Annotated in this window: 48 protein-coding genes, 1 other RNA gene and 1 pseudogene; 23 read left to right on the top strand and 27 right to left on the bottom strand. The window is 72.7% G+C overall.

Translation table 11 applies throughout. The annotated features are described in order from the left end of the window. Positions 1–35 precede the first annotated feature (35 nt). Positions 36–902 carry a PhzF family phenazine biosynthesis protein gene (locus tag ACIPYQ_RS03180; RefSeq protein WP_401245604.1) on the bottom strand — a complete coding sequence of 289 codons (867 nt, stop codon included), beginning with the start codon at positions 900–902 and terminating at the stop codon, positions 36–38. Positions 903–1,024: 122 nt separating this feature from the next. On the opposite strand from ACIPYQ_RS03180, the gene ACIPYQ_RS03175 reads away from it, so the two are divergent. Next, positions 1,025–1,318, top strand: a complete 294-nt coding sequence (locus tag ACIPYQ_RS03175) for a hypothetical protein (RefSeq protein ID WP_401245602.1) — start codon at positions 1,025–1,027, stop codon at positions 1,316–1,318. Between the two features lie 15 nt (positions 1,319–1,333). Here the strand turns inward: ACIPYQ_RS03175 and ACIPYQ_RS03170 are convergent, their stop codons facing one another. Next, entirely contained in the window at positions 1,334–2,104 is a 771-nt protein-coding gene (locus ACIPYQ_RS03170) for an SDR family oxidoreductase (RefSeq protein ID WP_401245600.1), read from the bottom strand. A 108-nt stretch (positions 2,105–2,212) separates the two neighbouring features. On the opposite strand from ACIPYQ_RS03170, the gene ACIPYQ_RS03165 reads away from it, so the two are divergent. Both ACIPYQ_RS03165 and ACIPYQ_RS03160 read left to right on the top strand, forming a co-directional pair. Then, positions 2,213–3,511, top strand: a complete 1,299-nt coding sequence (locus ACIPYQ_RS03165; protein WP_401245598.1) for a Bcr/CflA family multidrug efflux MFS transporter — start codon at positions 2,213–2,215, stop codon at positions 3,509–3,511. Between the two features lie 174 nt (positions 3,512–3,685). Further along, positions 3,686–4,693 (top strand): small ribosomal subunit Rsm22 family protein, encoded by a 1,008-nt coding sequence (locus tag ACIPYQ_RS03160; protein WP_401245596.1) that lies wholly within the window; start codon positions 3,686–3,688, stop codon positions 4,691–4,693. Here the strand turns inward: ACIPYQ_RS03160 and ddaH are convergent. Next, a pseudogene (ddaH, locus tag ACIPYQ_RS03155) lies at positions 4,690–5,508 on the bottom strand (dimethylargininase); the annotation flags it as partial. The gene ACIPYQ_RS03160 and the pseudogene ddaH overlap by 4 nt on opposite strands. Positions 5,509–5,641: 133 nt before the next feature. On the opposite strand from ddaH, the gene ACIPYQ_RS03150 reads away from it, so the two are divergent. Together ACIPYQ_RS03150 and ACIPYQ_RS03145 are read left to right on the top strand one after the other, a co-directional pair. Then, the gene (locus ACIPYQ_RS03150; protein WP_401245594.1) at positions 5,642–6,253 is read left to right on the top strand and encodes a TetR/AcrR family transcriptional regulator; all 612 of its coding nucleotides are present in this window, start codon (positions 5,642–5,644) and stop codon (positions 6,251–6,253) included. 170 nt (positions 6,254–6,423) lie between these two features. Then, the gene (locus tag ACIPYQ_RS03145) at positions 6,424–7,173 is read left to right on the top strand and encodes a bifunctional DNA primase/polymerase (RefSeq protein WP_401245592.1); all 750 of its coding nucleotides are present in this window, start codon (positions 6,424–6,426) and stop codon (positions 7,171–7,173) included. A 232-nt stretch (positions 7,174–7,405) separates the two neighbouring features. On the opposite strand, the gene yaaA is transcribed toward ACIPYQ_RS03145, so the two are convergent. Further along, entirely contained in the window at positions 7,406–8,209 is an 804-nt protein-coding gene (gene yaaA / locus ACIPYQ_RS03140; RefSeq protein WP_401245590.1) for a peroxide stress protein YaaA, read from the bottom strand. A 102-nt stretch (positions 8,210–8,311) separates the two neighbouring features. Here yaaA and ACIPYQ_RS03135 point away from each other — a divergent pair, with 102 nt between their 5' ends. After that, positions 8,312–9,754 carry an RNB domain-containing ribonuclease gene (locus tag ACIPYQ_RS03135; RefSeq protein ID WP_401245588.1) on the top strand — a complete coding sequence of 481 codons (1,443 nt, stop codon included), beginning with the start codon at positions 8,312–8,314 and terminating at the stop codon, positions 9,752–9,754. On the opposite strand, the gene ACIPYQ_RS03130 is transcribed toward ACIPYQ_RS03135, so the two are convergent. Then, positions 9,751–10,587 (bottom strand): hypothetical protein, encoded by an 837-nt coding sequence (locus ACIPYQ_RS03130; RefSeq protein ID WP_401245586.1) that lies wholly within the window; start codon positions 10,585–10,587, stop codon positions 9,751–9,753. The two genes, ACIPYQ_RS03135 and ACIPYQ_RS03130, sit on opposite strands and share 4 nt — an antisense overlap. Then, complete coding sequence (locus ACIPYQ_RS03125) at positions 10,584–11,318, bottom strand: MerR family transcriptional regulator (protein WP_401245584.1); 735 nt, start codon at positions 11,316–11,318, stop codon at positions 10,584–10,586. The genes ACIPYQ_RS03130 and ACIPYQ_RS03125 overlap by 4 nt, the downstream gene beginning before the upstream one ends. 77 nt (positions 11,319–11,395) lie before the next feature. Here ACIPYQ_RS03125 and rnpB point away from each other — a divergent pair. After that, positions 11,396–11,797: RNase P RNA component class A (gene rnpB, locus ACIPYQ_RS03120), an RNA gene on the top strand. Positions 11,798–12,233: 436 nt separating this feature from the next. On the opposite strand, the gene ACIPYQ_RS03115 is transcribed toward rnpB, so the two are convergent. The 4 genes from ACIPYQ_RS03115 to ACIPYQ_RS03100 are packed head-to-tail and all read right to left on the bottom strand — an operon-like array spanning position 12,234 to position 16,234. Beyond that, positions 12,234–13,562 carry a bifunctional RNase H/acid phosphatase gene (locus ACIPYQ_RS03115; protein WP_401245582.1) on the bottom strand — a complete coding sequence of 443 codons (1,329 nt, stop codon included), beginning with the start codon at positions 13,560–13,562 and terminating at the stop codon, positions 12,234–12,236. Next, entirely contained in the window at positions 13,562–14,305 is a 744-nt protein-coding gene (locus ACIPYQ_RS03110; RefSeq protein ID WP_361768828.1) for a C4-type zinc ribbon domain-containing protein, read from the bottom strand. The genes ACIPYQ_RS03115 and ACIPYQ_RS03110 overlap by 1 nt, the downstream gene beginning before the upstream one ends. Then, positions 14,302–15,159, bottom strand: a complete 858-nt coding sequence (locus ACIPYQ_RS03105) for a Nif3-like dinuclear metal center hexameric protein (RefSeq protein ID WP_362240191.1) — start codon at positions 15,157–15,159, stop codon at positions 14,302–14,304. The genes ACIPYQ_RS03110 and ACIPYQ_RS03105 overlap by 4 nt, the downstream gene beginning before the upstream one ends. A gap of 40 nt (positions 15,160–15,199) precedes the next feature. Then, the gene (locus ACIPYQ_RS03100) at positions 15,200–16,234 is read right to left on the bottom strand and encodes an ABC transporter substrate-binding protein (protein WP_401245579.1); all 1,035 of its coding nucleotides are present in this window, start codon (positions 16,232–16,234) and stop codon (positions 15,200–15,202) included. 456 nt (positions 16,235–16,690) lie between these two features. On the opposite strand from ACIPYQ_RS03100, the gene iscB reads away from it, so the two are divergent. Together iscB and ACIPYQ_RS03090 are read left to right on the top strand one after the other, a co-directional pair. Further along, positions 16,691–18,103: an RNA-guided endonuclease IscB gene (gene iscB, locus ACIPYQ_RS03095; protein WP_401245577.1), complete on the top strand. Its 1,413-nt coding sequence runs from the start codon at positions 16,691–16,693 to the stop codon at positions 18,101–18,103. A 48-nt stretch (positions 18,104–18,151) separates the two neighbouring features. After that, the gene (locus tag ACIPYQ_RS03090) at positions 18,152–19,213 is read left to right on the top strand and encodes a hypothetical protein (RefSeq protein ID WP_401245575.1); all 1,062 of its coding nucleotides are present in this window, start codon (positions 18,152–18,154) and stop codon (positions 19,211–19,213) included. A 20-nt stretch (positions 19,214–19,233) separates the two neighbouring features. Here ACIPYQ_RS03090 and ACIPYQ_RS03085 read toward each other — a convergent pair whose 3' ends face one another. From ACIPYQ_RS03085 to ACIPYQ_RS03075, 3 genes are read right to left on the bottom strand one after another with little or no spacing between them, the layout of a single operon-like run. Continuing rightward, entirely contained in the window at positions 19,234–20,175 is a 942-nt protein-coding gene (locus ACIPYQ_RS03085) for a 3-oxoacyl-ACP reductase (protein ID WP_401245571.1), read from the bottom strand. Positions 20,176–20,211: 36 nt separating this feature from the next. Further along, entirely contained in the window at positions 20,212–21,288 is a 1,077-nt protein-coding gene (locus ACIPYQ_RS03080; protein WP_401245569.1) for a Zn-dependent alcohol dehydrogenase, read from the bottom strand. Between the two features lie 27 nt (positions 21,289–21,315). Continuing rightward, positions 21,316–22,170: a MaoC/PaaZ C-terminal domain-containing protein gene (locus tag ACIPYQ_RS03075; RefSeq protein ID WP_401245567.1), complete on the bottom strand. Its 855-nt coding sequence runs from the start codon at positions 22,168–22,170 to the stop codon at positions 21,316–21,318. Between the two features lie 219 nt (positions 22,171–22,389). Here ACIPYQ_RS03075 and ACIPYQ_RS03070 point away from each other — a divergent pair, with 219 nt between their 5' ends. From ACIPYQ_RS03070 to ACIPYQ_RS03055, 4 genes are all read left to right on the top strand, one after another. After that, the gene (locus ACIPYQ_RS03070) at positions 22,390–22,743 is read left to right on the top strand and encodes a DNA-binding response regulator (protein WP_401246101.1); all 354 of its coding nucleotides are present in this window, start codon (positions 22,390–22,392) and stop codon (positions 22,741–22,743) included. Between the two features lie 158 nt (positions 22,744–22,901). Beyond that, complete coding sequence (locus ACIPYQ_RS03065) at positions 22,902–23,447, top strand: sigma-70 family RNA polymerase sigma factor (protein WP_361768796.1); 546 nt, start codon at positions 22,902–22,904, stop codon at positions 23,445–23,447. After that, the gene (locus tag ACIPYQ_RS03060) at positions 23,434–23,742 is read left to right on the top strand and encodes a hypothetical protein (RefSeq protein WP_401245565.1); all 309 of its coding nucleotides are present in this window, start codon (positions 23,434–23,436) and stop codon (positions 23,740–23,742) included. The genes ACIPYQ_RS03065 and ACIPYQ_RS03060 overlap by 14 nt, the downstream gene beginning before the upstream one ends. Positions 23,743–23,850: 108 nt before the next feature. Continuing rightward, a complete protein-coding gene (locus ACIPYQ_RS03055) occupies positions 23,851–24,276 on the top strand; it encodes a hypothetical protein (RefSeq protein WP_401245563.1) in 426 nt (141 codons plus the stop codon). 175 nt (positions 24,277–24,451) lie between these two features. On the opposite strand, the gene ACIPYQ_RS03050 is transcribed toward ACIPYQ_RS03055, so the two are convergent. From ACIPYQ_RS03050 to ACIPYQ_RS03020, 7 genes are all read right to left on the bottom strand, one after another. Further along, positions 24,452–25,648 (bottom strand): lipid-transfer protein, encoded by a 1,197-nt coding sequence (locus ACIPYQ_RS03050; RefSeq protein WP_401245561.1) that lies wholly within the window; start codon positions 25,646–25,648, stop codon positions 24,452–24,454. A gap of 20 nt (positions 25,649–25,668) precedes the next feature. Beyond that, entirely contained in the window at positions 25,669–27,801 is a 2,133-nt protein-coding gene (locus ACIPYQ_RS03045) for an acyl-CoA dehydrogenase (protein ID WP_401245559.1), read from the bottom strand. 100 nt (positions 27,802–27,901) lie between these two features. After that, positions 27,902–29,473 carry a serine/threonine-protein kinase gene (locus ACIPYQ_RS03040; protein WP_401245557.1) on the bottom strand — a complete coding sequence of 524 codons (1,572 nt, stop codon included), beginning with the start codon at positions 29,471–29,473 and terminating at the stop codon, positions 27,902–27,904. Beyond that, complete coding sequence (locus ACIPYQ_RS03035; protein WP_401245555.1) at positions 29,470–31,011, bottom strand: serine/threonine-protein kinase; 1,542 nt, start codon at positions 31,009–31,011, stop codon at positions 29,470–29,472. Before ACIPYQ_RS03035 ends, ACIPYQ_RS03040 begins: the two co-directional genes overlap by 4 nt. Before the next feature lie 187 nt (positions 31,012–31,198). After that, positions 31,199–32,821 carry a serine/threonine-protein kinase gene (locus ACIPYQ_RS03030; RefSeq protein ID WP_401245553.1) on the bottom strand — a complete coding sequence of 541 codons (1,623 nt, stop codon included), beginning with the start codon at positions 32,819–32,821 and terminating at the stop codon, positions 31,199–31,201. Positions 32,822–32,852: 31 nt separating this feature from the next. Then, entirely contained in the window at positions 32,853–33,119 is a 267-nt protein-coding gene (locus ACIPYQ_RS03025) for a DUF397 domain-containing protein (RefSeq protein WP_401245551.1), read from the bottom strand. Then, positions 33,079–33,927 (bottom strand): helix-turn-helix transcriptional regulator, encoded by an 849-nt coding sequence (locus ACIPYQ_RS03020; RefSeq protein WP_401245549.1) that lies wholly within the window; start codon positions 33,925–33,927, stop codon positions 33,079–33,081. The genes ACIPYQ_RS03025 and ACIPYQ_RS03020 overlap by 41 nt, the downstream gene beginning before the upstream one ends. A 167-nt stretch (positions 33,928–34,094) precedes the next feature. On the opposite strand from ACIPYQ_RS03020, the gene ACIPYQ_RS03015 reads away from it, so the two are divergent. The 4 genes from ACIPYQ_RS03015 (at position 34,095) to ACIPYQ_RS03000 (ending at position 36,156) form a co-directional block, all read left to right on the top strand. After that, a complete protein-coding gene (locus ACIPYQ_RS03015; protein ID WP_401245547.1) occupies positions 34,095–34,364 on the top strand; it encodes a hypothetical protein in 270 nt (89 codons plus the stop codon). Between the two features lie 47 nt (positions 34,365–34,411). Next, entirely contained in the window at positions 34,412–34,888 is a 477-nt protein-coding gene (locus tag ACIPYQ_RS03010) for a hypothetical protein (protein ID WP_401245546.1), read from the top strand. 16 nt (positions 34,889–34,904) lie between these two features. Beyond that, positions 34,905–35,414 carry a hypothetical protein gene (locus tag ACIPYQ_RS03005; protein WP_401245545.1) on the top strand — a complete coding sequence of 170 codons (510 nt, stop codon included), beginning with the start codon at positions 34,905–34,907 and terminating at the stop codon, positions 35,412–35,414. Positions 35,415–35,511: 97 nt separating this feature from the next. Further along, positions 35,512–36,156 carry a class I SAM-dependent methyltransferase gene (locus tag ACIPYQ_RS03000; protein ID WP_401245544.1) on the top strand — a complete coding sequence of 215 codons (645 nt, stop codon included), beginning with the start codon at positions 35,512–35,514 and terminating at the stop codon, positions 36,154–36,156. A 94-nt stretch (positions 36,157–36,250) separates the two neighbouring features. Here the strand turns inward: ACIPYQ_RS03000 and ACIPYQ_RS02995 are convergent, their stop codons facing one another. Together ACIPYQ_RS02995 and ACIPYQ_RS02990 are read right to left on the bottom strand one after the other, a co-directional pair. Then, on the bottom strand, positions 36,251–36,832 hold the full coding sequence (locus ACIPYQ_RS02995; RefSeq protein ID WP_401245542.1) for an RICIN domain-containing protein: 582 nt from the start codon (positions 36,830–36,832) through the stop codon (positions 36,251–36,253). Between the two features lie 179 nt (positions 36,833–37,011). Continuing rightward, on the bottom strand, positions 37,012–38,079 hold the full coding sequence (locus ACIPYQ_RS02990) for an AraC family transcriptional regulator (RefSeq protein WP_401245540.1): 1,068 nt from the start codon (positions 38,077–38,079) through the stop codon (positions 37,012–37,014). 138 nt (positions 38,080–38,217) lie between these two features. Here ACIPYQ_RS02990 and ACIPYQ_RS02985 point away from each other — a divergent pair, with 138 nt between their 5' ends. The 3 genes from ACIPYQ_RS02985 (at position 38,218) to ACIPYQ_RS02975 (ending at position 41,320) form a co-directional block, all read left to right on the top strand. Further along, entirely contained in the window at positions 38,218–39,216 is a 999-nt protein-coding gene (locus ACIPYQ_RS02985) for an N-acetylmuramoyl-L-alanine amidase (RefSeq protein ID WP_401245538.1), read from the top strand. A 150-nt stretch (positions 39,217–39,366) separates the two neighbouring features. Beyond that, the gene (locus ACIPYQ_RS02980) at positions 39,367–40,191 is read left to right on the top strand and encodes a hypothetical protein (RefSeq protein ID WP_361768822.1); all 825 of its coding nucleotides are present in this window, start codon (positions 39,367–39,369) and stop codon (positions 40,189–40,191) included. A 118-nt stretch (positions 40,192–40,309) separates the two neighbouring features. Next, a complete protein-coding gene (locus ACIPYQ_RS02975) occupies positions 40,310–41,320 on the top strand; it encodes an LLM class F420-dependent oxidoreductase (RefSeq protein WP_401245536.1) in 1,011 nt (336 codons plus the stop codon). 105 nt (positions 41,321–41,425) lie between these two features. On the opposite strand, the gene ACIPYQ_RS02970 is transcribed toward ACIPYQ_RS02975, so the two are convergent. Continuing rightward, positions 41,426–41,824, bottom strand: a complete 399-nt coding sequence (locus tag ACIPYQ_RS02970) for a hypothetical protein (RefSeq protein WP_401245534.1) — start codon at positions 41,822–41,824, stop codon at positions 41,426–41,428. A gap of 49 nt (positions 41,825–41,873) precedes the next feature. Then, positions 41,874–42,452 carry a hypothetical protein gene (locus tag ACIPYQ_RS02965; RefSeq protein ID WP_361769829.1) on the bottom strand — a complete coding sequence of 193 codons (579 nt, stop codon included), beginning with the start codon at positions 42,450–42,452 and terminating at the stop codon, positions 41,874–41,876. A gap of 178 nt (positions 42,453–42,630) precedes the next feature. Here ACIPYQ_RS02965 and ACIPYQ_RS02960 point away from each other — a divergent pair, with 178 nt between their 5' ends. Beyond that, the gene (locus ACIPYQ_RS02960; protein ID WP_361769819.1) at positions 42,631–42,933 is read left to right on the top strand and encodes a hypothetical protein; all 303 of its coding nucleotides are present in this window, start codon (positions 42,631–42,633) and stop codon (positions 42,931–42,933) included. 13 nt (positions 42,934–42,946) lie between these two features. Here ACIPYQ_RS02960 and ACIPYQ_RS02955 read toward each other — a convergent pair whose 3' ends face one another. From ACIPYQ_RS02955 to ACIPYQ_RS02945, 3 genes are all read right to left on the bottom strand, one after another. Next, complete coding sequence (locus tag ACIPYQ_RS02955) at positions 42,947–44,029, bottom strand: prenyltransferase (protein ID WP_401245532.1); 1,083 nt, start codon at positions 44,027–44,029, stop codon at positions 42,947–42,949. Beyond that, entirely contained in the window at positions 44,026–44,760 is a 735-nt protein-coding gene (locus ACIPYQ_RS02950) for a class I SAM-dependent methyltransferase (RefSeq protein WP_030722916.1), read from the bottom strand. The genes ACIPYQ_RS02955 and ACIPYQ_RS02950 overlap by 4 nt, the downstream gene beginning before the upstream one ends. Positions 44,761–44,835: 75 nt before the next feature. Next, on the bottom strand, positions 44,836–46,149 hold the full coding sequence (locus tag ACIPYQ_RS02945) for a glycosyltransferase family 4 protein (RefSeq protein ID WP_401245530.1): 1,314 nt from the start codon (positions 46,147–46,149) through the stop codon (positions 44,836–44,838). Positions 46,150–46,367: 218 nt separating this feature from the next. Here ACIPYQ_RS02945 and ACIPYQ_RS02940 point away from each other — a divergent pair, with 218 nt between their 5' ends. Together ACIPYQ_RS02940 and ACIPYQ_RS02935 are read left to right on the top strand one after the other, a co-directional pair. After that, positions 46,368–46,991: a TetR family transcriptional regulator gene (locus ACIPYQ_RS02940; RefSeq protein ID WP_030722921.1), complete on the top strand. Its 624-nt coding sequence runs from the start codon at positions 46,368–46,370 to the stop codon at positions 46,989–46,991. An 80-nt stretch (positions 46,992–47,071) separates the two neighbouring features. Then, positions 47,072–47,446: a VOC family protein gene (locus ACIPYQ_RS02935; protein ID WP_401245528.1), complete on the top strand. Its 375-nt coding sequence runs from the start codon at positions 47,072–47,074 to the stop codon at positions 47,444–47,446. Positions 47,447–47,618 lie beyond the last annotated feature (172 nt).

Here is a 47,618-nt window from a genome sequence, read left to right as displayed (position 1 = left end):
CGTACCCGGGCGGGTCTGGGGGACGGGTGGCGCGGTCACGGGAGGCGGGTGCCTTCGCCGCCGACCCTGACCCGGGGGTCACCCGCGCGGAGTTCGACCGTGAGCACCCCCGGCCGACCCATGTCCTCGCCCTGGTGGAGGGTGAGCACGGCGTCCGCCGGGACCAGCCCGAGCTCCCGCGCGTACGCGCCGAACGCGGCCGCCGCGGCCCCCGTGGCCGGGTCCTCGACGACGCCGCCGACCGGGAAGGGGTCCCGTACGTGGAACTCCGCGGGGCCCGCCCGGTGCACCAGCTGGACCGTGGTGAGGTCCAGGCGCCGCATCAGGGCCTCCAGCCGGGCGAAGTCGTAGGCGAGGTCCGCGAGCCGGGCCCGGGTGGCGGCGCCGAGCACGAGGTGGCGGGCTCCGGCGTAGGCGATCCGGGGCGGGAACGCCGGGTCCAGGTCCCCCACGGGCCAGTCCAGCGCGGCCAGCGCCTCGGCGAGGTCGGCCGCGCCGATCTCCTCGACGTGCGGCTCGACGCTGGTCAGCGTGGCCCGCAGCCGCCCGCCGGCCTCGGCGGTGACGGACACGGGCACGGCGCCCGCCCGCGTCGCGAGGAGCAGTTCCCCCGGCCCGATCCGCTCCGCCAGCGCCACGGCCGTGGCCACGGTGGCGTGCCCGCAGAAGGGGACCTCCGCCTTCGCGCTGAAGTACCGCACGGTGAAGGACCGGCCCGCCGGGCCGCCGAGTCCCTCGGGCGGGGCGGTCAGGAAGGCCGTCTCGCTGTAACCCAGCCGGGCGGCGATCGCGAGCATCGCGCCGTCGTCCAGCCCGGCCGCGTCGAGCACGACCCCGGCGGGGTTGCCCCCCTCGGGGTCGTGGGAGAAGGCGGTGTAACGCAGTGCCTCGGTGTCGGTCATGCGGCCATGATCGTCCGGAGTGCCGTGCGGGGTCCAGGGCTTTCGCACCGGGCGGGATGGACGAGCCGCGGCGGGGTACGCGCAAGGGCGACCTGCACCGCACCGCGAGGACGGGGACGACCATGACGGAGCACCCTGACGAGGCCGCCGTGGAGGCCGCCCACGAGCCGCACGACCCGGCCCCGGGCGAGCGCGCCGCCGTCGACCGGGTCCGCGCCGAGGCGGTCGGCATGGGGCACCACCAGGCGGAGGCCGCACTGGAGGCGGCGCGCGCGGAGGGCACCGACCCGGCCGTCGTCGCGGAGTGGGAGCGCATCGAGGAGCACCTGGCCGCGCACCGGGGCCCGTACACCCCGGACGCCGACCCGTTCCTCCAGGGCCTGCTCACGGCTCGCACCCGGCACGGGGCCGGCTGACCCCCTTCTCCCCCTCTACCCCCGCCCGATGTACGGCATCGACGTCGCCATCACCGTCGCGAACTGCACGTTCGCCTCCAGCGGGAGCTCCGCCATGTGCAGGACGGTGCGGGCCACGTCCGCGGCGTCCATCACCGGTTCGACGGCGAGCTGTCCGTTGGCCTGGAGGATGCCGGTCTGCATCCGCTCGGTCATCTCGGTCGCCGCGTTGCCGATGTCGATCTGGCCGCAGGCGATCCGGTACGGACGCCCGTCCAGCGACAGGGACTTCGTCAGGCCCGTCATCGCGTGCTTGGTGGCGGTGTAGGCGATGGAGTTCGGGCGCGGCACGTGCGCCGAGATGGAGCCGTTGTTGATGATGCGGCCGCCCTGCGGGTCCTGCTGCTTCATTTGCCGGAAGGCGGCCTGCGCGCAGAGGAAGGCGCCGGTCAGGTTGACGTCCACGACGGAGCGCCAAGCCTCGTAGGTGATGTCCTCCAGCGGGACCCCGCCGGGCCCGAAGGTGCCCGCGTTGTTGAAGAGGAGGTCGAGGCGCCCGTACCGGGTGCGCACTGACTCGAACAGAGCAGTCACGTCGTCCGGGTGGCTCACGTCCGCCCGGACGACGTGCACGTCGGCGTCGGCGCCGGCCGCGGCGGCCGCGGCGGCCGTCTCCTCCAGCGGCTCGGTCCGGCGGCCCGCGACGGCCACGGACCAGCCCGCCGCGGCCAGGGTCAGCGCCACGGAGCGGCCGATTCCGGAGCCGGCGCCGGTCACCACGGCGATCTTCTTCGTACGTTCGTCCATGGGGCCGCAGGGTACGTCACACGGCGGCCCGGTCCCCGGACGTTCCGATTGCTGAGAGCATGGATCGGTCAGGGGTGCGTAAAGCAGATGAGAAGACTGGAGTTCCGCATGTCGGAGAGAGGCCCCGCGACGGCCGCCTCGCACGACTCGTCGCCCGAATCGCCCTCCGCCCCCGCCACGACGAAGCCCCTGACGGCGGCACGCCGCACGGGCCTGCTCGTCACCTTCATACTCGGCGGGCTCACCGCCCTCCCCCCGCTGTCCATGGACATGTACCTGCCGGCCCTGCCGCAGGTCACCGATGCCCTGAACAGCCCCGCCGCGACCATCCAGCTCACCCTGACGGCCTGCCTCGCCGGCATGGCCCTGGGCCAGCTCGTCATCGGCCCGATGAGCGACAAGTGGGGCCGCCGCCGGCCCCTGCTCGCCGGCATGGTCGTCTACGTCCTGGCCACCGCGATCTGCGCCCTCGCGCCGACCGCCGAGCTGCTGATCTCCTTCCGGCTGCTCCAGGGCCTGGCCGGCGCCGCCGCGATCGTCATCGCGCGCGCCGTCGTACGCGACCTGTACGACGGCGACGAGATGGCCCGCTTCTTCTCCACCCTGATGCTCATATCCGGGGCCGCCCCGATCATCGCCCCGCTCATCGGCGGCCAGGTGCTGCGCTTCGCCGACTGGCGGGGGGTCTTCGTCGTCCTCACCGGCGTCGGCACGGTCCTCACCCTGATGGTCTGGCGCAGCCTCGGCGAGACCCTGCCGCCCGAGCGGCGGCACACCGGCGGCGTCGGCTCCGCCCTGCGGACCATGCGCGGGCTGCTCGGCGACCGCGTCTTCACCGGCTACACCCTGACCGGCGGCTTCTCCTTCGCCGCCCTCTTCTCGTACATCTCGGCCTCCCCCTTCGTGGTGCAGGAGATCTACGGGGCTTCCCCCCAGGCCTTCGCCCTGCTCTTCGGCCTCAACTCGGTCGGCCTGATCCTCGTCGGCCAGATCAACGGCAAGCTGCTGGTCGGCCGGGTCAGCCTGGACAAGGTCCTGGCCGTGGGACTCGGGACCGTGCTGGCCGCCACGGTGGCCCTGCTGCTGATGTCGACGGGCGTGTTCGGGGAGGTCGGGCTGACGCCGATCGCCGCCGCGCTGTTCGTCCTGATGTCGGCGATGGGCGTGGTCCTGCCGAACACCAACGCCCAGGCCCTGATGCGCACCCCGCACGCGGCCGGCTCGGCCTCCGCACTGCTCGGCACCTCCTCCTTCCTGATCGGCGCGATCGCCTCGCCGCTGGTGGGCATCGCGGGCGAGGACACGGCCGTCCCGATGGCCCTGGTCCAACTGATCTGCGCCATCCTGGCCCTGACCACCTTCCTGAGCCTCTGCCGCCCGTGGCGCAAGCAGGACGCGCGGGCCTGATCCGGCCGCGCCGGCACAATCCAGCCCCGCCGGCGTTTGAGGCGCGGGGCCGGGGGCGGAGCCCCGATCTTTCAGCCTCGCCGGCGTTTGAGGCGCGGGGTCCGGGGCGGAGCCCCGGGTCCGGGCGGAGCCCGGCTGGCGGGGCCACCGCGGCCTGCGACATAAACTTCGCAGGTGAACGCCTCCGCCCCCACCACCGCCGACACCCTCCGCAGCACGCTCGGCGGGCTGCTCGACGGCCTCCCGCCGAAGCAGGCCGCGGCCGCCGTCGAGCGGCTCATCGCCAGCTACCGGGGGCAGACCCCGACCGACGCGCCCGTACTGCGCGACCGCTCCGACGTGGCGGCGTACGCGGCGTACCGGATGCCGGCCACCTTCGAGGCCGTACGGTCCGCCCTGGACGGGCTGGCCGAGGCGGCGCCGGGCTGGGCGCCGGGCTCGCACGTGGACGTGGGCGGCGGCACGGGCGCCGCGACCTGGGCGGTGGACGCGACCTGGGACGGCCCGCGGGAGACCACGGTGCTGGACTGGGCGGAGCCGGCGCTGAAGCTCGGCCAGGAGCTGGCGCGGGCCTCCGCCTCGCCCGTGCTGCGCGCCGCGCACTGGCGGCGGGCCGTCATCGGCTCCGGGCTGTCCCTGCCCGACGCCGACCTGGTGACGGTCTCGTACGTGCTGGGCGAGCTGACCCCGCAGGCCCGTACGGCGGTCGTCGCCGAGGCGGCGCGGGCCGGGCAGGCGGTGGTGCTGATCGAGCCGGGCACGCCGGAGGGCTACCTGCGCATCCGCGAGGCCCGCGATCAGCTGATCGCCGCCGGACTGCGGGTGGCCGCCCCGTGCCCGCACGACGGGACCTGCCCGATCGAGGTCGGCCAGGACTGGTGCCACTTCTCGGCGCGGGTCAGCCGGTCCTCCCTGCACCGCAAGGTCAAGGGCGGCTCGCTCCCGTACGAGGACGAGAAGTTCAGCTACGTCGCCGCGACCCGCTTCCCGGTGGAGCCGGCCGCCTTCCGGATCACGCGCAAGCCGCAGATCCGGAAGGGGCTGGTCCAGCTGGAACTGTGCGGCCCCGAAGGAGAGGGCCTGACCCGGGTCAACGTGACCAAACGCCACGGCGACCTCTACAAGGCGGCGCGGGACGCCGACTGGGGCCAGGCCTGGCCGCCGCCCTCCGAAGAGGACTAGGGCCGCAGCTCCTGGGTGCAGCACTTCACGCTGCCGCCGCCCTTGAGCAGTTCACCCAGGTCCATCGGGACCGGCTCGAACCCCCGGTCCCGTAGCGGCGCCAGCAGGCCGGTGGCGGCCTGCGGGAGCAGGACGTGCCGGCCGTCGGACACCGCGTTCAGGCCGAGGGCGGCCGCGTCCCGGCCGTCCGCGATCAGGGCGTCCGGGAAGAGGCGCCTGAGCACGCCCTGGCTGCCGGGCGAGAAGGCGTCCGGGTAGTACATGATCTCGTCGCCGTCGAGGACGCTGAGCGCCGTGTCCAGGTGGTAGTAGCGCGGGTCCACCAGGTCGAGGCCGATGACCGGGCGGCCGAAGAACTCCTGGGCCTCGTCGTGCGAGAGCGGGCTGGAGCGGAAGCCCCGGCCGGCCAGGATGTAGCCGGCCGTGACGGCGAAGTCGCCCTCGCCCTCGTTGACGTGGGACGGCTCGTGGACGTCCTGGTAGCCGTGGCTGCGGAACCAGTCGAGGTGGATCTCGGCCTCTGCGGCCCGTTCCGGGTAGGCGAACCGGGCACCGAGCACCCGGCCGTCGACGACCAGGGCCCCGTTCGCCGCGAAGACCATGTCGGGCAGGTCGGGCTCGGGGACGAGGGTCTCGACGGTGTGGCCGAGGGAGCGGTAGCGGTCCCTCAGGTCTTCCCACTGGGCGTGTGCGAGGGGCAGGTCCACCGGTTTCGTGGGATCCATCCACGGGTTGATGGAGTACGTGACCTTGAAGTGTGCGGGTGGGCACATCAGGTAGCGCCGGGGTGTGGCGTCTCTGCGCAAAGAAGGCTCCTCACGACTTTCACGACTCTGGACGAGTACGGAAGAGAATCGTCTCTCCTACCGCTGGACGACACAGTGAACTGACCGGGTGGTTTACGCAACCATAGAAAGACGAGACGTCTCGCTTTGATAGCTTCGGGCCATGACCAAGACCCCTGACGCCACCCGCCGCAGCGACCGCTCCCGGCGCGCCATCCTCGACGCCGCGCTCACCCTCGTCGGGGAGGTCGGCTACAACAAGCTGACCATCGAGGCCATCGCCGCCCGCGCGGGCGTCGGCAAGCAGACCATCTACCGCTGGTGGCCGTCGAAGGCCGCCGTCCTCCTCGACGCCTCCCTCGCCCTCGCCGGCGACGCGGAGACCGAGGGCGGCTGGACCGGCTTCCCCGACACCGGGGACCTCGCGGGCGACCTGAAGTCCGTACTGCGCGCCACGGTGGACGAGTTCAACGACGAGAAGTACGCGGCCCCCGCGCGCGCCCTGACGGCGGCCGGGGCCACCGACCCCGAACTCGGCGCCCGCTTCACCGAGCAGCTCCTGGAGCCGCAGCTCGCCCTGTACGAGGCCCGGTTGAAGACGGCCCGGGAGGCCGGCCAGCTCGCACCGGACACCGATCTGCGGCTGACGGTGGAGATGCTGCTCGGGCCGCTGACGTACCGCTGGCTCATGCGCACCGCGCCCCTGACGCACGCTTACACCGACGCACTGGTGGACCGGGTGCTGGGCGGGGTGGCCAACGTCACCGCCCGCTAGCCGGCCGGCGACCGGCGGACACCCGAGACCATTTGCCCCGATGGTGGGGCTATGTGGGGGTTGCCGGTCACCCCTCCCCGGCCCCCCGGTCGTCAAGAGCGGTCACCCGAGGCGCAGGATGGTGGGACGATGTGAAGGTCCGCCGGGGATACGGTGAGGTGAGGGGATAGATGGGGTCTGAGTCCGGCCGCGTCAAACGCGGCGAGCAGAGCAGGATTTCCCAGTGGCTGCGCCGGCGGCAGAAACCCACCGCCGAGGACCCCGCACGAGAGCGCGAGGCGCTCCTCCTGGCCGTCGCCGCCGCCGGTCTGCCGCTCGCCCCCGCCGCCCATCCCGCCGGTTACCGATGTTCGTGCGACCGGATCGGCTGTCCGACGCCCGCACGGCACCCCATCTCCTTCGCCTGGCAGACCCAGTCGACCACCGACCGCGCGCAGGTCGAACGCTGGGCGCGCAACCAGCCCCAGGCCAACTTCATCACCGCGACCGGCATGGTCCACGACGTCCTCGACGTCCCGCTGGAAGCCGGCGCCGCCGCGCTGGCCCGCCTGCTGGAGGCCGGCATCGAGGTCGGCCCCGTCGCCGAGTCCGGCGGCACCGGCGAGCAGGCCCGGATGCTCTTCTTCACCGCCACCCGCGGCACCCCCGAGGACGAGGACGAGTGGTGGCCGTGCGAACTGGACTGCCACCCCGAGACGATGGACGAACACCCCGGCCTGCGCTGGCACTGCCGCGGCAGCTACGTCCTGGTCCCGCCGGCGGCCCTTCCCGGTGACCTGGCGGTGACCTGGCTGCGCGGCATGGAGCACCCGCTCCCGGACCCGCTCACCCTCCTCGAAACGCTGACGGACGCCTGTGCCGCCTACGCGGGTACCGCGAATCTGACCCCGGCCGCCGTAGCCTGGCCCCTGGGCCACTAGCCCCGGCGGCCGAGGCCGCACGTCCTCTCGGGCTCCGCCCCAGCCCGGGTGCGGCACCGCCGCGCAAGCGACCGGGCTCCGCCCGGCCTTGGGGCTCCGCCCCAAACCCCGCTCCTCAAACGCCGGAGGGGCTGGGTCTTTCAGCCTCGCCGGCGTTTGAGGCGCGGGGTCCGGGGTGGAACCCCGGCTACCGCGGAGCGGTGTGCTTGGGCAGTGAAGCGGCGGCGGCGCGTCAGTGGTGGATCTGGGTGACGACCACGTCGAGGGACCAGGGCTTGCCCGGCTTCGCGGGGGCCTCGGCCTCGACCACGTAGCCCAGGTCCCGCAGGGTCGTGACCAGCTCCGCCGGCGACTCGGGGGCGGAACCCGCGAGCAGGAGGTCACGCACGAGGCGACCCTTCGTCGCCTTGTTGAAGTGGCTCACCACCGACCGCTTCTCCACCCCGTCCACCACCTGCGAGTGCAGCACCCGAACGGTCGCCGTCCGCCCCGCCACCTCCCCCTTCGGCTTCCACGCGGCCGTGTACGCCGAAGACCGCAGGTCCAGGACCAGTCCCTCCCCCGCCGCCTCGGGCATGACGGAAGCCATCGGCCCCCGCCAGTACGCGCCGAGCGCGCCCAGCCCCGGCAGCTTCACGCCCATCGAGCAGCGGTACGAGGGGATCCGGTCGGTGATCCGCACCGCACCCCACAGCCCCGAGAAGACGAGCAGCGCGTCCTCCGCCCGCCCCCGCGCCGCCGCGGGCAGGTCGGCCAGACCCAGCGCGTCGTACAGCACGCCCGTGTAGATCTCCCCCGCCGGGCGGGCCACCGCGGACCGCAGCTCCACGTTCTTCGCGACCTCGCCCCGCAGGCCCTCGCTCAGCCCCAGCACCTCGCGCGCCTTGAGCTCGTCGCCCGCGCACAGCTCGACCAGTTCCTCCAGCACCGCCGCACGGGCCGGGGCCAGACCGGGCAGCGACAGCGACTCCGGCTTCAGCGGTGCGCCGGAGCCGCCGGCGGCCTTTCCTTCGGACGGCGGCAGCAGCACGAGCACGGTGGTTCTCCTTCAATACGACACGGCGCAGGGGATGCGGCCCCCCGGCCAGGGTAGACGGCTCGCCGTGCCGTCCGGGCCGCCCGACCATAGGCTCGATCCATGCCACGCCGTCAGATGCACATGACCGGCGCAGACGGGGCTGCTCTGCGGGCCGCGCTGCGTGAACTGCGGACGGAGCTGGGAGTGCCCTCGGAGTTCCCGGCGGCGGTCCTCGCCGATGCCGAGCACGCGGCCGCGCACCCCCGCCTCCCGGACCTGGACAGCACCGACATCCCCCTCTTCACCATCGACCCGCCGTCCTCCGTGGACCTCGACCAGGCCATGCACCTGGCGAAACGCGCCTCCGGCGGCTACCGCGTCCACTACGCCATCGCCGACGTCGCCGCCTTCGTCACCCCCGGCGGACCGCTCGACACGGAGGCCCACCGCCGCGTCACCACCCTCTACTTCCCCGACGGGAGGGTCCCGCTGCACCCGGCCGTGCTCTCGGAGGACGCGGCCAGCCTGCTGCCCGACCGGACCCGTCCCGCGCTGCTGTGGCGCTTCGACCTGGACCCCGACGGCCGCGTGGAGACCGTCGACGTGCGGCGCGCCCTCGTCCGCAGCCGGGCCAAGCTCGACTACGACCGCGTCCAGAAGGCCATCGACACCGGCACGGCCGAGGAGCCGCTCGCCCTGCTGAAGGACGTCGGCCGGCTCCGCGAGGCCCTGGAACAGGAGCGCGGCGGCATCTCGCTCAACGTGCCCGAGCAGGAGGTCGTCGAGCACGACGGCACGTACTCCCTGGCCTACCGCGCCCCGCTCCCCGCGGACGGCTGGAACGCCCAGATCTCCCTGATGACCGGCATGGCCGCCGCCGATCTGATGCTGGCCACCGGCACGGGCATCCTGCGTACGCTGCCCAGCGCCCCCGACGGCGCCGTCGGCAGGCTCCGCCGGGCCGCGAAGGCCCTGCGGATCGACTGGCCGCACCACGTCCCGTACGCCGAACTCGTACGCTCCCTCGATCCGCACCGCCCCGCCCACGCCGCCTTCCTCCAGGAGTGCACGGCCCTGCTGCGGGGCGCCGGCTACACCGTCTTCACCGGCGGCGAGACCCCCGACCCGGCGATCCACGCCGCGGTGGCGGCCCCGTACGCCCACTGCACCGCGCCGCTGCGCCGGCTCGCCGACCGGTACGCCGGCGAGCTGTGCGTGGCGGCGGTCGCCGGGGCCGAGCCCCCGCGGTGGGCCGTCGCGGCCCTGGACACCCTCCCCCGGGAGATGGCGGACGGCACCCGGCTGGCGAACACGGCCGAGCGGGAGTCCGTGGACCTCGTCGAGGCGGCCGTGCTCAAGGACCGCGTCGGGCAGACCTTCGAGGCCACGGTCATCGACGTCGACGAACGGGAGCCGCTCGCCGGCATCGTCCACCTGGAGGACCCCGCGGTCGTCGGACGCGTCGAGTCCACCGCGCGGGCGCTCCCGCTGGGCGACCGCATCCGGGTCCGGCTCACGCAGGCCGACCCGGGCACGTCGAAGATCCTCTTCGCGCCCGTCTAGGAGGGGGCGGGCTGCCGGCGCAGGGCGGTGACCAGCGCGCGCGGGTCGTCGGCGTGGAAGCGGACGGTCCGCGCCTCGGCCGTGGCCCCGAGCGGGCGGGTGAAGGGGAGCGGCCGGTTCAGCTCCAGGGTCACCGTGGTCTGGCTGCCGACGATCAGGTCGAGCACCCCGTCCTCGGACAGCGTGACCAGCCGGCCCTCGGGGTAACGGCGCTCCACCCGTACCGAGGCCACCGCGTCCGGCGGTACGGCGAGGTCGAAGAGGGCGCCGTAGCGGATCAGCAGGGACCCGTCCGGACGGACCACGTGCGGCCGGGTGACACAGGCGGCGTGCAGGGCCAGCACGATCAGGACCCCGTACACGTCGAGCACGAGCACCACCCGGTGGACCGCCGGCCAGGGAATGAGGAAGGCCAGGGCCACCGTCTCCACCACCGACACGAAGAGCATCCCGTACATCATGGCCGTCTGCGGTCCGGTGTACGCGGCGGCGAGATCGCCGGGGCGCACCCCGTGCCGCCTGCGCACGGTCCACCTCCCGAGGGCGGCGAGGGCGTGCAGCTCGTGCCGCAGCAGCCGCCGCACCTGGACCGGCACCACGGCCCGCACGGCCTCCCGCCAGGCCTCCCCGCGCCCGGCCCCGCGGGCGCGCCCGGCGGCGTACAGCCCCCACAGCACCCGGGCCTCCAGCAGCAGCACGGCGACGAGCACCACCTCGGTGGCGGCGAGCGCCCAGCCGGGCACGCGCACCCCGGCCGCCAGACACACCACGAGCGCCAGCTCCGCCGGGACCACTGCGGTGACGGCGATCCGCGCCGCCCGTATGCGGGTCATCCCCGCCCCCTCTCGATGAATGCCTCCATGACGCGGCGGACGACCTCCGCCTGCGCGGGCGCGTACTCGGCGAGCAGCGCCTCCTTGAACCCGGCCACGACCGGCCCCTCGGCGGGGATCGCCGCGAACACCTCGTCGGGGACGGACGCCACCAGCTCCGCCGCCAGCGACGGGATCCGCGGATCGTCCACGGGGGCGTCGGCGAGCTCGTCGAGGCGCTCGTACAGGGCGAGCACGGCGGGGTCCGCGGCGAGCGGCCCGAGGGCGGCGTAGATCTCCTGGCCGCCCGCGCCCGCCGCGTCGAGGAGGATCAGGTGCTCGCGGTCCTTGGCCGCGGTCGGGGAGCCGGTCGCGGGCGCCTTCGCCAGCAGCTCGGCGAGCGCGGGCGACAGGGGCTCGCCCTCCCCCGGCCCGGCGGCGAGCAGCACCGCGAGCCGCCGTCGGCGCTCCACGATCTCGGCCTCCTGCCGGGCCAGATCGGCGTCGAGCTCTTCGAGTACGTCGGCCAGTTCGCGCCCGGCGTCGTCCGCGAGGACGTCGCGCACCTCGTCGAGGCTGAGCCCGAGCTCGGTGAGCCGCCGGACACGGGACAGCAGGACGGCGTCCCGCAGGCTGTAGGCCCGGTATCCGTTGGAACGCCGCTCCGGTTCCGGGAGCAGCCCGACATGGTGGTAGTGCCGGATCGCCCGGGTGGTGACCCCGACGACCGCGGCGATCTCTCCGATCCGCATGAGCCCAGTAGAAACCCTGCCGTTGCGTCAAGGTCAAGCGCGGCCGTCGCCCCGGGTAACATGTCCACCACGGCAGACGAGTCGGCCGGGCGGCCGCGTCGGGATCCTCGGATCCCGCCGAGGAACGTCCGGGCTCCACAGGGCAGGGTGGTGGGTAACGCCCACCCGGGGTGACCCGCGGGACAGTGCCACAGAAAACAGACCGCCGGGGACTTCGGTCCTCGGTAAGGGTGAAACGGTGGTGTAAGAGACCACCAGCGCCTGAGGTGACTCAGGCGGCTAGGTAAACCCCACCTGGAGCAAGGTCAAGAGGATCCGTCTCCGGACGGGTCTGCGCGAACGATCGAGGGCTGCCCGCCCGAGTTCGCGGGTAGACCGCACGAGGCCGGTGGCAACACCGGTCCTAGATGGATGGCCGTCTCCCCGGCGACCGCGAGGTCACCGGGCGACAGAACCCGGCGTACAGGCCGACTCGTCTGCCCCTCCCACTCCGGGGCGGTTCTGTCCTCCCGCAAGGTGCCACGGCCCGCCGACCCCCAGCGCGGCTCTGGCGGGGTGGCTCGGTGCGGCTCAAAGACCGGGGCTCCGCCCCGAACCCCGCTCCTCAAACGCCGGCGAGGCTGGATGGTGCGGGGACGGGTGTGTGCAGGGGCGCTCCCCGCAGGGCGTCGAACACAAGGTGCCCCGGCCCACCGACCCCCCGACACGTTCGACGCCCGAGGAGACGCCCCGGAACACACCCGGCCCAGGCCGCACCGCCGAAGCCCGCACCCAGGCCGGCAAGGCCAGCGGCACGCCCGGCCCAAGCCGCACCGATCCGCCGGCCTCCGCATCGCACCCGGCCGGCCAGGCCACCGGCGCAGCCAACCCGCCCGCCGAGCCCCGGCCAGAAACCCGCAGCCCGGCCGGCGAGGCCTACCGCAGGTGCGACGTCTCGTTCAGCAGCCGGACCGACGCGTTGCCGTCCGCGTAGTAGGCGACGGCCGAGAGGGAGGCCGCCGAGAGCTCCATGCGGAACAGCGCTTCGGGCGGCGCGCCCAGGGCGAGGCGGACCAGGATCTTGACCGGGGTCACGTGGGTGACGAGCAGGACCGTCCGGCCCGCGTGCGCGGCCAGCAGCCGGTCGCGGGTGGCCGAGATCCGGCGGGTGGCGGCCGTGAAGCTCTCGCCGCCGCCCGTGGGAGCCGCCCTCGGGGAGTCCAGCCAGGCCTGGAGGTCGTCCGGGAACCGCTCCTGCACCTCGGCGAAGGTCAGGCCCTCCCAGGCGCCGAAGTCCACCTCGCGCAGCCCCTCCTCGACCGTCACGGCCAGGCCGAGGCGGTCGGCGACCGCCTGCGCCGTCTCGCGGCAGCGGCGCAGCGGGGAGCTGATGATCGTCTGCACGGTGCCGCGGGCGGCCAGGGCTTCGGCCACGGCGGCAGCCTGTGCCCGGCCGGCCGGGGACAGTTCGGGGTCGCTGCCCCCGCTGCCGGAGAAGCGCTTCTGCGGGGTGAGGGCGGTCTCCCCGTGCCGGAGCAGTACGAAGGTGGCCGGGGCCCCCATGTCCGGGCCCCAGCCGGTGCCGGAGGCCGGGGCTTCCGCCCGGGCGGGGACGCCCGTCTCGTCCGGGCTGAACAGCGTGTCATCGGCAGCCGGCTCAGCCGCACCGCGGGAGCCCGTACCACGGGAGCCCTTACCAGCGCCGACGCCGGAGGCGAGGGCGGCCCGGACGGCCGCGGCGCCCGCCACGGCGTCCCCGGGCGGGCCGGCCGGCGGCGGGGTCCCCAGGGTCCGGGCCGCCGAGGCGTCCAGGGCGGCCGTGGAGCCGGACGGCTCCCACTGCTTGCCGCGCTTGCCCGCGTCCATCGCCTCGTTGGCGAGCCGGTCCGCGTGCTTGTTCTTCTCGCGCGGGATCCACTCGTACGTGACCTGCGCGCGGGGCAGGATCTTCGCCGCCTCCGCCGCCAGGGGCTTCATGTCCGGGTGCTTGATCTTCCAGCGGCCCGACATCTGCTCGACGACGAGCTTGGAGTCCATGCGTACGAGGACCACCGCGTCCGGGTCCAGCTCGCGGGCGGCCTCCAGACCGGCGATCAGCCCCTTGTACTCCGCCACGTTGTTCGTCGCGACGCCGATGTACTCCGCGCGCTCGGCCAGCGTCTCGCCCGTCGCCGGGTCGAGGACGACCGCGCCGTAGCCGGCGGGCCCCGGGTTGCCCCGGGACCCGCCGTCCGCCTCCACGACGAACCCGGCAGACCTCTGCATCAGATGCCCGAGTCCGCCGTACGGACCAGGATGCGGCCGCAGTTCTCGTGACGTACGACCTGGTCGCGGGCGGCGGCCTTGATCTCGTTCACCTCGGCCATGTCCAGCTCCAGCCGGCAGCCCTCGCAGCGGCGCTGGTAGAGGCGCGCGGCGCCGACCCCGCCCTGCTTGACGCGGATCTTCTCGTACAGGGCCATCAGGTCGGTCGGCATGGACGTGACGATGACCTCGCGGTCCTTGGTCACCTTCGCCGCCTCGGCGTCGATCTCGGTGGTGGCCGCGTCCCGGCGCGCGGTGGCGTCCGCCACCTTGGCCTCCAGGGCGGAGACGCGCTCGGTGAGCTCGGTGACCCGCTCCTGCGCGGCCTCCAGGCGCTCCATGACCTCCAGGACCACGTCCTCCAGGTCGCCCTGGCGCTTGGCGAGGGAGACGACCTCGCTCTGCAGGTTCGCCAGGTCCCGGGCCGAGATGCCCACGCCGGAGTCCAGCCGCTGCTGGTCGCGGACCGCGCGCTGGCGCACCTGGTCGACGTCCTGCTCCGCCTTGGTCTGCTCGCGCGCGGTGTCGCTCGCCTGGGTCTGGGCGGCGACGAGCAGGTCGCGCTGCTGCGTCAGGTCCTTGGTGAGCGAGTCGAGCTCGGCGTGCTCGGGCAGCGACTTGCGCTTGTGGGCGAGCTGAGACAGCCGGACGTCCAGCGCCTGGACGTCGAGAAGTCGGATCTGGTCGGCGGGCTCGGCGTTCAGTTGGGGGCTCCAGGGATAGAAGGGTGTGTGACGGACGGCGCGTGCGCCGTCCAGGGGTCGGTGACCGTGCGCGAGACATGGGTGCGCAGACCCCAGCCCTTGCGCTCGGAGATCGCGTCGAGCTGCGCGGCGGCCTGCTCGCACCAGGGCCACTCGGTGGCCCAGTGGGCGGCGTCGACGAGGGCGAGCGGGCTCTGCTCGCGGGCCTCGGACACCGGGTGGTGGCGCAGGTCCGCGGTCAGGAAGGCGTCCACGCCCGCGGCCCTGACCTGCTCGAAGAGGCTGTCGCCGGAGCCTCCGCTGACGGCGACGGTACGGATGAGGGCGTCCGGGTCGCCCGCGAAACGGATGCCCTGCGCGGTGTGCGGCAGCCAGGCGGCGGCGCGGGCCGCGAACTCGCGCAGGGTCTCGGGGTGGTCCAGTTCGCAGATCCGGCCGAGGCCGCGGCGGCCCTCGGGGTCGGTCGGGTCGGGCACCAGCGGGCCGGTGATCCGCAGGTCGAGGGCGCCGGCGAGGGCGTCGGAGACCCCGGGGTCGGCGGTGTCGGCGTTGGTGTGGGCGACGTGCAGCGCGATGTCGTTCTTGATCAGCGTGTGCACGACGCGGCCCTTGAAGGTGCCGGCCTCGACGGTGGTGGTGCCCCGCAGATAGAGGGGATGGTGGGTGACGATCAGGTCGGCGCCCAGCTTCACCGCCTCGTCGGCGATCTCCTGTACGGGGTCCACGGCGAACAGGACCCGGCCGACCTCGGCTTCGGGGTCGCCGCAGACCGTTCCGACGGCATCCCACTGCTCGGCCCGCGAGGGGGGCCAGAGAGCGTCCAGCGCTGCGATGACTTCAGAGAGACGGGGCACGGGCCAAGGCTACCGTCCCCGTCACCGCGACCTGCCCGGACTACTTGACCAGGAAGCCGCGCAGGTCGTCGAGGACCTTGTCGGCGGCGGTCACTCCGAGGCCCAGGTACCAGGTCTCGTCCGGGACGTCCTTGGCCCGGCCCTGCTGCACGGCCTCCAGGCCCTTCCACAGCGGGTTGGCCTCGGCCGAGTCCCGCTTGGTCTTGTCCTTGGACCCGTAGACGCCGGTGAAGATCCAGTCGGCGGCGGCCTCGTCCATGCGCTCCGGGCCGACTTCGACGGCGAGGTCCTCGACCTGCTGGTTCTGCGGGCGCGGCAGGCCGGTGTCCTTGAGGATGGTGCCGATGAAGGAGGCCCCGGCGTACAGGCGGGTCTTGCCGGGCATGTAGCGCAGCATCGTGACGGTCGGCTTCTTCTCGCCGAGGTCGTCGCCGAGCTTCTTCGCCTTGGCCTGGTAGGCGGCGAGCTTGGCCTTGGCCTCGGCGCTCTTGTCGAGGGCGGCCGCGTTGAGGAGGTAGTTCTCCTTCCACGGGAAGCCGGGCCGGATGGAGAACACGGTCGGGGCGATCTTCGAGAGCGCGGGGTACTGGTCCGCGGCGCGCAGCCGGCTGCCGAGGATCAGGTCGGGCTTGAGCGCGTTGATCGCTTCCAGGTTGAGGCTGTTGATGGTGCCGACGGACTTGGGGGCGCCGGCCTCGTTCTTGAGGTAGTCGGGGATGCCCGCGTCGCCCTCGGACGGCGCGTAGCCGACGGGCTTGAGGCCCAGGGAGACAACGTTGTCCAGCTCGCCGACGTCGAGGACGACGACCCGCTGCGGCGCGGCCTTGAGCTCCGTGGCGCCCATGGCGTGGGTGACGGTGCGCGGGAACTGCCCGGGCGCGGCGGCGGTCCCGAACGCGGCGGTCTTCGCCGCGGCATCCCCGAACTCCTTGCCGCCCTGCGCGACGACCTTCCCTCCCCCGGCGGAACCGTTGTCCTTGGCCTCCTTCCCGTCCTGCCCGCCACAGGCGGTCAGGGCGAGCGCGGCAGCGGCGGCGAGGGCGACGGCGGCGGTTCCGCGGCGTCGGAGGGACATGTCAGAACTCCTCGGGGTGGGGGAGCGGACGGCAACCGAGCATCCGGTTAGGCATACCTAAGTTCGCCCCACCCTAAACGCCCCGATATCGCACAGCACAATCGCCTCGTCCACCACAAACAAATCGCTGCCCGGACACCCGTATGTGTGAAGCCGGGGTGGGGGTGTTGTTCGGCAGGAACCCCGAAAACTAGCTTCCACCCCGGAGGTGAAGCACGGGTACCGGGATCCCCCTCCGGCGGATGGAGCCGATCGGCTGCTCCGGTCGAGGGCCGCCGGTACCAGCATCAGCCAACAGCACACATGCCGAGGTGAAGGAAGTTGGCTACGTTCCACGTAGGCGAGCAGACCCACCAGCCCGTGCTTCCTCAGCGGGCTGCTCTGGAATCCGAGTCAGCAGACACCCCCCGGATCGGGGACGAAACGGGACTCGGACGCCGCTGTGCGGCAACCGGCGTGGAACATGTGCGAGGGGAGACCGCCGATGCCTCACCTGGCATCGACGGCGTCACCCCCCACCCCAAGGTGGGGGAGAAGGCCCGTGAGGGTCACCCTGTCGTGTTCGTCCTGGACCGGCACCACACACCCCTGCAACCGACCAGCCCCGCCAGGGCCCGCAAGCTTCTCCATCAGGGTCGGGCGGTCGTGGTCCGGCACACCCCGTTCGTCATCAGGCTGAAGGACCGCTCCGCGGAGCAGTCGCAGGTGGACGGGGTGGAACTCGGGATCGACCCCGGGTCGAAGCAGACCGGCGTCGCCGTCTCCACCACCAGGAACGGCAACCGCCGCGGCCTGTACGCCATCGAACTCGCCCACCGGGGCAGCCGGATACGGGACGCGCTCACCCGGCGTGCCGCCTACCGCCGCGGCCGGCGGACCCGCAACCTGCGCCATCGCAAGCCCCGCTTCTCCAATCGAACCCGACGTGAGGACTGGCTCGCCCCCTCGCTGCGTCACCGCGTGGACACCACCATGTCGTGGACCACACGACTCGCCCGCTGGGCACCCGTCCGCGCGGTGCACGTGGAGCGAGTCGCGTTCGACACCCATGTCATGTCCAACGGCGAACCACTGGCGGGGGTCGCCTACCAGCACGGCACCCTGTACGGCACAGAGGTCCGCGCCTACCTCCTCGCCAAGTGGGGGAAGGCCTGCGCCTACTGCGGCGCCACCGGAGTCCCGCTCAACATCGACCACATTCACCCCCGCTCACGCGGAGGCAGCGACCGCATCTCCAACCTGTGCACCGCGTGCGTCCCCTGCAACGAGAGCAAGTCCAACCAGCCGGTCGAAGACTTCCTCCGGCAGTCACCGCAGCGACTGGCCCTCGTCCTCGCCCAGGCCAAAGCCCCACTCCAGGACGCGGCAGCCGTCAACGCCACCCGCTGGGCTCTGTGGCGCGCCCTCGACGCCGCGTTCCCCACCGTGCGCACGGCATCGGGCAGCCGCACCAAGTGGAACCGGCTGCGGACCGGCACGCCGAAGAGCCACACACTCGACGCCCTGTGCGTCGGCGAACTCCAGGCCATCAACCGCACCCCGGCGCGCGTCCTCGTGGTCACCGCGACAGGACGCGGCTCGTACAGCCGCACCCGCACCGACAAGCACGGCTTCCCTCGCCTCCGCCTGCCCAGGCAGAAGCAGTTCTTCGGGTACCAGACCGGAGACCTGGCCCGCGCAGTCGTGCCCACCGGCAAGAACGCCGGTACCCACACGGGTCGCATAGCCGTCCGCGCCGGCGGCGGCTTCGACATCAGGACCGCACACGGTCTCGTCCAGGGCATCCGCCACAAACGTTTCCGTCTCCTCCAGCGAGCCGACGGCTACGCCTATGCCAACCGACCCGAAGGGCCCACGCCCGCTGAATGACGGGCACCCCCGTCGAAGAGATCTCCGCGCTCTCCACGAAGGACAAGAATGACTGCCTGTGCTGTGGCTGTTGCGGCGTTCACCATCGCCGCGGACGGGTCGTACGCCGCCCGGCTCGCCGGGGAGGGGGAGGCGCGCTTCGTGGAGCGCTGGACCCTGGCCGGGCCCGAGCCGTACGCGGTTCCGCTGCCGCTCGGGCAGCCCGAGGAGGCCGACAGTGAGGTGCTGCCGCTGGCCGACGGGCGGGTGCTGATCCACCGGCGGGTCGCGGAGCGGCACGCCTTCGCGCTGCTGTACCCGACGGGGGCGGCGGCCGGGCCGCGCACCGGGGAGCTGCAGCTGGGCGCCGTGGACGCGGAGGAGGGCGTACGGGTGTCCCTGCTCCCCCCGTCCCCGGACGGGGCCTGCGCCTTCGTGCTGGCCTCGGCGGACGGGGTGACCACGGTCTGGCAGGTGGCCGGGTGCGCGTTCGGGCCGCAGCCGGTCGCCCGGATCCCGGGGCGGTGCTCGGGCGGCGTGTGGCTGGACCGGGTGGGCCGGCTGCTGGCCCTGGACCGGGAGCTGGAGGGCACGACCAAGGCCGTCGCCGTGGACCTGGGCCGTGGCGAGGTGTCCCCGCTGCTGCAGATCGCCGAGGACAGTGACGACCGGCTGCTGCTGGCGGACCCGGACAGCGGGCTGCTGCTGATCCGCTCCGACGCCCCGGGCGAACCGCGCCTGGGCTGGGGGGTGCTGGGCAGCTCGCGCCCGGTCCGCTTCCCGGAGTGCCTGCGGCTCGGGGACGCGCTCCCCTTCGCCGCGCAGCCGGGGCAGGCGCTGATGCCGGAGACCTGCGGGGTGGCGCTGCGGCTGCCCGAGGGGGACATCGGCCTGTGGCGTCCCGCCGACCGGCACGTGTTCCGGCTGGCCGCCCCCGCCGGCTGGCTCGGCGGTACGGGCCTGTGGAGCCCGCAGGGCCGCCTGCACCTCCCGTACGCGACCCCGGACGTGTCCTGCGGGATCGTCGGTCTGACCCTGCCGGTCTCCCCTCCCCCGCCGGTCCGCCTGGACCCGCCGCCGGCCCCGCCGCGCCCGGTCCCCCTCCAGCAGGCTCCGCTGTCGGGGAGGTAAGGCGGGCGGGGTGTTTCCGGTCAGGCGTGCTTGAGGCCCAGGACCTCCGTCGCCGCGAAGGTCTCGTTCGCCGGGCGGGAGGCGTAGTGCGGGGTCAGGACCTCGTCGAGCTCCTCGTAGGAGAAGGCCTCCTTGCCCGTGTCGAACTTGGCGGCAACCTTCGGGCGTTCCATGACGACGACGATGCCGCCGTGTACGACGAACAGCTGGCCGTTGGCCCTGGCGGAGGCGGGCGAGGCCAGGTAGCCGACGAGCGGGGAGACGTGCTCGGGGGCCAGGGCGTCCAGCTTGCCGTCCTCCGGGACCTCGAAGCCGGCGAAGACGTCCTCGGTCATCCGGGTGCGGGCGCGCGGGCAGATGGCGTTGGCCGTCACCCCGTACTTGGCGAGGGCCAGGGCGGTCGAGGTGGTCAGGCCCACGATGCCGCCCTTGGCCGCCGCGTAGTTCGGCTGGCCGGCCGAGCCGCCGAGGAAGGCCTCGGAGGAGGTGTTGACGATCCGGCCGTAGACCGGGCCGCCCGCCGCCTTCGACCGCTCGCGCCAGTGCACGGAGGCGAAGTGGGTGGTGTTGAAGTGCCCCTTGAGGTGGACCCGGATCACCGAGTCCCACTCCTCCTCCGACATCGAGAAGACCATCCGGTCGCGCAGGATGCCCGCGTTGTTGACCAGGATGTCCAGCTTCCCGAAGCTGGTCACGGCCAGCTCGACCAGTTCGCGCGCCTGCTCGAAGTCGGCCACGTCGCCCAGGTGCGCCACCGCCCGGCCGCCCGCGGCGCGGATCTCCGCGGCGACCTCCTCCGCCGGGGCGGCCGAAGCCTCCCCCGAGCCGTCGCGGCCGGGCTGGCCGAAGTCGTTGACGACCACGCTCGCGCCGAGCCGGGCGAGCTCGATCGCCTCGGCCCGGCCGAGCCCGCGGCCCGCGCCCGTGACGATGGCGGAGAGTCCCTCAAGTGGCAGTGACATCCGTACGGTTCCCCTCGGAATCGGCAGAACGGGTGGTCAGAGTTCGATGCAGGTGCGCAGGGCGACGCCCGTGCGCATCTGGTCGAGGGCCTCGTTGATCTCGGCGAGGCTGACCCGGTGGGTGATCAGGTTCTCCAGGTCGATGCGGCCGGCCCGCCACAGCGCGATGGTGCGCTCGTAGGAGCGGAGCACGTCGCCGCCGCCGTACATCGACGGCAGGATCTTCTTCTCGTCGAAGAACAGCGAGAACATGTTGATCTGGAAGTTGTCGTCGAGGGCGCCCGCGCCGACGATGACGACGGAGCCGCCGCGCCGCGTCATCTCGTACGCCTTCTGCGCGGTCGCGGACTTGCCGACGACCTCGAAGACGTAGTCGAAGCCCTCACCGGCCGTGATCCGGTTCTTGGCGTCGGCGAACTCCTCGGGGGAGACCGCCTCGGTGGCGCCGAACCGCAGCGCCGCCTCCCGCCGCGAGGCGACCGGGTCCACGGCGACGATCTGTGCGGCGCCCTGGACCTTGGCGCCCTGGATGACGGATATGCCGACGCCGCCGCAGCCTATGACGGCGACCGAGGAGCCGGCCTCCACCTTGGCGGTGTTGATGGCCGCGCCGAGCCCGGTGGTGACGCCGCAGCCGATCAGCGCCGCGATGTCGAAGGGCAGGTCGTCGGGGATCGGGATGGCGCAGGGGGCCGGTACGACCATCTCCTCGGAGAAGGTGCCGGTGCCGGCGAAGCCGAAGATGTCGCTGGCCGCCCGCTTGAAGTTGGGGGTGGCGACGTTCCCGAAGGCCTCCAGGCACAGGTGTCCCTGGCCGCGCTTGCAGGAGGGACAGTGCCCGCACGGCGGCAGCCAGCAGACGAGGACCCGGTCGCCGATCTTGTGGCTGGTGACCCCGTCGCCGACGTCCGTGATCACGCCGGAGCCCTCGTGGCCGGGGATGAAGGGGGCGGGCTGGGGCAGTACGCCGCTCATCGCGGAGAGGTCGGAGTGGCACAGGCCGGTGGCCTTGATGCGGATCCTGACCTTGCCGGGGCCGAAGCCCACGGCTTCCATGTCGTCGACGACTTCGAGCTTGTCCTGGCCGATCTCGCTCTGCAGTGCTGCGCGCACGGTGCGGCTCCTTAAGAGGGCGTACGACTACGAGTGTTCGACGACGGTGTCGGCGAGGACCGGCGCGTCGTCCCGTTCGGCGGCGGTCACCGACACCAGGACGCGGCCGGGCTCCTGCCACATCCGGATGCGGAGCGTCTCGCCCGGGAAGACGATCCCGGCGAAGCGCGTGCGGTAGGCGCGGACCCGGGAGACGTCCCCGCCGAGGGCCGTGTCGACGACGGCCTTGAGGGTCATCCCGTACGAGCACAGGCCGTGCAGGATGGGCTTGTCGAAGCCGGCCAGCTTGGCGAACTCGGGGTCGGCGTGCAGCGGGTTCCAGTCGCCGGAGAGGCGGTAGAGCAGGGCCTGCTCGTCGCGGATGCGGCGCTCCTCGGTGCGGTCGGGGGCGCGCCCGGGGAGTTCCTCCTTGACGGAGGGGCCGCGCTCGCCGCCGAAGCCGCCCTCTCCCCGTACGAAGATCTGCGCGTCGCTGGTCCACAGCGGCCCGTCGGCGTCCGCGACCTCGGTGCGCAGCACGATCACGGCCGCCTTGCCCTTGTCGTACAGGGCGGCGACCTTGGCGGAGGAGGTGGCGCTGCCCTTGACGGGGATGGGCCGGTGCAGCTCGATGGACTGGCCGCCGTGGAGGACGTGGGCGAGGTTGACGTCGATCCCGGGTGCGGCGAGGCCGCCCATCATGGCCATGCCGGCGCCGGCGACGGTCGCGAAGCTGGGGAGGACGTGGAGTTTGGATTCGAGGGTGTAGCGCAGTTCGTCGGGGTCGGTGGCCGGCAGGCCCGCGCCGAGGCCGAGGTGGTAGAGCTGGATGTCCTTGTGGTCCCAGCCGATGCTCCCCTGGCGGGGGTCGGCGGCGAGGGCCCTGGCGGCATCGATCGGCATGAGGATGCGGCTCCCTGTCGTTGGAGTGTCGCTGCCCTGGAAGACCTCGGTGCGGCCGTCCGCACCGTCGGCCGCACCGAGGTCGTATACGGGGGCCGGTTCTAGAACGCGTTCTAGGACCGGCCGGTGAGGGAATGTATAACGCACGCCCCCGCAGTTGGGAAGACCAGTCGAGGAGACTCCTGACTTCACGTCAGATAGGCTTTCCCGGTGGAAGAAATGCCCGTGGAACACCGCCAGGCCCGCGCCCTGAGGGTCCTGCTGGATCCGCAGAACCCGGCCCTGGCGCTCCAGCTCGGCCTCGTGCCGGACATCGAGGTCGTGCGGGACCTGACGGCCCGGCCGGCGGTGGCGCTGGTCGAGGAGGTCGAGGCCGTGACGGCCCTCCTGGCGGAGGACCCGGAGTGCCGGATCCTCGTCCTGACGGGCTCGGCCCACCCCGGGCTGGCCGACGCCGCGCTCGCCGCCGGGGCCGCGGGGCTGATCCTGCGCGACGGCCCGATCGAGGACCTGGCGGACTCGATCCGCCGCGCCTCGATGGGCGAAACGGTGGTGGACCCGACCCTGGGGTGAATCCTTTTCCGGGGGTCGCGCCTCTTGTGTGTACGTGCCGATGCCAAGGTCGGCACATGACCTGGAGGTTGTCGTGATCGCTGTTCTCGTGGGTGCCGGCGCGCTCGTCCTGCTCTGCACGTGCGTCCTCGTACTGCGCCGTGGACGGGGCCGGACCCGTGGCTGACCGGACGGAGTGGCCCGGCGAGGCCCTGATCGTCGCCGCGCAGGCGGGTGACCTCGACTCGCTCACCGCCCTGGTCACCGGATCGCACCCGAACGTACGGCGCTTCGCGCACTCGCTGTGCGCGTCGCGCGAGGACGCCGAGGACGCGGCCCAGGAAGCGCTGATCATCCTGTACCGCAGGATCGGGATGCTGCGGGCGTCCGGGGCACTGGCGTCGTGGATGTTCCGCATCGTCCGCAACGAGTGCCTGCGCCGTGCCCGGCTGATGCCGCGGGAGCGTGCGCAGGTGCCGGAGACCGCCGTGATGTCGGCCGAGGACGAGGTGCTGCAGCGGCTGGAGGCGGGGCGGGTGGCGGAGGCCATCGCCGCGCTGCCGGCGGACCAGCGGCGCGTACTGATCATGCGGGACGTCCAGGGCTACAGCGGGCGGATGGCCGCGGAGTCCCTGGGCCTCAGCACGGCCGCGATGAAGTCGCGGCTCCACCGGGCCCGCGCGGCCGTCCAGCACTCCCTGGGAGACACCCGTGCCCTCCACTGACACCCGTTCCCCCCTGTCCGCCTCGGGCTCCGATTTCGCGAGCGCGTCCGTGCCGCGGCACCTGGCGCGGGGTGCGGTGGGCTTCGGCGCGCTGATCGCGGCCTTCGCCCTGATCCCGGCCTTCGGCCCGGCCGCCCTGCTCCTCGCCCCTGTCGGCCTGGTCGCCCTGCGGGGCTGCCCGATGTGCTGGGCGATCGGCCTGGCCCAGACCCTTTCCCGCGGCCGGCTCCGAAGGGAGTGCGTGGACGGCCGCTGCGAACTCCGGACCGCCGGTTCCGGACCCGGCTTGAAATAGGCACAACCGTTCGATCCCGGCCACCGAATGACGGATTCCGCAGCAGCGCGCGTCCACCTGCTGGACCAGGATGAGACCCCTGAACCCAGCTTCGTGGAGGCAGAAACCATGCGCGTATCCGCCCTGTCCGCCGCCGCCGCGCTCGTTGTCGCGACCCTCGCAGGAGGCGCGGCTCCGGCCGCTGCCGACACCCCGGCCGGAGTCCCCCCGGTCGAGCTGGAGGCCGGCAAGGGCCTCCACCACAACCGCGGGACGGTGGTCTACGAGCGCGTCGACGGCGAGGTGAACGCGGTCAGGATCATCTCGGTGCACATCACCAGCGGCGAGCGCGACTGTGCCTGGGTGTCGTGGAACGACCCGGACAACTGGAACGGCTGGTCCAACCTGACCACCGAGCCCTCCTGCAACGGAGGCGGCATGGGCGAGTACCCCGGCATCATCATCAAGGCTCCGGTCGGCCACCCGCTCAAGGTGCGCCTGTACGCCGACCACCTGGGCTCCGACGTGGTGCACAAGGACATCCAGAAGCTCTGACCGTCGCGCAGCTGCGCAGGTGCGGCGCCGTTGCGGGGGCGCTGCCCCGTACCCCCGCGCCTCAAACGCCGGCGGGGCTGAAATATAGCCTCGCCGGCGTTTGCGGCGTGGGGGTCCCCCCGGACGGAGTCTGGGGGAGGGGCTGGGGCGGAGCCCCAGCCCCGGGCCCGGCCCGTCACCTCCGCAGCAGGGTCACCACCGCCGCCCCGCCCAGGCCGATGTTGTGCGCGAGCCCGACACGCGCTCCGTCGACCTGGCGCGGGCCCGCTTCGCCCCGCAGCTGCCAGACCAGCTCCGCCGCCTGCGCCAGCCCCGTCGCGCCGAGCGGGTGCCCCTTGGAGATCAGCCCTCCGGAGGGGTTCACCACCCACCGCCCGCCGTACGTCGTCGCGCCGCTCTCCACCAGCTTGCCCGCGGCCCCGTCCCCGCACATGCCCAGCGCCTCGTACGTCAGCAGCTCGTTGATCGAGAAGCAGTCGTGCAGTTCGACCACGTCCACGTCCTCGATGCCGAGCCCCGAGTCCTCGTACACCCGCCGCGCCGCCGCGGCCGTCATCGGTTTGCCGACGACGTCGATGCACGAGCCGGACGCGAAGGACTCCTCCGTGTCCGTGGTCATCGCCTGGCCGACGATCTCCACCGCCTTGTCGTGCAGCCCGTGCGCCACCACGAACCGCTCCGACACCACCAGCGCCGCCGCGGCCCCGTCCGAGGTGGGCGAGCACTGCAGTTTCGTCAGCGGCGCGTGGATCTCCTTCGCCGCCAGGATGTCCTCCACCGAGTACACGTCCTGGAACTGCGCGTTCGGGTTGTTCGCCGAGTGCCGGTGGTTCTTGGCACCCACCGCCGCGAGCTGCGCGGCCGTGGTCCCGTACCGCTCCATGTGTTCCCGTGCCGCGTTGCCGAAGATCTGCGCCGTGGGCGGGGACATCTCGAAGCCGTGGCCGGCCGCCATGATCCCGTAGTGCCGGGCGACCGGAGAGGTCTTGAAGTCTCCGCCGTCGGCCCCGCCCCCCAGCGCTCCGCGCTTCATCTTCTCGAAGCCCAGCGCCAGCACGCAGTCGCTGATCCCGCCCTCCACGAACTGCCGCGCCATCATCAGCGCGGTCGAGCCCGTGGCGCAGTTGTTGTTGACGTTGTAGACCGGGACGCCGCTCAGCCCCAGCTCGTACGCCGCCCGCTGGCCGGCCGTCGAGGCCTGGAAGCAGTAGCCCACGGGGACCTGTTCGACCAGTCCGTAGTCCACGCCCGCGTCGGCGAGCGCCGCGGTCCCGGCCTCCTTCGCCATGTCCCAGTACTGCCAGTCCCGCGACTCCGGCTTCTCGAACTTCGTCATGCCGACGCCCACGATGTACGACTTGTGCGACTTCATGCCCGATGACTCCTAGTCCCTTAGTCCCTGGGGAGGCCGAGAATCCGCTCGGCGACGACGTTGAGCTGGACCTGCGTGGTGCCCCCGGCGATGGTCAGGCAGCGGGACATGAGCATGCCGTGCACCGCCCGTGCCCCGGCCCCCTCCCGTACGGCGCCCGCCGGTCCCAGCAGTTCGAGCGTGAGCTCGGCGGTCCGCTGCTGGTGCGGGGTCTGGACGAGCTTGCGTACGGAGGCGCCCGCGCCCGGCTCCAGCCCCGACACCTGCTGGAGGGTGGTGCGCAGCCCGATGCAGGCCAGGGCGTGCGCCTCGGCGGCGAGGGCGCCGATCCGCGCCCTGTACGTGCCGTCGAGGTCGGCGGCGCGCGCGAGGAGCGCCTCCAGGCCGGAGTCGAAGGTCATCTGGTCGGCCATGTGGACCCGTTCGTTGCCGAGGGTGTTGCGGGCGACCTTCCAGCCGCCGTCGGCCGCCCCGACCAGGGCGTCCGCCGGGAGTTCCACGTCGTCGAACCAGACCTCGTTGAAGAGGGCCTCGCCGGTGATCTCCTTCAGCGGCCGGATGTCGATGCCGGGGGTGTTCTTCATGTCGACGACGAAGTAGCCGAGCCCCTTGTGCTTGGGCGCGTCCGGGTCGGTGCGGGCCAGCAGGATCCCGTAGTCGGCGCTGTGCGCGGAACTCGTCCACACCTTCTGTCCGTTGACCTTCCAGGTGCCGTCCCCGGTCCGCTCGGCCCTGGTGCTCAGCGAGGCGAGGTCGGAGCCCGCGCCCGGCTCCGAGAAGAGCTGGCACCAGGTGAGGTCCCCGCGCAGGGTCGGCAGGACGTAGGCCTCCCGCTGCTCCTGCGTGCCGTAGGCAAGGAGGGAGGGCACGACCCAGGTGGCGATCCCGAGGTCGGCGACCTTGACCCCGGCCGCGGCCAGTTCCTGCTGGACGACGAGCTGCTCGACGGGGCCGGCGCCGAGACCGTAGGGCGGCGGGAGGTAGGGGGCCGCGTAGCCGGTAGGGGCCAGGATCCGCCGGGCGGCGGCCGGGTCGAGCCCGCGCGCGTCCGCGATGGCGGTACGGGCCTTCGCGCGGTGGGTCTCGGCCTCCGCGGGGAGTTCCAGGCGCAGTTCGCGCCGCGCTCCGCCCGCGGCGAGGCGTACGGCCCGCAGGCGGTGTCCGTCGCCGGGCCCCAGCAGCTGGCGGGCGACGAGCGCCCGCCGGAGGTGGAGGTGGGCGTCGTGCTCCCAGGTGAAGCCGATGCCGCCGAGGATCTGGATGCAGTCCTTGGCACAGGTGTAGGCGGCGTCCAGGGCGCTCCCGGCGGCGAGGGCGGCGACGAGCGAGCGCACGTCGGCGGGTTCGTCCACGGCCTGTGCGGCGTCCCAGGCCAGCGCCCGGGCCTGTTCCAGCCGGACCAGCATGTCGGCGCACAGGTGTTTGACACCCTGGAACTGCCCGATGGGCCGGCCGAACTGCTCGCGCACCTTGGCGTACTCGGCGGCGGTGTGCAGGGCCCAGGCGGCGGTGCCGCAGGCGTCGGCGGCGAAGAGGGTGCAGGCCAGGTCGCGGACGAGGGACGCGTCCAGTTCGAGCAGCCGGTCCGGGGTGGTGGCGACCCCGCGCGCCCGGACCTCCGCGGTGGGGCGGGTCGGGTCGGCGCTCTCGTGCGTACGGATGTCCAGCGCGGCGGCGTCGACGGCGAACCAGCGGGTGCCGTGCGCGGCTTCGGCGGCGAGCAGGACGAGGTCGGCCTCGCCGGCGCCGAGCGCGGGCGGCGCGAGGCCGTCGAGCAGGTACCCCCCGCCTTCGACGGCCACGGCGGTCAGGGTTCCGGACCCCAGCGCGACCGCACCGACCCGGCCGGCGAGCGGCTCGGCGCCGGCCCGCTGCAGCAGTACGGAGGCCAGCGCGCTCGGCAGGTAGGCCCCGGGCAGCGCGGCCCGGGCGGCCTCCTCGACGACGACGGCCAGGTCGAGCAGGGTCCCGCCGTCCAGGTGCGGTTCCAGCAGCCCCTGCGCGGTCATCGCGTCCCAGTAGGCGGGGCGCACCCCGGTCTGCGGCGGGGTGTCGAGCAGCTTGCGCACCTCTTCGGGAGGCACGGCCCGCGCGACCCAGCCCCGCACCGCCTCGGCCAACTCGCGCTGCTCTTGCGTGATTCCGATGCCCATGCGCGGCAGACTAGAACACGTTCCAATCTGACGGAAGGTCAGATACCACTGTTCTTCCCGGCCACCCCGGCACGCGCCGCACGCCCTGCGGCGACGCGGCTCAGCGTGGCGCGGCGGCCAGTGCCGCCCGGGCGATCTCCTTCGCCTCGGTCTCGCAGGTCTCCGCGGGGTGCTGCGGGCCGCCGAGCGCCACCCGCACCAGGAGGTTGCCGTCGCTCACGCCCAGCGCACAGGTCTCCCCGGTCCCCGGAGTCGACCAGTTCGCGCCGTCCCCCGCCCCGACACCGGTCTCCGGCCGCCCGCTGCCCAGGTTGAACCGCGTCCGCGAGGTCCCGCTGCCCGGGAGGCGGCCGCTGCGTTCCAGGGACCAGCTGACGGACGCGTGCGGCTTCGGCTCCTCCTCGCCGCCGACCGCGTCGAAGGCCGCCACCCAGTTGCAGCCCACGTACGACTGCACGGGTGACTCGTTCTCGCCGGACTGGCGCGTTTCCAGCGGCGGCAGCGGCAGCTTCCCGGCCGCCTCCGCGCACCGCGGCACGCTCAGATACCGGTCCGCCGGGGCCACCGGCGACTCCTCCCCGAGCAACGCGTAGGCCGCCCCGGCGCAGGCCGCCGCGAGGACGACCGCGGGCGGCAGCAGGTACCGCGGGCGCAGCCGCAGCCGCCGGCCGCGCGGCGCGTGGGAACGCGCCGGGCCGACGGCCTGCGGGGCGGTGGCGGTCGGCGCCTCCGGGTCCACGTCCGGGTCAGCGCCCGGGCCTGCGAGCGCACGGGCCGCGCCGTCCGGGTCCCGGAGGAGCCCGTCGATCTCCTCCTGCTGGGCGGCGGCCATCCGCTCGACCGCGGGCGGCCACAGCGTGCCGTCGGCCGCGCCGGTCAGGCCCAGGATCTCGGCCGGGGACGGCCGGGCCGCCGGATCCTTGGCCAGGCACCGGGTGACGAGCTCGCGCAGCCCAGGCGGGAGGCCGAGGAGGTCGGGTTCGGCGTGCACGACGTTGTACAGGGTCAGTGCCACCGACGCCGCCACGAAGGGACTGCGCCCCGTCGCGGCCAGCACCAGGACGGACCCGAGGGAGAACACGTCGCTCGCCGGGGTCAGTTCACCGCCCTCGGCCTGCTCGGGCGACATGAACGCGGGCGAGCCGATCACCGTCCCGGCCTGGGTCAGCTCAGTGACCTCGCCTGGCCGGGCCACCCGCGCGATCCCGAAGTCGATCACCCGTACCCCGTCCCGGGCGAGCAGCACGTTGTCGGGCTTGAGGTCCCGGTGCACCAGCCCCGCCCGGTGGATCTCGACGAGGGCCGCCGCCAGCCCGGCGGCGAGCCTCCGTACGGTCTCCTCGGGCAGCGCCCCGGCGCGCTCCACCGCCGCCCCCAGCGAGGGCCCGGTCACGAACACCGAGGCCAGCCACGGCGAGTCCGCGTCCGCGTCGGCATCCAGGACGGCGGCCGTGAAGGCGCCGGACACCTTCCGCGAGGCGGCGACCTCGCGCCGGAACCGGATGCGGAAGCCGTCGTCGTCGGCGAGCCGGGCGTGCACCTGCTTGACGGCGACGAGCCGCCCGTCCGGTGCGGCGCCGAGCAGCACGCGGCCCATGCCGCCCCGGCCGAGCTCGGCGAGCAGCCGGTACGGTCCCGCCGTGGCCGGATCCGAGGTCTTGAGCGGTCTCATCGGCTCCCCACCGACTCCACGACCGAGGCGGCGAGCTCCCGCGTGACCGCCTCACAGGTGCCGGACGGGTAGCGGGGGCCCGTCACCGAGACGGTGGCCAGCATGTTGACCTCCCGTAGGTACAGACGGCAGTTCGGAAACCTGTCGTCCTGGGGCTTCTGCCACAGCCCCTCGTCGGCGAACCCGAGGTCGTTGTCACGCCGGGTCCGGCCGCGTTCGTAGAAGTGCTCGTACATCCGCTTCGCCTGCTCGGCCCCGGTGCCCTCACCCTGGCCGGTCGTGAAGAACTGCCACTCCGCTTCGATCGCGTCACCGGTCCGGTTGGTCCAGGTGCAGCGGGCATAGGCCGAGCCGTACTTCTCGACCGGTCCGAACCCGGCCGGCTGGGCGAAACCGGACGGCACGCGCAGCTCGTCCCAGACCTGTTGGCAGGACGGGGGCTTCGCCGGGTACTTGTCCTTCTTCTGATCCAGCCCTGTCGACCGGACATCCGCGATGAACTCGCGGTAGGTGTCCGCAAGGAACGGCCGCCACACGGTCAGCGCCAGCACGGCCACGACGCCCGCCACGGCAACCCGCACGATCCGCTGCCGGGGCCACGGGCGACGCCACCACGGTGCCGCTCCACCGGCGGTCTGCGGAGCCGTGGCCCCGTTGACCAGCCCGGCCGTCGCGTCCACCTGCTCTTGGACCAGCGTGTTCACCGCCTCCGGCCACGGCCGCGCCGAGGGCGTCAGCCCGCCCACCCTGCTCAGCAGCTCGCGCAAGGTCGGCCGGTCGGCCGGGTCCTTGGCCAGGCACCACGCGATGACCTCGCGCAGGCGAGGCGGTACCTCGCTCAGGTCCGGTTCGGAGTGCACGACCTCGTGCAGGATCCGCGGCACCGAGCTCCCGGCGAACGGCGGCTTCCCCGTACAGGCCATGACGAGGGTCGCGCCGAGCGAGAACACGTCGGTGGCCGGGGTGAGTTCCTGCCCCAGGGCCTGCTCGGGCGACATGTACGCGGGCGACCCGATGAGCGAGCCGCTGTGCGTGATCCGGGTCTGGTCCCCCACCGCCCGCACGATGCCGAAGTCGATGACCCGTACGCCGTCCTCGGCGAGCAGCACGTTGGACGGCTTGAGGTCCCGGTGGATCAGCCCCGCCCGGTGTACGTCGGCCAGCGCCTGCGCGAGCCCGGCGGCCAGTCGGCGCGCCGCCTGCTCGGGCAGCGGCCCGGTGGCGTCCACGGCTTGGCTCAGCGAGGGCCCCGGCACGAACTGCGAGGCGAGCCACGGCGTCTCGGCGTCGGGGTCGGCGTCGATCACCGCTGCGGTGTAGCCGCCGGCCACCCGCCGCGAGGCATCCACCTCGCGGCGGAACCGCGCCCGGAACTCCTCGTCCTCGGCCAGCAGCTCGGCGTGCACCTGCTTGACCGCGACGTACCGCCCGTCCGGCCCCACCCCCAGCACCACCCGGCCCATCCCGCCCTGGCCGAGCACGGCGATCACCCGGAACGGCCCGACGAACTCCGACGCGGACAGCTCTGATCTCTCCATGCCTGTACTGCCCCTCCCCGATACCGGCGTGGATCCTGCAAACCGTCACCGTGCGGACGAGGAGCCGTCATGCGCGTTCCGCCACCTCCCGGACGGTCAGGTTCTCGTCACGGACGACGAGCGTGCAGGCCCGCTGGTTCCCGGGATCCGAACGTTCAGCGGCGCGGGGAGGCAGACGGGCGGGCGGTCAGCGGCGCGGGGAGGCCTTCAGGGCGCCGCGGGCGACCTCCTTCGCCGTCATCTCGCAGGCGCCCTTGGTGTACGGCTTCGCCCGGAGGCCCACCCAGACGGAGAGGTTGCCCTCACGTACGGCGAGGACGCAGGTCCAGTCGGCCCCGGCGGACCCCCAGTAGGCCTCGGTGCCGAACCCGAGGCGGGGCGCCTCGCGCTGACCGGCCGCCTCCGACTGGAAACGCGCCTTCTGCGTCGCCGCGTTGGTGTCCGCGTTGCCGCCGAGGCTCAGGTCCCACCGGACCAGCGCGGTCGGCGACGCGGCGGTACCGCCGCTCGCGTTGCAGCTCGACTTCACGCCCGCGGCCGTCTCGGACCTGGTGTCCGTGGTCGACAGCAGCAACTGCGGCTGCAGCTCCCTGCGCGCCACCTGGCAACTGGGGACGGCCGTGTAGGCGACGGGAGCCGTGACCCGGTCCCGTACGTACAGCGCCACCCCGGTACCGGCCACCAGCAGCACACCGGCCGCCGCCAGGGCCGCGATCCGGCGAGGACGGCGCCACGGGCTCCGGGGCGACGGCCCCGGGCGGGAAGGGACGGGCACCGGCGCGTCCCGGGTCGGCGTCGGCGCGACCGGTCCACCCTCCGGTGCCGGTACGGGTACGGATACGGGTACGGCGACCGGCTCGTGCAGGTACACGGGCTCCGGGCCGGTCGGCTCCACCTCGCCGTCCGGGCCGCCGCCGCCGAGCAGCCGGTCGATGCCCGCCCGCTGCTCGGCGAGCATCCGGTACACGGCCGGCGGCCACTGCCGCCCCGCCGGAGCGACCGGGCCGAGGAGTTCGAGCAACTGCGCCGGGGTCGGCCGTTCGGCCGGGTCCTTGGCCAGGCACCGCTCCACGATCCCGCGCAGCCCCGCGGGTACGGCGCCGAGGTCGGGCGTGGAGTGCACCACGTCGTAGAGCGTCTGCAGGGTCGAGGTCCCGGCGAAGGGACTGCTGCCGGTGACCGCCATGACCAGCACCGAACCGAGCGAGAACACATCGCTCGCCGGGGTCAGCGGCTTGCTCTCCGCCTGCTCGGGCGACATGAAGGAGGGCGAACCGATCACCCAGCCGGTGCGCGTCAGCCCGGCGTCGCCTTCGGACTCGCCCTCGGTCGCCCGCGCGATGCCGAGGTCGATGACCCGTACCCCGTCCTCGGCGAGGAGCACGTTGTCGGGCTTCAGGTCGCGGTGGATCAGCCCCGCCCGGTGGATCTCCGCCAGGGCCGACGCCAGTCCCGCCGCGAGCCGGTGGACGACGGCCCCGTCCAGCACCCCGTCCGCCCTGACCACGGCCGCCAGGGAGGGTCCGCCCACGAACACCGAGGCCAGCCAGGGCGTCGGCGCGTCCGGATCGGCGTCGATCACGGCGGCCGTGTAGGCCCCGGACACCTTGCGCGAGGCGGCGACCTCACGCCGGAACCGGGCCCGGAAGCCCTCGTCGTCCGCGAAGTGCGCGAGCACCTGCTTGACGGCGACGAGTCGCCCGTCCGGCCCGGCACCCAACAGCACCCGACCCATCCCACCCTGCCCGAGCACCCCGACGACCTCGAACGGCCCCACGTGCGTCGGCCCGCCCGGCCCTACGTTCTCCATGTCTCCGCCCCCTGGCCCCAGTAGGGGCGGATCATACAGAGACGGCCCTCACGAACGCCGAGAACGCCGCCGGGCGGACGGTGAAGAAGGGACCGTCGGGGTCCTTGGAGTCCCGAACGGCGACGAGGCAGGGCTGAGCGGCGACCTCGATGCACTCGCCGCCCGTGTCGCCGCTGTACGAGGCCTTGCGCCAGGCGACGGTGCCGAGGGGGGCGCACTCGACGCAGTTGCCCCCGGTGTCGGAGCTGAACGAGGACTTACGCCACCGTGCGCCCGTCAGGTTCTGGATGATCTCCATAGCGTTCCTCCATTACGCGGGCGATTCGTGCCGCCGACTCCTCCACCGAGAGGGCGGCGGCCTGCAAGTGATCGTATCGGAGCGAACCCTCCCTGAAAGCTTGCGGATTGGCCGTCATATAGCCCTGGACGAAGTCCTCGGTGTAGACGAGGTCCGGGTCGTCGTCAAAGCGCAGGAGATTGAACTCACCCGGCAGACCAGCATGGGCACCCGCTTCGTAGGGCAGGATCTGCACCTGCACCCACTCCCGCCGCCTCAGCGCCACCAGGTGGGCAAGTTGCTCTCGCATGACCTGCCTGCCACCGATCTCCTGGTGCAGTACGGCCTCGCTCATCACCACCCACATCAGTGGCGGGTTATCGCGGTCGAGGATCCGCTGCCGCTCCAGCCGGGCGGCCACCTTGGCATCGAGGCCCTCTTCGGTCCACACGCCCAGCACCGCGCGAGCGTACGCCTCGGTCTGCAGCAGGCCGTGCACCAACTGCGGCTGGAACGAGGACAGATAAGACGCCCGGGCCTCCATCTCCGCGTACGCCTGGAACCACGTCGGCAAGACGCTCCGCAGGACCAGCCCCACCAACCGGGAGAAGTGCCCGTCCGTGCCCAGCGCCGCGTCCACCCGTTCCGAGAAGTCCCGCGTCGGCACCCGCTTCGTGTTCTCCACCTGACCGATCAGCGAGCCGGTGCAGTAGATGATGTCGCCCAGCTGCGACTGCTTCAGCCCGGCGCCCTCGCGCAGCCGGCGCAGTTCGTAGCCGTAGTAATCCAGCGGCGAGGCGCTGGGGTCGAGATCGCGGACGCCGACCATGGGCAGCCACCCCTCAAGCTCGTTTTCGGTCTCCGTAGCCGAGCGTAATCACACGACCGCGCACAGGTAGCCCAAATCGCGTAACCGGCGGCTCCAGCCGGGCGAAAAAGCCGCCCCGCCCGGCCCATGGCCCATAACCGGGCGGTACCGGCGGCGTTGGGGCCGTCATGGCCCACCTCACCGTTGCCCGCATCGTGTCGGGGGCAGCCCTGGCGATCGCCGTCGGGCTCGCCTCCGCTCCCTGCGCCCAGGCCGCTCCCACCCCCAACCGCCCGGGCGACAGCGCTCTGGCCGGTCCCCTCAGCATCGACAACCTGCTGTCGCTCCGCTTCCTCACCCCGACGGTCCGTGACGCCAAGCGCCAGATCACCGGCCTCGCTTCCGGGCTGTCGCCCGCGCCGGCGAACGCCACCGGCCTCGGCAGCCTGCTCAAGTAGACAACGAAAGGATTGTCCGAATAAAACTCACCAGAGCACTTGCCATCGTGTGTTCGGCTGCCGCCGCGGCGGTCACCCTCTCCGCCGGCGGAGCCGCAGCTGACGGGGAACTGGCATCGGCCCTCAACAACCCGGCGATCGGGGCGGTCTGCTTCCCCTCCGGGCAGGTCGGGAGCGGTAACACCTTCAACGGCACGCAGAACATCAATTGCAGCCAGAGCACCGCCCAGTCCGTCAGTAACCCGGCGACCCCGGCGGACGGTGGTGTCACCGGGCAGGAGGTCGTGTTCTCCGACGCCATCTCCGTGGCGCCGCATGACTTCGGAGTGGCCACGGCCACCTGCCCTCCTGGGAAGGTGATCACGGGCGGGGGCTACCAGAAGGAGCCGCAGCTCAAAACCATCTTCAACGCTCCTGGCTCCAGCTCCCCCAACGGGACCGAATGGGTGGTGTCCGCCAGGAACGACACCGATGAGCCTGACACCTTCGTTGCCTGGGCCGTCTGTGTCGACTCCGCGGAATGACATGGAAGGCCCACGAGTGAGGCCCACGACAAGGCAACGGCTGGCGGCGATCGGCAGTGCCGCCCTGGCGGCGGTCCTGCTCGGGGCGGGCGGCGCGCACGCCGCGGACGACGGCTCATTGCTCTCGCTCCTCGACGTGCCCTCGATCACCCTCGTCTGCTACCCGGCAGGGCAGGTGGGCGCGCACAACACGTTCACCGGCACCCAGAACGTCAGCTGCTCCCAGAGCGCGCAATCCACCACGTCCGGCGGCTCGGGCAGCGGGTTCACGGGCCATGAGGTGCTGACGCGGACCCTTGAGTGCACGGCCGGCTCGACCTGCGGCCTCACCGTCAGCTGTCCGACCGGGAAGAAGGTGACGGGCGGGGGTGTCTACGTGAACGTCGAATCCCCGAACATCCACGTGGTGCGGTCCGGCATCGTTCCCGGGGAGGACAACACACGCTGGGACGGCACGATCCAGAACGGCCACACCGACCCAGTGGACCTCACGGTCCAGGCGATCTGCGCCGACGTGGACGGCTGACGCGACGGCGGAGCGCCGTGGTGGGCCCCGGCATGGCGCCCTACCGGGCGGTAGGGCACCATGGGCCGCCACGACACGCTGAACGCCGGAGGAACCCATGGCCGCCCACCCCAAGCCGGAGACCCTCGCCGCCTTCGAGGCCGCCAAGGGGTTCATGCCCGTACGGGAGGGGCTCGCGCTGTACGAGGCGGCCGCGGCCGCGGCCGGGCTCGGGCTGCCGCTGCTGGAGGTCGGGACGTACTGCGGCCGGTCCACCATCCTGCTGGCCGATGCCGCCCGCGAGGCCGGCGTGGCGGCGATCACCGTCGACCACCACCGCGGCAGCGAGGAGCAGCAGCCGGGCTGGGAGTACCACGACCCGACGGTCGTCGACCCGGAGATCGGCCTGATGGACACGCTGCCCACCTTCCGCCGGACCCTGCACAAGGCCGGTCTCGAAGACCACGTGATCGCGATCGTGGGCCGGTCCCCGCAGGTCGCCGCCGCCTGGGGCGGCAAGCTCGGCTTCGTCTTCATCGACGGCGGCCACACCGACGAGCACGCCACCGGCGACTACGAGGGCTGGGCCCCGCACGTCGCGGAGGGCGGCACGCTGGTCATCCACGACGTGTTCCCGGATCCGGCCGACGGCGGGCAGGCCCCGTACCGGATCTACCTGCGCGCCCTCGCCTCCGGCGCCTTCGAGGAGATCTCGGTCACCGACTCGCTGCGCGTGCTGCGCCGCACCGGGTCCGGCATCTAGACACCGGCTCCGACGCCGGCTCCGGTCGGGCATGAAGGAACCTCCGTGCGGTCCGGACCGCACGGAGGTCACTTCTCGGGTCGGGCGCGGGTGCCTAGTGCCAGTAGGCCCCGAGCTGGCCGTTGCAGTCCCACTGCTGGGCCCGCGCGCCGTTGGACTTGGAGGAGTTCTCGATCTCCAGGCACTTGCCGCTCTTGGCGTTGACGACCTTCGCGGCCTGGCCTGCGACCACGTAGAACCGCCACTTCGAGCCGGCCTGGCCCTTGCAGTCCCACTGCTGGGCCCGCGCGCCGTTGGCGGTGGACGAGTTCTCGATCTCCAGACACTTGCCGCTGTGGGCGTTGTAGAGGTAGTAGGTGCCGCCACCCGCGTCGGCCATGCCCCACTTCGCGCCGGGCTGGTTCTTGCAGTCCCACTGCTGGGCCCGCGCGCCGTTGGCGGTGGACGAGTTCGAGATCTCGAGGCACTTGCCGCTCTGGTTGATGATGTACCCGATGGCGGGCTCGGCCTGGAGGGCGAGGTCCGCCGTCCCGCCGCCCTCTATGAACTGGGCCAGGAGCGGCGTGGAGGCGCCGGCGCCGGGCTCCGCCTCCAGCGCCGTCGCCGACGCCGGAGCGAGGAAGAGGGACAGGGCGAAGGCGGACGCGCCGACGGCAAGGGTTCGCTTGAGCTGCATGAAGTGGTTCTCCCCGTTTGCTGATGTGACATCTGAGCTGGAAACAGCCGCTTTCAGCTGCCCCGAGGCATCTCCCCGGGCACCTGTGGATGCGGCCGGCAGGAGATGCGTCACGTGCACGGTCGGCGTGTGGTCCGGGCCGACAGGACCTCAGCATGGCCCTGCCGCAAGAGGTGCAGCTATCCGCTTCCGGCGGGGCGCGGGCGCGTTTCGGGATAGCGCGGAGCCCCGCCGCTCTGCAGTCGCCCGGCTCGCCGGACACTGCGCAACGTCTGCGCAGGGGTTTCCCCGTAGGCTTTGCGATAGTGTCCGGCGAATCGGCCCAAATGGGTGAAACCCCAGTGCAGGGCCACATCGGTGACGGTCTTCGACGCGTGGCCGTCGGCGAGCGCGAGCAGATCGCGGCGCGCGAGGTCCAGCCGCACGGTGCGCAGGTAGGCCAGCGGTGTGGTGCCCATGTGCGTGCGGAAGCCCTCCCTCAGGCTCCGCACGCCGACCCGGGCGGCCTGCGCCATGTCGGCCACCGAGATGGGCTCGTCGGCGCGTTCGGCGCAGAAGACGGCGGCGCGGCGTACGGCGCCGGGCAGGGCGGTGCAGTCGCGGCCGGCCACCGATTCGCTGAGCAGGTGGGGCTGCGCGTCCAGCAGACCGTCGACGAGGAGCTTCTCGAAGTGGCCCAGCGCCAGCGGCGACCGGGCGGCGAGGGCGGAGTCGGCGAATTCGGCGAAGTGCCGCACCACGCCCAGCCACGCCTTCACGGGGTCCGCCCGATCGTCGAAGACCGGAACGAAGTCCACGGGCTTCTGCGGCAGGTCGCCGAGCCGAACGGCAAGGGCGTGGTCGATGTTCTGGCGCGGGATGATCAGAGTCCGGTTGACGCTGTCGTGACTCCAGCGCATGGCCAGTTTCTGTCCCGGTCCCGCGATGCTGAGCGGGGAGGAGAGCGGCTTTCCGTTCACGCTCACGGCGCCGCCACCCGCGAGCGGGACGTGGACGTTGTAGAAGTCCAGCGGCGCTTCGGGCGTGACGTCCACTTCCGAGCCGTATCCCAGCTCGTACATCGCGACCGTCCCCGCGTGGAGGCACCTGAGACGACCGTCGAGCGGATGATCGTCGAGCACCGATAACCGATGCGGTGCGAACCGCACGCGTATCAGGTCGCTGAGCTCCTCGACGTCCTTCCCCCGGAACAGGAGCCCCCGGCCCCCGGTCCCTGCCTCCGCACCGACTGTGCTGATTTCGGACATGAACACAACCCCCCGGTAACTTGAAGGTGAACGGGAAGCTACCGGCCGGGGGAGGAAGCGGCCGCTCATATAAGCGCACCACGCCCCCGGATGGCCCAGTTCCGGCCGGGCGGCAGCGGGGCGGTCTAGCATCGCCGCGTGCGCAAAGACGACAGTTACCCGCCCCCCGAGTCCGGTTCCTCGGTCAGTCCGGACCGGCCCTGGTTCACCCGACGCTCCACGCTCGTCGTCGGAGTCGCCGCGCTCGCCCCGGCCTGTCTGGCGGGCTGGGTGCTGACCCAGGTGCTGTCCGGATCCGAGCCCGACGGGCAGCAGCCCCGGTCGCTGCCCGCCTCGCACTCGTCCCTGTCGCCGGGCGGGCGGGACGCGAAGCCCGGCTCCACCCCGAGCGGCAGCCCGAGCGGCAGCCCGAGTACGGACGCGAGCTCGCCCGCGGCCGCCCCCGTACCCGCGCCCGCCAAGGGCCGGCTCGCGGGCAAGACCGTGGTCGTCGACCCAGGCCACAACACGGGCAACTTCAAGCACACCGACGAGATCGACCAGCAGGTCGACATCGGTACGGGTCACAAGGAGTGCGACACCACCGGCACCACCACCAACTCCGGTTACATGGAGGCGGAGTTCACCTACGACGTGTCCCTGCGGCTGCGGGCGGCCCTGGAGGCCCAGGGCGCGAAGGTGGTCCTGACCCACCAGCAGGACCGCCCGTGGGGCCCGTGCATCACCGAGCGGGCCCGCATCGGCAACGAGGCGAACGCCGACGCCGTCGTGTCCGTCCACGCCGACGGGGTCTCCGCGGGCAGCCGCGGCTTCCACGTGATCCTGCCGGCCAAGGTGAAGGGCGGCGCCGCGGACACCGCGAAGATCGTCGGACCCTCCCGCGAGCTCGGCGAGCGGATCGCCGGGAACTTCGCCCGCACCACCGGATCGGCCCCCGCCAACTACCTCGGCAGCGGTACCGGTTTGGTCGTTCGTGACGACCTCGGCGGACTGAACCTGTCAACTCGGCCCAAGGTGTTCATCGAATGCGGCAACATGCGTGATGCCAAGGACGCGGCGCAGCTGACGAGTCCGGAGTGGCGGCAGAAGGCGGCGCAGGGCATCGCGGACGGCATCGTCGGCTTCCTCGGCGGGTAGTCCCTCGCGGCAGTCCGATCGGGACTGCTCGCCGCCCCGATCATCTCGGCCGCGGGGAACCTCCGTACCATGGTGCCGCCCGCCCTGTGCAGGCGCGATCTGCGACCGCGGCACCACGAGACGACCGAGACCGAGAAGGACACCTAAGACGTGAACATCCGCTCCCTCACTCGAGGCGACGGCGTGGTGATCGGAGCAGCGGCGCTGCTGTTCATCGCCTCGTTCCTCGATTTCTACTCCACCACGGGTGGCGACCTGCCGAGCGCGTGGGACACCGACGCCTACCGCCTCGTGCTCCCCAGCGTCTTTTTGCTCGGCTTCATCGCCGCCGGCCTGCTCATCGCGGGCCGCTTCCAGCCGGAGACCCGCAAGGTCCTGGGCCTGCCGCTGGCGGCGTGGGGCACCGTGCTCGCCGTCTCGGCCGCCTGGTCGGCGCTGTGGGCGCTGATCACCTGCCCGAGCCAGCTCGACCTGGGCGCCGGCGCCGTCCTCGCCTTCCTCGCCACCCTGGCGCTGGCCGGCGTGGCCGTGGCCGGTGCGAAGATCCCGGCCCTCGCGGGCCAGCTGGTGCCGGAGCCGAAGCCGGCCGCCGTCCCGCCGTACGCGGGCCAGCCGGGCCAGCCGGGCCAGCCCCAGCCGGGCGCCGGGTACGGCTACCCGGGCGGGCAGCAGCCCTACGGTTCCACCCCGCAGCCGGTCCCGCCGTACGGCGGCACCCCGACGCCGGCCCCGCAGGAGGCCCACCAGCCGGCTGCGACGCCCGCTCCGGCGGCCGACTTCACGCCGTTCTGGTTCGCCGTTCCGGTGGCCCGCCCCCTCTTCGCCGAGGACGGCACCCCCACCCCGATCGCCGAACTCGCCCCGGGCACCTGGTACCTGGCCGTCGAGCAGCGCGGTCCGGCCACCCTGGTCGCGCAGACCCAGGACGGCCGCCGCGGCATCCTGAACGACACCTCGGGCATCCAGCGCGGCTGAGTCCCGCTCCCGCGCACACGACGGCCCCCCGCCCTTCCGGGCGGGGGGCCGTTGCCCTACAGTCACCTGACGCATCGTCAGATACGGATACGGCTGTCGGCACCGCGGAGGGACGTACATGCGCCTCGGACTCGCACTCGGCTACTGGGGCCGAGGCCCCCAGCCCGCCCACCTCGACCTCGCCACCGAGGCCGAGCGCCTCGGCTACGACTCGGTGTGGACCGCCGAGGCCTGGGGCTCGGACGCCTTCACCCCGCTGACCTGGATCGCCGCGCACACCTCGCGGATCCGGCTCGGCACGGCCATCGCGCAGATGGCCGCCCGCACCCCGACCGCCACCGCCATGCACGCCCTCACCCTGGACCACCTCTCCGGCGGCCGGATGATGCTGGGCCTCGGCCTGTCCGGCCCGCAGGTGGTCGAGGGCTGGTACGGCCGCCCCTTCCCCTCCTCACCGCTCACCGCGACCCGCGAGTACGTCGACGTCATCCGCCAGGTGCTGCGCCGCGAGGGCCCGGTCGCACTGGACGGCCGCTTCCACAGCCATCCGTACCGCGGCGGGGACGGCACCGGCATCGGCAAGCCCCTGAAACCCATCACCCACCCGCTCCGCGCCGACCTGCCGCTCCTGCTGGGCGCCGAGGGACCGAAGAACATCGCCCAGACCACGCGGATCGCGGACGGCTGGCTGCCCCTGTACTGGTCGCCGACCCGCACCGACGTCTACCGGGCCTCCCTCACCGACCTCCCCGAGGGCTTCATGATCGCGCCGATGGCCCGCGCGAAGGTCTGCGACGACGTCGCGGAGGGGCTGCTCCCGGTCAAGGCGATGCTCGGCTTCTACATCGGCGGCATGGGCCACGCGGCCCGCAACTTCCACGCCGACCTGATGGCCCGGATGGGCTACGAGGAGGAGGCCCGCCGCATCCAGGACCTGTTCCTCGCCGGCCGCAAGGAGGAGGCCGTCCTGGCCGTCCCGGACGCCTTCGCCGACGAGATCTCCCTGATCGGCCCGCGCGAGCGGATCGCCGAACGCCTGGAACTGTGGCGCAAGGGCCCGGTCACCGACCTCCTCGTAACGGCCCCGGACCCGCACACCCTGCGCGTCCTGGCGGAGCTCAACGGCTAGTACTTTCCGCGGCACCTACCTCACGTTCGTCGGCCTGGCGCAACAAGCGTTGGAGGTGAGGGACGAACAGGGGTGAACCCTCTCCGGCTTCAGGCGCCGGGCCGGCTAGGTCCGGTCCGGGCCGTCCGCCTGCGGGACGGCCTCCAGCAGTTCGCGCAGGTCGAGTGGCATGACGGCGATCTCGATGGTCCCGCCGTCCTCGTAGGTGCAGGTGACGATCCGCGAGCCGGGGTTGATGACGATGCCCTCCTTGATGGAGGGGACCCGCACGCCGGTGGCGCGCCCGCCGGGCAGCGGTACGGGCTCACCGCGCTCCGGGACCCAGCGGGCCGCGCCCCCGTCGGCGTACACCCGCCCGGCCCGCCAGCGCCCTTCGCCGGCGGGCCGGCGGGCCATCCCGGGGATCCCGGGCACGGGGGCGGTGGCGGTCCGCGCGAGGTGCTTGCGCCGCAACAGCCACGCGGCCCCGGCGGCCCCGGCGGCGAGGAACACGTACTCGATCATCCGCCCATTGAAACAGGCCGGAACCGGCCGCCGGGCCGGGCGTGCGGGCTCAGCCGCCGCTCAGCTGGGACGTGCTGGGCACCTTGTCGACGACCTCGGCGCCCGCGCTCTTGCCCGCCTCCTTGACGCCGTTGATGACGTCGTCGAAGGAGTTGATGTCGGCGTCACCGGCCTCGCCCTTGCGCAGTTTGCTGCCGAGGCCCTTGAGGGACGCGATGCCCGCCGTCAGCGGCGCCATCGCCTTCGACAGCAGCGGGTCGCCCTTGGCGTTGTCGGCCGCCGCCTTCAGCCGGTTGTACGCGAACGCACCCGCGAGTCCCGCCTTGATGAGCGCGAACGTACGGCCCTTCGCGCCCTTCTTGAACTTGCCCGCGCGGTACGGCTTGATGATCCACTGGTACGTCGCCCCGGCCGCGAGCCCGGCGTTGGCGACGAAGCGCGTCTTGGCGAACTTCTGCTTCTCGGCGCTCGTGGTGGGCGAGGGCTCCGCCGCTGCGGCCAGCTCGTCGGCCTCGACGGCGGACGGCTCCGCGGCCGACAGCGCGGCCAGCTCCCCCATGGAGGCGGCCGAGAGCTCCTCCTGCCGGCTGCCGGCGCCGTCGCTGCCGCAGGCGGTGGCGCCGACCATCAGCGCGGTGGACAGGACCACCGCCGTGACGGCGCGTCGGAATCGGACGGTCGTGGGTACGGACACGGTTTCCTCCGGGGACTGAGGTGTCCCCCGCAGCCTCACCCCGGTCCCCCGGGCCCGCCACTCGCGGGACCCGTTCGGGTTTGCCGTCCGCCGGCGCGGCAACACGCGGAACATGCCCACACACACCCGAGCAAGCGCACGCGGAAGCAGTCAGGCCGGCCGGGCCGTCGCACTGGTGGCGGACGTACTGGCCTTCGTCATCGCCCTGTGGATCCTGATGTACCTGCTGGACGCCAACCGCGGCAACGAGCTCGTGGAGTTCGTCCACGACACCGCGAGCTGGCTGGCCGGCTGGTCCTACGACCTGTTCACCTTCAGCAAGGAATGGGTCCAGGTCGTCTTCGGCTACGGCGTGGCCGCCGTGGTCTACCTCCTCGTCGGCCACACCGTCGCCGGCCGGCTCTACCGGCGCTGACGCCGGCCCCGGCTCAGCCGCAGCAGTCCGGCTCCAGTCCGGCCGGGAGGGAGGTCCCGCCGAACACCTCGGTGGTGGCCTCGTCCCCGCCCAGCGCCGCCACGGCGAGCAGCAGCGACCCTGCCGTCCAGGTGGTCTGCTCCACGGGCCAGACGGCCTCGTCCTGGAAGACGTAGCCCGTCCAGTACATGCCGTTGTCGGCGCGCAGGTGGGTGATCGAGCGCAGGATCTCCAGGGCCCGGTCGGACTCCCCCGTCGCCCACAGCGCGAGCGCCAGCTCGCAGGACTCGCCGCCCGTCACCCACGGGTTGGGCAGGACGCAGCGCACGCCGAGGTCCGGGACCACGAACTCGTCCCAGCGCTCCTCGATGCGGGCCCTGGCCTCGTCGCCGGTCAGGGCGCCGCCGAGGACCGGGTAGTACCAGTCCATCGAGTAGTGGTTCTTGTCGAGGAACCGCTCGGGGTGGCGCCGGATCGCGTGCCGCAGGGCGCCCGCGGCGAGCTCCCAGTCGGGCTGCGGCTCCTCGCGGTGCTCGGCGATGGCCAGGGCGCAGCGCAGGGCCTGGTGGATGGAGGAGGAGCCGGTGAGGAGGGCGTCGGTGACGGCGGTGCCGTCGGCCTCCCGCTTCCAGCCGATCTCGCCGCCCGGCTGCTGGAGCGTCAGGACGCACTCCACGGCCGCGTAGACGGCCGGCCACATCCGGTCGAGGAAGGTGTCGTCGCCGGTGGACAGGTAGTGGTGCCAGACGCCGACGGCTATGTAGGCGGTGAAGTTGCTCTCGCGGCTCGGGTCCTGCGGCTCGGCGGTGTCCACGCCGTCGGGCCGGTCGGCGTAGGCCGCGTACCAGGATCCGTCCTGGTTCTGGTGCCGCGCCAGCCACGCGTACGCCCGCTCGGCGGCCTCGTGCTCACCGGCCGCGTCCAGCGCCATCGCGGCCTCGGTGTGGTCCCACGGGTCGAGGTGGTGTCCGCGGAACCACGGGATGGCCCCGTCCGCGCGCTGGGCGGCGAGGATGCCCGCCACCGTCGCGGCGGCCTCCTCGGCGGTCAGTACGCCGTCCAGGACCAGGTGTTCGGTGCGCCCGGGCGAGCTCACTGGGTCGCGCCGACGGGGAGGTGGGGCTTGGTCGCGTACGCCACGAAGCTCTTGCCGATGAGCGGGTTCAGGGCCTGCTCGGCGAGCCGGGTGGCCAGCGGCTTCTTCATGATGTCCCAGACCAGGAGCTTGTGGTACGCCTTGACGGGCAGCGCCTTGTCGTTGTCGACGCCGAAGGCGCACTTGAGCCACCAGTACGGGGAGTGCAGCCCGTGCGCGTGGTGCGTGCCGTACGGCTTGAGGCCCGCGGCCCGCATCTTGCCGAGCAGCTCGTCCGCCTTGTAGATGCGGATGTGGCCGCCCTCGACCTCGTGGTAGGCGTCGGAGAGCGCCCAGCAGATCTTCTCGGGGCCGTAGCGCGGGACGGTTATGGCGATGCGCCCGCCGGGCTTGAGGACGCGCACCATCTCGGCGAGCACGCCCTTGTCGTCGTGGATGTGCTCCATGACCTCGGAGATGATCACGACGTCGAAGGAGTCGTCGGGGAAGGGCAGGGCGAGGGCGTCGCCCTCCATGGCGGTGGCGGTGGCCCCGGCCGGGGCCTCGCCGGCCTCCTTCATGGCGGCGAACCACTTGGCGACCTCGCGGATCTCCTCGCCGTTGCGGTCGACGGCGACCACCTGGGCGCCTCTCCGGTAGCACTCGAAGGCGTGCCGGCCTGCGCCGCAGCCCAGATCGAGTACGCGGTCGCCTGCGGCGAGCGGGAACCGGGAGAAATCGACGGTCAGCACGGGGTCCTGCCTTCGCGGTCGCGGGGGTGTGGGGCGGGGGTGTGGATGAGGCGGAGGGTCACCGGGCGCGGCAGGTCACCGCGTGCGGCGGGTACGGGCGGCCTGCTCGATGGCGGCGCGGTAGTGCGCGACGGTGCCTTCGGCGGCCTTGGCCCAGGTGAAGCGGGTCAGGACCCGTTCGCGCCCGGCGGCGCCGAGGCGGGCCCGCAGCTGCGGGTCGCCCAGCATCCGGCCCAGCGCGGCGGCCAGTGCGCCCGCGTCGCCCGGTGGCACCGCGAGGCAGGTCTCCCCATCGGGTCCGGCGACCTCGGGGATCGCACCGCCGGTGGTGGCGACGAGCGGGGTGCCGGTGGCCATGGCCTCGGCCGCCGGGAGCGAGAAGCCCTCGTAGAGGGAGGGGACGCAGGCGATCTGGGCGCTGCGGACGAGGTCGACGAGTTCGGCGTCGGTGATGCCCTTGACGAAGCGGACGGCGTCCTGGAGCCCGTACGTCTCGATGGCGCGGGCGACCGGCCCCTGCTCGGCGCGCTTGCCGACGACGACGAGGTGGGCCTCGGGCTGCTCGGTGCGCAGCTTCGCGAGGGCTTCGACGAGGTAGACGAGCCCCTTGAGGGGGACGTCGGCGCTGGAGGTGGTGACGATGCGGCCGGGGACCTCGGCGACGGAGGCGTCCGGCGACCACAGGTCGGTGTCGGCGCCGATGTGCACGACGTGGATGCGCTCGTCCCGGACGCCCAGGTGCTGGGCGATCTCCTGCTGGGAGGATCCGGAGACGGTGAGGACGGACGGGAGCCTGCGGGCCACGCGGCCCTGCATGCGGGTGAAGGCGTACCAGCGGCGTACGGAGGCCCGCTTCACGCGGCCCTGCGCGGCGTCGAGGTCGAGCTTGCGGTCGACGGTGATGGGGTGGTGGATCGTCGTGACCAGCGGGGCGCCGAGGTCGCCGAGGAGGCCGTAGCCGAGGGTCTGGTTGTCGTGGATGACGTCGAAGTCCCCCGCGCGCGCGGCCAGGTGGCGGCGGGCGCGCAGCGAGAAGGTCAGCGGCTCGGGGAAGCCGCCGGTCCACATGGTGGCCACCTCGACGGCGTCGATCCAGTCCCGGTACTCCTCGCGCTTGGGCGTGCGGAAGGGGTCGGGGCTGCGGTACAGGTCCAGGCTCGGGAGCTCGGTGAGCGAGGCGCCCGTGTCGAGCACCGGGTAGGGCTGCGCGCCGATGACTTCGACGGAGTGCCCCAGCTGTACGAGCTCGCGCGAGAGGTGGCGGACGTAGACGCCCTGGCCGCCGCAGAACGGGTTCCCCTTATAGGTGAGGAGTGCGATGCGCAGCGGGCGGTCGCCGTCGGTGGCGGAACCCGCGAAAGGGCTCGTCACCATGGCCTCAGCGGTCACTCTCGGCCCCCTTCTCCCTGCAACTTTCGCCGGAGCGTAACCGCTCGGATAATGTAGAACAAGTTTCAGACTTGATCCGTCGAAGAGCATTGAATCTACCGGCCGGAAACTACACCGTAAGAGGCGGAGCAGGTGATTCGCGCCACGACTGCGGCGCCTGCCATGCTGACTGCGGACCAGCCCGGAATCAGCCCGCGCAACGACACGGAACGGGACACATGACAGCGGAAGTGAAGGCCGTCACCACACCGGCGTCGCCTCCCCTGACGGAGCGCCAGGAGGCCCGCCGCCGCCGGATCCTGCACGCCAGCGCGCAGTTGGCCAGCCGGGGCGGTTTCGACGCCGTCCAGATGCGCGAGGTCGCGGAGGCGGCCGGCGTGGCGCTGGGCACGCTCTACCGCTACTTCCCGTCCAAGGTGCACCTGCTGGTCGCCACCATGCAGGACCAGCTCCAGCACATGCACACCACGCTGCGCAAGCGCCCGCCGGCCGGGGACGACCCGGCGGCCCGGGTCGCGGAGACCCTGATGCGGGCCTTCCGCGCGCTGCAGCGGGAGCCGCAGCTCGCGGACGCGATGGTGCGGGCGCTGACCTTCGCCGACCGGAGCGTGAGCCCCGAGGTGGACACGGTGTCCCGGCTGACCACGGCGATCATCCTGGACGCGATGGGCCTGGAGGGCCCGCCGACCGCGGAGCAGCTCTCGGCGGTCCGGGTCATCGAGCACACCTGGCACTCGGCGCTGATCACGTGGCTTTCAGGCCGCGCCTCGATCGCCCAGGTCAAGATCGACATCGAGACGGTGTGCCGTCTGATCGACCTGACGGCCCCGGAAAAGGCCTGAAGCAGCCGCTGGGCCGCGCCCGGCCCGTCCCTGCCTTTTTCGGTGGACAGCGGCCGGACGCGTGATCGATAGTCCGCCGCATGGCTTCTCTCGTGCGACACCTCACCATCGACTGCTCCGACGCCTACCGCCTCGGGCAGTTCTGGGCCGCCGTCCTGGACGGCTCGCTCGCCGACGACGACTTCCCCGGGGACCCCGAGGCATCGGTCAGTGCGCCCGGCTCGAACCTGCTCTTCGTGACGGTTCCGGATGCCAAGACCGTGAAGAACCGGATGCACGTGGACCTCCAGCCGCAGGACCGGACGCGCGACGAGGAGGTCGAACGCGTCCTCGCCCTGGGCGCCACCCTCGTCGGCGACCACCGGCGGGCCGACGGGAGCGGCTGGGTGACCCTCGCCGACCCCGAGGGGAACGAGTTCTGCGTCGAGCGGAGCGCCGCAGAAAGGGCGAAGTAGGCCGCGCGACGGACACCGGGACAGGAGTACGCGACGGAGGGCTTGTGAGGCAAAGGCCACGAGGAGCGGCCGGGCAACCAGATTCGGACGGCGGCATTTCATGGCCGCGACCTTTCTGATCGATTGCCTTACTGGCGCTCGTTTCCAGTCAACGACGCCCCCGGGCGATGTC

The sequence above is a fragment of the Streptomyces sp. NPDC090045 genome, assembly GCF_044747975.1.
GTDB lineage: Bacteria > Actinomycetota > Actinomycetes > Streptomycetales > Streptomycetaceae > Streptomyces.
This window is presented reverse-complemented; position numbering and strand designations above follow the sequence as displayed.

Bases quoted from the DNA above. Each gene is read 5' to 3' on its own strand.
- ACIPYQ_RS03180 (WP_401245604.1), bottom strand. From the start codon at position 902: ATGACCGACACCGAGGCACTGCGTTACACCGCCTTCTCCCACGACCCC.
- ACIPYQ_RS03175 (WP_401245602.1), top strand. From the start codon at position 1,025: ATGACGGAGCACCCTGACGAGGCCGCCGTGGAGGCCGCCCACGAGCCG.
- ACIPYQ_RS03170 (WP_401245600.1), bottom strand. From the start codon at position 2,104: ATGGACGAACGTACGAAGAAGATCGCCGTGGTGACCGGCGCCGGCTCC.
- ACIPYQ_RS03165 (WP_401245598.1), top strand. From the start codon at position 2,213: ATGTCGGAGAGAGGCCCCGCGACGGCCGCCTCGCACGACTCGTCGCCC.
- ACIPYQ_RS03150 (WP_401245594.1), top strand. From the start codon at position 5,642: ATGACCAAGACCCCTGACGCCACCCGCCGCAGCGACCGCTCCCGGCGC.
- ACIPYQ_RS03145 (WP_401245592.1), top strand. From the start codon at position 6,424: ATGGGGTCTGAGTCCGGCCGCGTCAAACGCGGCGAGCAGAGCAGGATT.
- ACIPYQ_RS03135 (WP_401245588.1), top strand. From the start codon at position 8,312: ATGCCACGCCGTCAGATGCACATGACCGGCGCAGACGGGGCTGCTCTG.
- ACIPYQ_RS03130 (WP_401245586.1), bottom strand. From the start codon at position 10,587: ATGACCCGCATACGGGCGGCGCGGATCGCCGTCACCGCAGTGGTCCCG.
- ACIPYQ_RS03125 (WP_401245584.1), bottom strand. From the start codon at position 11,318: ATGCGGATCGGAGAGATCGCCGCGGTCGTCGGGGTCACCACCCGGGCG.
- ACIPYQ_RS03115 (WP_401245582.1), bottom strand. From the start codon at position 13,562: ATGCAGAGGTCTGCCGGGTTCGTCGTGGAGGCGGACGGCGGGTCCCGG.
- ACIPYQ_RS03100 (WP_401245579.1), bottom strand. From the start codon at position 16,234: ATGTCCCTCCGACGCCGCGGAACCGCCGCCGTCGCCCTCGCCGCCGCT.
- ACIPYQ_RS03090 (WP_401245575.1), top strand. From the start codon at position 18,152: ATGACTGCCTGTGCTGTGGCTGTTGCGGCGTTCACCATCGCCGCGGAC.
- ACIPYQ_RS03085 (WP_401245571.1), bottom strand. From the start codon at position 20,175: ATGTCACTGCCACTTGAGGGACTCTCCGCCATCGTCACGGGCGCGGGC.
- ACIPYQ_RS03075 (WP_401245567.1), bottom strand. From the start codon at position 22,170: ATGCCGATCGATGCCGCCAGGGCCCTCGCCGCCGACCCCCGCCAGGGG.
- ACIPYQ_RS03070 (WP_401246101.1), top strand. From the start codon at position 22,390: ATGCCCGTGGAACACCGCCAGGCCCGCGCCCTGAGGGTCCTGCTGGAT.
- ACIPYQ_RS03055 (WP_401245563.1), top strand. From the start codon at position 23,851: ATGCGCGTATCCGCCCTGTCCGCCGCCGCCGCGCTCGTTGTCGCGACC.
- ACIPYQ_RS03050 (WP_401245561.1), bottom strand. From the start codon at position 25,648: ATGAAGTCGCACAAGTCGTACATCGTGGGCGTCGGCATGACGAAGTTC.
- ACIPYQ_RS03045 (WP_401245559.1), bottom strand. From the start codon at position 27,801: ATGGGCATCGGAATCACGCAAGAGCAGCGCGAGTTGGCCGAGGCGGTG.
- ACIPYQ_RS03040 (WP_401245557.1), bottom strand. From the start codon at position 29,473: ATGAGACCGCTCAAGACCTCGGATCCGGCCACGGCGGGACCGTACCGG.
- ACIPYQ_RS03035 (WP_401245555.1), bottom strand. From the start codon at position 31,011: ATGGAGAGATCAGAGCTGTCCGCGTCGGAGTTCGTCGGGCCGTTCCGG.
- ACIPYQ_RS03030 (WP_401245553.1), bottom strand. From the start codon at position 32,821: ATGGAGAACGTAGGGCCGGGCGGGCCGACGCACGTGGGGCCGTTCGAG.
- ACIPYQ_RS03025 (WP_401245551.1), bottom strand. From the start codon at position 33,119: ATGGAGATCATCCAGAACCTGACGGGCGCACGGTGGCGTAAGTCCTCG.
- ACIPYQ_RS03020 (WP_401245549.1), bottom strand. From the start codon at position 33,927: ATGGTCGGCGTCCGCGATCTCGACCCCAGCGCCTCGCCGCTGGATTAC.
- ACIPYQ_RS03015 (WP_401245547.1), top strand. From the start codon at position 34,095: ATGGCCCACCTCACCGTTGCCCGCATCGTGTCGGGGGCAGCCCTGGCG.
- ACIPYQ_RS03000 (WP_401245544.1), top strand. From the start codon at position 35,512: ATGGCCGCCCACCCCAAGCCGGAGACCCTCGCCGCCTTCGAGGCCGCC.
- ACIPYQ_RS02995 (WP_401245542.1), bottom strand. From the start codon at position 36,832: ATGCAGCTCAAGCGAACCCTTGCCGTCGGCGCGTCCGCCTTCGCCCTG.
- ACIPYQ_RS02990 (WP_401245540.1), bottom strand. From the start codon at position 38,079: ATGTCCGAAATCAGCACAGTCGGTGCGGAGGCAGGGACCGGGGGCCGG.
- ACIPYQ_RS02975 (WP_401245536.1), top strand. From the start codon at position 40,310: ATGCGCCTCGGACTCGCACTCGGCTACTGGGGCCGAGGCCCCCAGCCC.
- ACIPYQ_RS02970 (WP_401245534.1), bottom strand. From the start codon at position 41,824: ATGATCGAGTACGTGTTCCTCGCCGCCGGGGCCGCCGGGGCCGCGTGG.
- ACIPYQ_RS02965 (WP_361769829.1), bottom strand. From the start codon at position 42,452: ATGGTCGGCGCCACCGCCTGCGGCAGCGACGGCGCCGGCAGCCGGCAG.
- ACIPYQ_RS02960 (WP_361769819.1), top strand. From the start codon at position 42,631: ATGCCCACACACACCCGAGCAAGCGCACGCGGAAGCAGTCAGGCCGGC.
- ACIPYQ_RS02940 (WP_030722921.1), top strand. From the start codon at position 46,368: ATGACAGCGGAAGTGAAGGCCGTCACCACACCGGCGTCGCCTCCCCTG.
- ACIPYQ_RS02935 (WP_401245528.1), top strand. From the start codon at position 47,072: ATGGCTTCTCTCGTGCGACACCTCACCATCGACTGCTCCGACGCCTAC.